This window comes from Moorella naiadis (nom. illeg.) (assembly GCF_051020825.1).
In the GTDB taxonomy this organism is placed as follows: domain Bacteria; phylum Bacillota; class DSM-521; order Neomoorellales; family Neomoorellaceae; genus Neomoorella; species Neomoorella naiadis.
In genome coordinates this window covers 1-56,471 of sequence record NZ_JAXGFQ010000007.1, presented here as the reverse complement: position 1 = coordinate 56,471, position 56,471 = coordinate 1, and the positions used below count along the sequence as shown (strand labels likewise).

Sequence of the window (56,471 nt, the reverse complement as noted above, 5' to 3'; positions counted from 1 at the left end):
TTGTACTCCTGGACCAGCCTCAGGCGGACGCTAAAGCTGCGCACGTCCTCAAACCAGACCACATGGGGCGTATTATCCTCGACATAGCTAAAAGTCGATTCCTGGGCGTTAGGGTCGTAGTAGATACTGACCCCGACCCGTCGGGCCAGGTCCTGGACCTGGCTGTAAGATAGGGTTACCGGTACCCGGGCACCCTCAGCCCAGTCATAGCCATAAACGGCCATGCCCAGGCGGATCTTACCCCGGGAGATTACCGTCACGGCATAATCCAGCACCTGACGGATGAAGCCTGTCGAAGCTATGGGGCCAGGACTGGCGAAATGCTCGTCGTAGGCCAGGATGTAGACCTGATCGCTGGCCGCGGCCAGCTCCGAGTAGCTGAAGGCCCCGGAAAAAGGATGACGGGGATTATCCCCCAGTTCCGCCGGAACGGAGATGGTGGTTAAGAAACCAGCCGACCGGAGGGCCTGCCCCAGCTGGTTCATAAACTGGGTCAGGTAGGGCCGATCCTCCGGCGGGACGAACTCAAAGTCGATGTTCACCCCGGTAAAGCCCCAGCGGTACATCAGGTTCAAGATGCTCTGGACCAGGGCCTGGCGCAACCCGGCCGTGGTTAGTAATCTGTGAATTAGAGGGCCGTACTGGGGGCTGGAGTAGTTATGGACAATGGCCAGCACTGGCAGGTTATAGCTCCGGATGGCTGCCAGGCCCCCGGCATCGGCCTGGTCCACCAGACCCCCTGCTTCAGTGACGCCGAACCAAAAGGGCAGGATATAACGCAGCCGGCCACCGTGGTTGCGCAGGGAGGCCAGCCCGGACGGATCGGGGACATAATACCAGTTGTTCTCCAGTTGCCGCTCCTGCAGGGTCAAGTTAACCCCTCCCGGAGAATGGTTTTATTAACCATAATATGGCTGGGAGAGCAGTACGGTTCTCATAAAAAAAACAGAAGGCGTAAACCTCCTGGTAACACCTCTTTCCTCCAACCCGATTTAACGCCTGACTTTCTGGATACCCAGGGACTTTTCCAGATCAATAATATGCTCCTGTTCTACCAGGGCTATCTCCCGGATAACCTGGGCGACATCGTAGAGTTTCAGGGTTTCCAGTTGTTCAATGCGCTGGAGATAACGGTTCAAAGCGTCATATTCAGCCTGGAGATCCTGGCGAAGCATCTCCACGTTACTAAGGGAGGTCTTGATCTCCTGGACACTAACCGTCGGGAATCCCCCCAGGTACTGGATCTTATCGCTAATTCTCACAGCGTGCTCGTGCTCGGCCTGGGCATGCTGAAGTTCCTCATCGATAATGGCGAAGTACTCCGGCCCGATCAGCAGGCTGGCGTGCTGGATATACTGAATCATGGCGGCGTATTCCCAGGAGAGATCCAGGTTCAGCAGGTTAATTATCTGGTCAATATTCATCAGGCGCACCTCCAGGTTAGTCTTTACTACATCATATTACCTAGCCTGGAAAGTGTGCCCACAACGGTATGCTGATGATCCCTTTTATCCCTGACTACCCGTACTTATAGAGAATACCGAAACCGCCGCGGGGGTTGCGCCAGTCGATATTATCATGGGCGCAGCCATAACGGCAGGTGCCGCATTCCACGCAGCCTTCATAGGCGGTCTCAATACGCTCCTCCTGCTCATTCCAGACGTAAACCCGGGCCGGGCAGATAGAGGTACAAGGCTTGCCCTCACAGCGGCGGCAGACCTCCCGATCCTTAATACGCAGGTGCGGGTGTTTGTCTGTCTGGTAGCGGTTGAGAAAGAGTTTATCCTCCAGGCGCATCAGCCCATCACCCTCCAGAGGTTATAGAGATCACGGGCAATCTGGAAACGACTGCGTGCGGCGGTTACTTCTCGCAAGATGCGGTTCTGCTTCTCGCGTTTGGGGACATTATCGACTGTCAGAAACTCCCGGGCGGCCCGGGAGAGGAGCTCCGGGTACAGAGTAAAGAAATTTGGGTTTTGATCAAAAAAGAAGGGCGCCCGCTGATATTTACGTAAGTCTTGTAGGACAAAGCTCTCCTCCAGGGCCTGGCGGTAGGGGGCCAGGTTGGCCGCGCTATAGTCCCCTTTCTTCCTGGCGGCCAGGATGGTCCGGGCCGCCAGCAGGCCCGAGGTTAGGGCCAGGTTGGCACCCTCCCGGTGGATGCCGTTGACCAGCATGGCGGCATCGCCGGCCACCAGGACGCCGTTGCCATAGAGCCGGGGTACGGCCTGGTAACCCCCTTCGGGGATGAGATGGCCCTGGTATTCCTTGCTCTCGCCCCCGGCCAGCAGGGTGCGGACCATGGGGTGGGACTTGAGGTGCTCCAGGAGGTCGTTAGGGTTCAAACGGCGGCGCACCAGGCTGGACAGAAGGACACCCACCCCTACGGAGAGGGAGTCTTTATTAGTATAGATAAAGGCGGTACCCATCATGCCCTTGGTGGCTTCCCCCAGGAGTTCAATGGTGCAGCCCTGGCCCTCTTCCAGGTTGAAGCGGTCCTCGATCTTCTCCCGGGGAAGGGCAATTATTTCCTTCACCGCCACGGCCAGCTGGTTGGTGTTGATGCCGTCACGCTTTAGCCCGGCCTGCTGGGTTAAGAGGGAGTTGACCCCTTCGGCGAGGATGACCACCTCCGCCCGGACATCGCCCCCTTCCCGGCCGGCCCGGACCCCGACGACCCGGTCCCCCTCCCAGAGGAGGTCTTCAATGACCGTTTCATTGATCAACAGCACCCCGGCGGCTACAGCCTGCTCCGCCAGCCAGCGGTCAAACCGGGCCCGCAGAACGGTAAAGGCGTTATAGGGTTCGCCGGCAAAGACCCGATCCTTGTAACCCAGGGTCAGGGCCGCTTCTGCCGTGAGGAGCCACAAGCGCTGTTCCACCACCGGTCGTTCCAGGGGGGCCTGGTGATAAAACCCGGGAACTACAGTTTCTGTAGGGTGACGATAAAGGACGCCCCCCATGACATTTTTACTGCCAGGGTGTTCCCCGCGTTCAAAGATAATGACCTCTACCCCAGCCCGGGCCAGGGTTAGGGCCGCCGCCAGGCCGGCCGGTCCCGCGCCGACAACTGCGACCTCAAACCTTTCAGCCATCCCCATTCATCTCCATAGATATTATCCCCACCCATAGCCGCTCTCGCGCCGCGGCTTCGCTGGTCCCCTGTAGGGCTCCGCGGTAACGAAATTCCGCCCCGCCGGTTCAAGCCGGGCCCCCGCCCAGCTGCCGCCGGAACTCCTCCGTCAGGGCAGGTACTACCTCCAAGAAGTCACCGACAATACCATAGGTGGCCACCTTAAAAATGGGGGCCTCCGGGTCCTTATTGATCGCCACAATCACGTCGGCAGTCTGCATGCCGACCAGGTGCTGGATGGCCCCGGAAATACCAATGGCGAAATAGACCTTCGGCCGGACGGTGGTTCCCGTCTGGCCCACCTGGTACCCGGGTGGTAGCCAGCCGGACTCCACCGCCGCCCGGGAGGCTCCCAGGGTGCCCCCCAGGACGCCGGCCAGCTCTTCCAGAAGGCGCAGGTTTTCTCTGGATCCCAACCCCCGGCCGCCGGCCACGATAATCTCGGCCCGGTCCAGGTAGACAGCCTTCCCAGGCTCGGCGATAATCTCTACTACCTGAACCCCGGCCTCTACCCCCACGAAAGGTACAGTCACCCGCACCAGCTCCCCCTGGCGGCCCTCCTGGCGGGAGGGTAGGGGCATGACCCGCGGCCGGACAGTGGCCATCTGGGGCCGGCGGTGGCGGCAAAGGATGGTGGCCATGACATTGCCGCCGAAGGCTGGCCGGGTCTGCTCCAGCAAACGGGTTTCAGGGTCAATATGCAGCCCGGTGCAATCGGCCGTTAGCCCGGTCTCCAGGGCCGTGGCTACCGCTCCAGAGAGGTCCCGGCCCAGGCTGGTGGCCCCCAGGAGAAGGATCTCCGGTTTATACCTGTTGACTAGCTCCACCAGTGCCCGGGCATAGGGAGTGGTGCGGTAGGGTCCCAGGACGGGGTCTTCCACCAGGTAGACCCTGTCGGCACCAAAGGCCCAGGCTTCATTAACCAGGCCGGCCACCTCCCGGCCCAGCAGGACACCGGCGAGTTCCACGTCCAGGGCGTCGGCCAGCTGCCGCCCAACCCCCAGCAGCTCCCAGGAGACCGGGGCCGGCTCACCGTTGACCTGTTCGATAAAAACCCAAACACCGCGATATTCGCCATTGGCGCTTGCCGTCAGTTCACGTCAGCTCCTTCCTTTACTGATCCGCTACGATCTTCGTCGGGACCAGTTTGGCCACCAGGGTGGCCGCCGCCTGGCGGGGGTCGCCGGGGATAATCTCCCCACCCGGTCGTTCCGGTGGGGCAAAGATACGCCGGACAGAGGTGGGCGAACCCTTCAGACCCATATGCGCCGGGTCGACGGCCAGGTTATCCTTGTTCCAGCCGACGATCTCCGCCCGGGCGGCCTGGATCAATGCCGGCAGGGAAGCATAACGCAGTTCATTTAAGTCTTTGACCACCGTTAACAGGGCGGGCAGGCGGCCGCGGACAACCTCCCGTTTCCCCTCCAGCTTGCGCTGGACCTGGATCTGCCGCCCCTCCAGGTCTACCCTGTCAATGGCCATGACGTAGGTCAGCTGGGTGAACCCCAGGCGAGTGGCAATACCCGGCCCGACCTGGGCCGTGTCACCATCGATGGCCTGTTTGCCGCAGAAGACCAGATCCACCGGGGTCTCCCGGTCGATGGCTCTAATGGCCGCCGCCAGGATATAGCTGGTAGCCAGGGTATCAGAACCGGCAAAGGCCCGATCGCTCAGGAGGATGGCTCGATCGACACCCATCCCCAGGGCGCGCCGCAGGACCTCAGTGGCCTGGGGCGGACCCATGGACAGGGCCGTTACCCGGCCGTCATACCTTTCCTTCAGTTGAACCGCTGCCTCAACAGCATGGGCGTCAAAGGGATTGATAATGGCCGGTATGCCGGCCCGGACCAGGGTATTGGTGCGGGGATCGATGTGTACCTCCGTCGTATCCGGCACCTGCTTGACGCAGACTACCATCTCCAACAAAAAACCCCACCCCCTTTGCTAGTATGGGGCAGGGTTGCTGTAGCTATGCACTTCATAGGGGCGGGATGCTGCCGCTCAGTCATTATTCCAGCCGGTAACTGTCCGGGCTACAAAAAAGGTTACCAGGTAAACAGTAACCCCTTAAAGTTTAGCGCCAAGCTTTTTATCGCCACAATCGCCTTCCACCATTAGTTCCACCGTATTAGTAAGAACGTCGGTATAACTGAAGGAGATACGGCGTTCCGGACTTTTCTGCTCTTCCAGGCGAATAATAAAGATATTAGGATAAGTCTTTTCCAAGACCCCGGTCCGTTCTAGGATCTTTTTGCGGCCTCGGTTGGCCCGTAGTTTTACCTTTTGACCAACGCGGGATTCCAGGTCTTCCCTGATGGTTGCCAGTACTTCCTTTCCCTTCAAATAAGACCACCCTCTTTCCGCGTATACCTTATTATACCGCGGAACGAGGTTAATGTCAAATTATCAAGTTATTTTACTAAAGCCAGAGGCCAATTGTCAAGGGGAATAATGGTATAATAACACCATTGCACCAGGGATTTTTTTAATAGGGCGAGCTGGGATACCCAAGACGCAGTTTACCTTTAATCTCTACTCCACCCACACCTTCGGTACCGGTAATAGTATCTTTAATTATTTCCGCTGGGGCCATAGTCTTCTCAATGGAGGTGTAGGCTACCCGCTCGACAATAAAAACGGGGTCGTAGGCGTGGATTAAAACCCGCAAGGGGGAACTGGCGAAGGTTGCTCCGGCCTTCAACAGGGCTTCATAATGAGACTGGCAGGCACCGGCAAAGATCACCAGATCATCATGGCCGGGTCGTACCACCCGGGCTGCTTTGACTGCAGCCACAAAGTGTTTGGAATGCCGGTAGCTGTCCAGGTCGCCGAAGTCCTTCTTTTCCCGGACCAGGCCGTCGTGGCCTGTCAGGACCAGGATATCCGGGGTATGATCCTGTAACAGCTCTTTTACTTTACCTGCCTGCTGGTCTTCGGGAAGATAAATGCCGTGGGCCGGGACCTTCAGCTGCTCGTAGGCGTGGAGGCACTTATCCAGGTATTCTTCATCGCCATCCAGGTGTAGCACCCGGCCCGGAACCTCAAAAAAATCTCCCAGCGCCTCCTTATCCGCCGGTTTTTCCTTTATCGTTATTTCCTCACCGCGGGTAAGGAGAGCCGCCCTTTCCGCGGCCCGGCGCTGCAGGATCCGCCGGATACAACCGTTATGCCGTTGAATATCGTCGTGGCGATAGCGCAGCACCTCTTCTGCCGGTTGCAATTCCAGGTCTTCAATGGGAGCATCGGCCACCAATCGTACATCCAGGCCCCTTAAAATAGCCGTAGTCGTTCCCGCATCCGTGATCGTCAGGGCCTTGACTTTGAAAAATATATCCTTCTGATAGGATTTACGTGCCACGATATCACCCGGCTTGATTTGATCCACCCTGTTTCCCTCCCCCAAAATGAGATATGTGAGGTGAGAGGTGAGAGGTGGGAGGCTTGGCGAAACTGTCTGCGCCAGTTTCAGACTAAAGCTGGCCTGCCTCTCATCTCTCCCTTTTGCTGTTGGCGGTGTGCCCCCATGAGGGGCTAACCCGAAATGAAATATGACCTCTGATTATTCTATTTTATGTTGCGTTACCCGCAGGTGGTGAACGACAACTTTCGCCAATTCTCAAGCGCAGGAATAAAATATAGTGGAGTAAAACCGGCTGCAGAGGATGGTGAGAACTTGTTTGCCGCCGTCATCCCCGCCTGCAATGAAGCCGGGCGGCTGCTCAAGGTAATTAAAAACCTGTGGCCCCTGCCTCTGGGGCTTTTGATCCTGGTGCTCAACGGCTGCCAGGACGCCACCCTGGTTGAGGTTTTGACCCTGCCGGAACCGCGGATTAAGACTATCCTGTTCACCGAGACCCTGGGGCCGGATGTTCCCCGGGCTATCGGTAGCCTGTATGCCCTGGAGCAGGGGGCCAGGGGTGTCCTTTTTGTGGACGGTGATATGATAGGTAACATCGGCGCGACAATGCAGCGTCTCCTGGAAGCCCTGTCTGCAGGCACGGATCTGGCCCTTTGCAACTGCTACCCCGGACGCCAGCCCCGTTCTCCCCTGGCCGAAACAGTTCTTTGTTATCGTGGTTTGCTGAATAAGGAGCTGGGATTTTGGCCCAGCATCAGTGATGCTACCCCTTCCCACGGGCCCCACGCTATCTCCCGCCGCTTACTCCTGAACATACCCCCGGTTGACCTGGTCGTACCTCCCTTGATCCTGGTCCATGCTCGCCGTACCGGCTGCCGGGTGGCTGTGGCCGTCGAGTTGGAACATATCTATCTGGGTTCACGCCAGCGCCCCCATCCCCATGCCCCTACCATGGCTACGACCCTCATTGGTGACTGTATCCAGGCCCTCAGGGTTGCCCGGGGCGAACCCCCCGGACGTTCCCTGGGCGGGTATAATTACCTGGGCTACGACCCCCTCCGCCGGCGCGACATCCTGGCCGAAGTTCTTTCTGGCCGGCGGCCCCTGGCCGTAATCTCTATTTACCATAATACACCATCCATGGCAACTATTTGGTAATGACGGATTATGTTAATTAAAGTTATAATAGAGGTAAGCTGTATGGCCTGTCCTGGTAAGATAAAAAAGTTTAAGGAGTTGATGGCAATAATTAGGCAAGACCATACCCGCTGGCGGTTGTTTCTATTGGTTACCTTCCTGTTAACCGGACTCCTGGCCTTCGCCGGTACAGCCGCCGCAGCAACTTATACCGTCCAACCCGGTGATACCCTATACCTCATAGGCCAGCGCTTCGGCATCAGCGCCTGGGAATTACAGAAAGACAACAATCTGGACAGCACCTGGATCTATCCGGGACAAACCCTCTGGGTTCCCGACCAGGGCAGCAGTACTTATGTCGTCCAGCCCGGCGATACCCTTTTCCTCATCGGCCAGCGTTATGGCCTATCGGCCAGCCAGTTGATGGCGGCCAATGGCTTATCCAGTGATGTTATTTATCCCGGCCAGACCCTCCGCCTGCCTGGTGGGAGCCCGGCACCCACAGCTTCCAGGGGTACAAGCCCCGGCTATAACTCCAGCGACCTGGATTTGCTGGCCCACCTGGTCTATGGCGAAGCCCGGGGTGAGCCCTATGCCGGGCAGGTAGCCGTAGCCGCCGTGGCTATTAACCGTACCCGGGACGGCCGTTTCCCGACGACCATTAAGGGGGTTATTTATGACGTCGACGCCTTTACCTCGGTGAGCGACGGTCAATTCTACCTCGATCCCGACGCTACGGCCTACAAGGCAGCCCGGGAGGCCCTGCGGGGGTACGACCCCAGTGGCGGTGCCCTTTATTTCTGGAATCCGGCCGAAGTGCCGGCCGGCTCCTGGGTCTGGACGCGAACCATAATTACCACTATCGGTAACCATGTCTTTGCCCGCTAGGCAAATTACTACTCTCACAGGACGCCAGCAGCGGATGCCAACGGAAACGCGGTAGTCCCACCTCCATTTCCCCATGGGTAGCCACCGGACCCGTAAAGGAGAAGCGGCCCGTACCCCGGGCCGCTTCTCCTTTCCACGTTACATAATACTGCGCTCCTGGTAATGACTAATATCCTTCTCCTGCCGGACCTCCCCCCCTGATTCCAGCCAGAGATTCCCGGCGGTGCCTTCTGGTAATCCCTAAACGCTCTTGGTGTATTTGTCGGCTACCTTGGAGGCGCCGCAGGAGTAAGGTTTGATCTTGGCGGCAAAACCGCTGCCCACCACCATGCCGACTATCTCCCGGATTAACTCTTTTGTTTCGCCGTTAGGGCCGATATCCAGGTGAATCTCCAGGTTCAGGTCGGCATGGCCGTTGGCCGCCAGCTTCTGGGCGATGAAGCTGGCCGTCTCCAGGCTGAGGGCCGTTTCGTAAAAGATCTTCTGGCGCAGGGAGCTAATCTTGCGCTGGTACTTTTTCCGGTAGTAATAACGGGCCCCCCGGCCCACCTGGTGCACAATGACGGCCGTGACGAAACAGGTACGTACCCGGGCCTGGGAATCCGAACCGATGATGATTTTATAATTGGCCTCCGGGTTAGCATCAACGAACTGCATCATATCAATGAACATCTCGTCTTCCGTCAGGCGACCCCGGGTAGGACTGGTAAAATACACTGGTTCCACCTTCTTCCCTTTCTTGCTGGAGCTATTACTGCCACGCCTGGCTGATCCTGGCGAATTCCGCCAGGGTCAGAGTTTCTCCCCGGCGCCGGGGGTCAATGCCGGCCCGGGCCAGGATCCTGGTTAGATCCGCCTTCTCCCGTTCCAGGCTGCCCAGGGCATTGAGGATGGTCTTGCGCCGCTGGTTAAAGGCGGCCCGAATTAGCCGGAAAAAGAGGTCCTCATCCGCCACCGCCACCGGTGGCCGGGTCCGGCGGGTCAATTTAAGGACCAGGGAATCTACCTCCGGCCGGGGGTAAAATACCGTCCGGGGAACCCTGAGGGCGATGGCCGGCTCCGTATAATACTGCACGGCTACGCTTAAAGCCCCATATTCCTTACCTCCGGGCCGGGCCAGCAGGCGGTAACCCACCTCGGCCTGGACCATGAGTACCATTAATGCAATCCGGAACTCGCCGGTCAATAAGTGCAGCAGGATCGGGGTAGTTATATAATAAGGAAGGTTGGCCACGACTTTATATGTGGGCAACCTTCCCTCTTGAATTCCCAAAGATTCAGCGACCAGGTGATCGAAGTTAAGCTTCAGGGCATCACCGGCCACCAGGCGAACGTTAACCTTACCGGCCAGGGTTTCCGTCAGGGTGGCGAGCAATTCCCGGTCGATTTCTATAGCTATTACCCGGCCGGCCCTGGCCGCCAGTTCCTGGGTCAGCGCCCCCAGGCCGGGACCGATTTCCACAACAGTATCACCAGGGCCTAGTTCGGCGGCCTGGGCGATTTTGCGAACGATATTAGCGTCGACGAGAAAATTCTGGCCACGGGATTTACGTGGGACCAGCCCCTTTTCCCGGACCAGCGCCAGGGTTCGCCCCGGCGTGGCTACAGAATCCACCCTGATCCCTCCGCATGTATTATACTACATCCGGGGCTGCGGTACAAATATAACTGTCCCCTGATAAGGCAAAACCACCCCGCGCGGGGTGGTTTTGCCCGTTAGCCTTATTTGCCCTGGTAGTATTATCAACGCAGGATATAGACCCTTACCCGACGGACGCCCCAGCGGTAGGTATCCGCCTCGGTATCTAAAAAGACATCAATGCGGTCGCCCTTGATGGCACTGCCGATATCCTGGGCAATGCCGAAACCATAGCCTTCCACGTAGAGACGCGTACCCAGGGGGACTACCGCCGGGTCTACGGCGACAGTCCCTACCCGGGGATAGGCACCGCTGGCCGTAGCGGCGCCGGAGTGGGTGTAAGCCGTAGCCGTGGCCCAGAAAACGCGTTCAAACTGAAACGTACGCCCCTCACGGGAGGCCGTATCTATAGTGCCAACGGCAATTACCTCCGGTACGGGCTCTTTAATTGTTTCCGAGGACACCAGTTCCCGGTTCACCTCCTGGCCGTCTTCCATGGTGATCCGGTAGGTCTCCCGTTGCAGGCCCTTTTCCCCCTTTTGCACCAGGCTGATGGTGCCCTTTTCCCGCTGCGGGTCGGGGCGGCGCTCCACCCGGTAAGGGATCTCTTTATCGATACTCTCGGTTTTGGTGGTTACCCGAATTACCTTGATGGTATCCCCGGCGCCAACGGTTGCGTTGGGATCCGGCGTTACTTTATCGCCGGGGTTCAGGTTGACTCCTGCCTTTTTCAGGACAACGGCTACTGGAGCCGGGGGCGTTAAAACCTCCTGCTCCCGCCCTTCGACGCTTATTTTAATTGACACGGCCCGTTGCACGGTGATGACTATATCTTTCGTTACCGGTGCCTCCAGGGCCGGGGTTACTACGTCCTCTGCCCCCAGGGTGATATGTTTTTCTTCCAGCAGCCGGGCGACCGTCGGAGCAAAGGTCCGGGTGACAATCTTTTGTCCGTCTACCTCCACGACTGCCCGTTTCCAGGCGTAAGTTACTACGCCCCACCCGGTGCCGGTAAGAAGCAGCAGTGCTGCCATCAGAATCCAGAGCCAGGGCCGGCGGCGCCCCCGGGCGTGTTTTTGACGCCACTTATCAATCCAACCGTCCATGGGTCACCTCCTGAATAAATAAAGCTAGCTTCTCCCCTTAACATGATATAAATATTTCGACGCGGGGGTAAGATTTTCCTGCCCCCGCATCTGGAAACTTTTGTCTAGTTTTCGAGAATCCGGACAGTTACCGGTCGCCGGCCCCACTGGATGGCCTCATTTTCACTATCCATAAAAAGATCAATGCGGTTACCTTTAATCAGGCCCCCGGTATCCTGGGCCACGGCATAACCGTAGCCCTCCACATAGAGCCTGGTGCCCAGGGGTATAACCCGCGGGTCTACAGCGACAATGCCCCGGTAGGGCCAGATACCTGTTGCCGTCCGGTTACCCGTATGGGTGTAGGCCGTTGCCACCACTTTAATAGTTTCTCCGGCCCGGGCGGCAACCGCAGGATAGGCCCTGCTGCCGTAGGCTACTACTTTGGGCCGGGGCTGGACCTCGATCCAGGTGTCGACTAGCCGGCGCCCAATTTCTGCACCGTTTTCCCGAGTGACCAGGTATTTATAGTAACGCACCCCGGGTTGCCCCTCCTGGACCACCTTTTCCTGTCCGGGAGGCAGGTAATAATCCGGCCGGCGCACCACCCCTGGAGCTACCGGTTCCTGCTGTAACTCTATCGTATCCTCGACCCGGATTACCCGGATGTACTGGTAGCGATCAGCACTGCCCAGGTTGCTCTCCACCCGGTCCCGGGGACCCAGAGTGATCCCGGCCCCGGCCAGGACTCCGGCTACTGCCGGCGACGGTGCCCCTGACCAGAGGTTTTGTCCGGCGATCTCCACCTGTACTGGCATACCCCCGGCCATGGTCAACTTCAAGCCGGGCCAGAACCAGCCGCCGGGCAGGGGCAGAAGCCAATCTCCCAGTTGCAGCTGCCCCTCCTCCAGGCCCCGGCTGTCGCCAAATAGCCAGTTATTGGTGCTTACCTGCCGTGCCTGGCCGTCAGCATAGATATCTACCCGGTTGCTGGTCCAACCAACCAGGAGCAGGGCTTGCAGCCCTGCCAGTAGGCAGAATAAGATTGCCAACTTGCACCCCCGGCCGGCTGGGCACCGGCCGGAAGGCGGTCGCAGCGGAAACATGGCTTCACTCCTTCCAATATACACCAACTATAGTCTTAGCAGAATATTTAGGTTTTATACCCTGGCTGCTGCCAATTAAAAAGCCCGCCCCTTGAGTAAAGGGACGGGTTGGTGGAATAGTCGCCAGTTATACCTTTGTAAATAACGAATGTAAATAACGAAGCAAAAATAAAACCCTTGTCACATCCCAAACAACCTTCTAGCGTTGGTGGTGGTAGCAATGGCTATCTCTGCCGCCGTTTGGCCCCGGGCGGCGGCCAGGGCTACAGTTATCAGGCTTACGTAAGCCGGTTCGTTGCGGTGGCCGCGGTGGGGTTCCGGGGTCAGGTAGGGGCAGTCGGTCTCGATAAGCAATCGTTCCAGGGGCACCCGGGCGGCTATGGCCCGCTGCTTAACGGCGTTTTTAAAGGTCACCGGCCCGGCAAAGGAGATATAAAAGCCCAGTTCCAGGCACTCACGGGCCATCTCCCATCTGCCGGAAAAGCAGTGGAGAACGCCGCCGGCCGGCAGGGGGGCGGCCTTTTTTAACAGGCGCAGGGTATCCTCGTGGGCGTCCCGGTCGTGGATAATCACCGGTAAGCGTAATTCCCGGGCCAGGTCCAGGTGCCAGCGAAAGACCTCCTGCTGGCGCTGGCGGGGGGAGAGGTTGCGGTAGTAATCCAGCCCCGTCTCGCCAATAGCCACCACCCGGCCGTCCCGAGCCAGGCCGCGAATAGTTGCTTCCGCTGCCGCATCAAAGCCCAGGGCATTGTGGGGATGGACGGCCACGGCAGCATGGATATAATTCCGGCTATGGGCCTGTTCCACGGCCCGGCGGGAGGAGGGCACGTCGTAGCCGACGTTGACCAGCCCTACCACCCCGGCCTCCTCCAGGCGGGCCAGCACCTCATCCAGGTCGCCGGCAAAGGCCGGGTCATTCAAATGCGCGTGGGAATCGATGAGTGCCATCATTTTCAACTGCGCCGGCCTAGCGCACCTGGGCGCCGTCTTTAATGGCCCGCTCCGGGGTTACCAGGCTTAAAGACTCGTCGTCTACGGCCGCCAGGACCATCCCCTGGGAAACAATGCCCCGCAGTTTCGCTGGCTTCAGGTTGGCGACTACGACTACCTTTTTACCCACCAGTTCCTCCGGCTGGTAGTACCGGGCGATGCCGGCCACGATAGTCCGCTCCTCATCCCCAATCCGGACCTGGAGTTTTAAGAGCTTATCGGCATTGGCCACCTTTTCGGCGGCCAGGACTAGGGCTACCCGTAGTTTAATCCGGCTGAACTCCTCGATGGTAATTTCCTCTACCTCTGGTCCGGCGCCAGCCGTTCCCGTAGCTGTAGGTGCTGCCTTTATTGGTTCCGCTTTTGCTGGTTCTATCTTCTCCGTCACCGGTACTTCTCCTTCCCCTTCCTTTAAATCGATCCGGGGGAAGAGGGCCTCCCCCCGCTTGACCCTGGTACCTGCAGGTATACCGCCCCAGGATGCCAGGCTCTCCCAGGTGCGGGCCGCCGGGACGTCCGCCAATCCCAGCTGCTGCCACACCCGGCCGGGGATGCCGGGCATAAAAGGACCGACCATAATCGTCGCCTGGCGCACGGCCTCGGCCAGGTTATAAAGGACCGTCTGCAGGCGCGGTTTTTTCCGGGGGTCCCGGGCCAGGGCCCAAGGGGCCGTTTCTTCAATGTATTTATTGGCCCGGTTGACCAGACGCCAGATGGCGGCCAGGGCGCGGGCAAACTCATAGTGGTTCAGGGCAGCGTCCACCTCAGCCGGGATGGCTGCCGCCAGGGCGGTCAACTCCTCGTCCGGTGGTTCCGGCGCTGCCGGGGCCGCGATGATCCCGCCGTTAAACTTCTCGATCATGGCCGTCGTCCGGCTGAGGAGGTTGCCAAAGTCGTTGGCCAAGTCGGTATTGTAGCGGTTGACTAAGGCCTCTTCGCTGTAATAGCCGTCGGCACCATAGGGCATCTCCCGCAGGAGAAAATAACGGATGGCGTCGGCGCCATAGCGGTCAATGAGGACCAGGGGGTCGACGACATTACCCTTGGATTTCGACATCTTGCCGCCATCCACCAGCAGCCAGCCATGGCCGAAAACTTGGCGGGGCGGCTCGATCCCGGCGGCCATGAGGATAATGGGCCAGATGATGGTATGAAAGCGGACGATATCCTTGCCCACCAGGTGGACGTCCACCGGCCAGTACTTGCGGAAGAGATGGTCATCCCCTGTACCGTAGCCCAGGGCCGAGATGTAGTTGGTCAGGGCGTCGAACCATACATAGATGACGTGTTTGGGGTCCATGGGCACCGGGATGCCCCAGTCAAAGGTCGTCCGGGAGACGCAGAGGTCTTCCAGGCCGCCCTCGATAAAGCTGAGCATTTCATTGCGCCGGGTGGCGGGCTGAATAAAGTCGGGGTGATCCTTGATATACTGCAGCAAGCGGCCGGCGTATTTACTCATCCGGAAGAAGTAGCTCTCCTCCTGGACCAGTTCCACCGGGCGGCCGCAGTCGGGGCATTTGCCGTCCTGGAGCTGCCGTTCCATCCAAAAGGTCTCGCAGGGGGTGCAGTACCAGCCCTCGTAAGAAGATTTATAGATATCGCCCTGATCGTAGATCTTTTGTAACAAGGCCTGAACGACCCGCATATGGCGCGGCTCGGTGGTGCGAATAAAGTCGTTATAGGATATATTGAGGCGCCGCCAGAGCTCCTGGAAGGTGGCTACAATCCGGTCGACATACTGGATGGGTTCCAGGCCTGCCTCCCGGGCCTTGCGCTGGATCTTCTGGCCGTGTTCGTCCGAACCGGTGAGAAAATAGACGTCGTAACCCCGCAGGCGTTTGTAGCGGGCCAGGGTATCAGCCATGGTGGTCGTCAGGGCATGGCCGATATGCAGTTTATCGCTGGGATAATAGATAGGGGTGGTAACATAGAAAACCTTATCCCCCAAGTGGGTCGTCCCCTTTCGGCAATTTCAGGAGTATTATATTAAAAACGGGAGCAAGGTGTCAAGTTTTGCCTGTAATGGTGCGAGAATGCTATTTTTTTGTCCAAAATATGGTTGACGTTTACTGGAAGTATTGGTATCATATAGACAGGTTGTCGAAACATGTTGAAAGAGGGAGGGGAGAAAGCCATGATTAAATCCACAGGTATTGTCCGGAAAGTGGACGAGCTTGGCCGGGTGGTCATTCCCATCGAACTGCGCCGCACCCTGGGTATTGACGAACGCGACGCCCTGGAGATCTATGTCGATCATGAGAAGATCATCCTGAAAAAATATGAGCCAGCCTGCGTCTTCTGCGGTAACGCCGAGGATGTCGTCAACTTCCACGGCAAAAACGTCTGCCGCGAATGCCTGGAAGCCATGAGCGAGCAGGCTAAGGCCGTCTAACACGGCCGCCTAAAAGTAATTAAGGGTTACCGGGGGCACCGCGGGGTGCCCCTTATTTATTGTGGGCTTCACCCCTGCGTTGCTCCGCCTCCAGGCAGGCGCGGTAGATCTCCCGTCGCGACTGGCCGTACCGGCGGGCCACCTGCTTCATGGCCTCCTTGTGCTCCATGCCGCCGGCCACTAGTTCCGCCACCGCTAGCGCAGCTTGCTGGGGGTCATAGGCCGGCCGGGATGCCGGTGGCACCCCGGCGATCACCAGGGTAATCTCCCCCCGTGGTTGGTTGGCCTGGAAATAACTAGCGGCCTCTGGAAGGGTCCCCCGCCAGATAGTCTCAAACTTTTTCGTTAACTCCCGGGCTACAGCCACCTGCCTGGCACCAAGGGCACGCGCCAAATCAGCCAGGGTGACCGCCAGCCGGTGCGGCGCTTCATAAAGAATCAGGGTCCGTTCCTCAGCCGCCAGGATCGCCAGGCGCTCCCGACGTTCTTTACCGGCCCGGGGTAAGAAGCCCTCAAAAACAAAGCGGCCCGCCGGCAACCCGGAGGCCACCAGGGCCGTCAGGGCGGCACTGGCCCCCGGCACCGGTACCACCGTCAGGCCGGCGGTTATCACAGCCCGGACCAGCTCCTCGCCAGGGTCACTGATACCCGGCAGGCCAGCATCGGACACCAGGGCGATATCCTTACCCTCCCGCAACAACCCCAGCAGGTAAGGGGTTTTGGCGGCCAGGTTGTGGCGGTGGTAGCTGGTTAGGGGGGTATGGATAGCGTAGTGGGCCAGGAGCTCCCGGGTATGCCGGGTATCCTCGGCGGCAATCAGGTCCGCCTCCCGCAGCACCTTGAGGGCCCTGAAGGTGATATCCTCCAGGTTGCCAATGGGGGTGGCCACCAGGTAGAGACTAGCCATCAGGCAGTAGCCCCTTCTTTTCTAGGAAGCTCTGGCAAAAAAGGCACCCTTCCTGGCCCCGCACCCGGGCGAAATGGGGCGGGCAGACGTGATACCCTTCGTTGTAGAGGCGTACCAGCTGCTGATGCCCCCCCTCGCCGTCACCGGCAGACATGATGAGGGTGCGCAGGCGCTGGTTTTCTTCCTCCAGAGCCCGGGCCCGGGACTGCAGGCGCCGGACCTCCTTCAGGGCCTCGTTTAGCTGCCCCTCCAGCCCAGCCAGGGCTGCCAACAGCAGGCCCCCGGTATCTTCCGGTTGATTAATGCTCATGACACTCTCCTTCGATGGCTGCCAGGGAGAACTCCATAGCTCCCTGTTCGGGTATTTCCACAGTAACCTTTTCCTTAAGGATGTTAATCCCCGTCACCCGACCGCAGCCTGCCGGCGTCCGCACCGTAGCCCCGCAGTGGGGCAGGCGGCGCCGGGCGTCTTCATAAGCCTCATTTTCATAACGCAGGCAGCACATCAGCCGGCCGCAGAGGCCGGAGATTTTAGTAGGGTTTAACGATAAGTTCTGTTCCTTGGCCATGCGAATGGACACCGGGTCAAAGTCGCCCATAAAGGTGGCACAGCAGATGGGCCGGCCACAGCAGCCCAGGCCGCCCAGGATCTTGGCTTCATCCCGGACACCGATCTGGCGCAGCTCAATGCGGGTGCGGAAGATTGACGCCAGGTCTTTAACCAGTTCACGGAAGTCCACCCGGCCGTCGGCGGTGAAATAAAAGATAATCTTGCTGATGTCAAAGGTGAATTCCACATCGATTAGTTTCATGGGCAAGCCGTGTTCCTGGATCTTCTGCTGGCAGATGGCAAAGGCTTCTTTTTCCTTTTGGCGGTTGGTAGCCACCTGCTCCAGGTCAGCTGGGGTCGCCCGGCGGAGAACGGGACGCAAGGGCTGCACCACCTCGGTTTCTTCCACCTGCCGGGGGGTAATGACTACCTCCCCTAATTCCAGGCCCCGGGCTGTCTCGACGATTACCTGGTCCCCCTGCTGGAGTTCCATCTCTCCCGGGTCAAAATAGTAAACCTTACCGGTTTTTTTAAACCTTACCCCGACTACAGTAATGATGTTTAAACACCTCCCTGGGCGCAGAATTTAAACATTAATACTTCCAGGGCCAGGCGGCGGTTAGCGTTATGCTCCAAGGCCGCCAGGGTATCCTGGATGGCCTGGAAAGCGGCCCAGAGGCGGGCAGGCGTCAGGGCCGGAGCCGAGGGGGTGCCACGTTGTAATAATAGTCTTGCCGTCCCCGTCATCTGCCAAACCAGCTGGTCACGGCAGGCCAGGGCCATGCCCGCCAATACCGCCGGCAGTTCCTCCTCTTTTTCCAGCTCCGGTAAAACCTCAGTCATTATAACCTGCAAGTCAGCCATCACCAGCCGTTCCCAATAACGGCCGCCGACCGGGGCGACGGCCATTTTCCCTTCTAGATGCAGCTCCTGGCAGCGGGAGCGAATAGTCGGCAGCAGCCGGTCGGGTTGGGCTGCCAGGAGAAGGAGATAGGCGCCTTCCGGCGGCTCCTCGAGGGTTTTAAGCAGACAGTTGGCCGCCGCCTCGGTCATAGTGTCGGCTCCGGCCAGAACAGCTACCCTGGCCCCACCCTGGTAGGACTGCAGGGCCAGCCGGTCCTGGAGCTCCCGGATCTGGGCGATCTTCAAGCTGGCGCCGCTGGGTTCAATCAGATAGAAATCCGGGTGATTGCCGCCGGCCATCTGCCGGCAGGAGAGGCAGCGGCCGCAGGGTTCGCCATCCTGGCGGTTGCTGCAGTTCAGGACCGTGGCCAGGTAAAGGGCCTGGGAGCGGCGTTCCTCCTCACTGCCGCCTGCCAGGAGATAGGCATGGGCGAGTTTCCCGACCTGTAAGGCCTGGCGCAGCTGTTGGTGTACCTGCAAAGGCTTCCCTCCCCGAAATGAGATGTGAGAAGTGGGAGGTGAGAGGTGGGATGTTTGTAGAAACTGGCTATGCCAGTTTCAGATTAGAGCTATCCTGCCTTTCATTTCTCCCGTTCGCGGTGGCAGCTTGCCACCATGATTTGTTCCTCCGAAAATAGGGTTATACCAAAAATGGTTGTTAATGGTCGCCTTTCGCCTGTACCCGCCAGCCCTTCCCTAACCTTGCCTGCTGGCTGGGGCGTCAACACCCACAAGATGCTACCCTGCCAGCAAGCCGTCCAGAATCCCCTGGATCTCGGCCCAGACGGCCTCCGGGGAGCGGGTACCGTCGATCAGGCGAACGCGTCTGGGTTCGCGGCGGGCTAGTTCCAGGTAGCCCTGGCGTACCCGGCGGTGGAACTCCAGGTTTTCCTGTTCCATCCTGTCGGCACCCCCTGGCCGCCGCCTAAGGCCTATTTCCACCGGGACATCCAGGAGGAGGGTTAAATCCGGCTTCAGGTTGGCGGTGGCCAGGTTATTGATCTGCTCCACCAGTTGGGCCCCCAGCCGGCGGCCGTAACCCTGGTAGGCCAGGGTGGAATCCGCGAAGCGGTCGCAGAGAACGATCTTCCCCGCCGTCAAGGCCGGGCGAATCCGTTCGGCGACGTGCTGGGCCCGGGCCGCGGCGTAGAGGAGGATCTCCGCCCGGGGATCTACCGGGCCGTAACCCGGTTTCAGGAGCAGCTGGCGGATGGCTTCCGCCAGCCGGGTGCCCCCGGGTTCCCGGGTACGTTCTACGGACCGACCCCGCTTGGCCAGGTAAGCCGCCAGGTTGTCCATCTGGGTAGTCTTGCCAGCACCATCCGGCCCCTCCAGGGTGATAAATAGGCCTTTACTCATTGCAAAATTTACCCTTTCCTCCTTATTCATCTACCACCACTACCCGGCCAGCGGGGCCGCGTACTGCCTGCAGCCGGTCGAGGACAGCCGGCGTCATGACCTCTCCCGGTGCGACCAGGGCTATCCCCGGCGGGCAGGGGGCAATGAGTTCGGCGGCGATCCTGCCGGCGGCTTCTTTTAAGGGCAGCTCCCGGTGGGGGGCCAGCCAGGCTTCCCGGGGCGTTAGGGCCACCTCCGGTATCTCTGCGGGAGGCGCAAATTTCCTCCCGGATATTACCCCTCCGGCCGGCCGCGGCAGGGAGAGTAACGCTGTCAGGAGGGCTCCTATCTTTTCCTCCCCATCACCCGGGGTAATAATGAACAGAACATAGCCGGCTCCTGCCAGTTCAACCTCCTGGCCGGCCCGGCGCAGGGCGGCGGCTGCCGCCTGCCCGCTGCCCAGGGCCAGGGCCGTAACCGGTAGCACCAGGCGGGTGACATCCAGGCCGCTGGCTGCCGGCCCGGTAACCGCCGTTGCGGTCAGGGGCGGCAACCCGGCCTGGGCAAGCCTTTCCCTAACCGTCAAGGCCCTGGCCACGGCCCGGCCCCAGTCCTGACGACCCCGCTCCTCCGCCAGGAGACGGGCCAGATCCAGGGAAGCCATGAGGATATAGGAGGGGCTGGTAGTCTGAAGGAGGTTCAGGGCCGCCGCCACCCCGGCTGCCGGATCCTCCTCCCGCAGGTGGAGCATGGCCGCCTGGGTCAGGGCTCCCATGGTCTTGTGGGTACTCTGGACGACAAAGTCAGCCCCCAGGTCTAGGGGTGACAGCGGTAAAGCCGGATCCAGGCCAAAGTGGGCCCCGTGAGCGGCGTCGACCAGGACCGGCAGGCCCCGGTCGTGGGCCAGGGCCACCAGTTCCCCCGTCCGGGGGACAATTCCTTCATAGGTCGGGTGGACCAGGAGCAGGAGCCTGGCGCCGGGGTGCCCCTGCAGGGCCGCGGCCAGGCTGGCCGGGGGCACCCCCAGGGGCAGGCCCGGGGCCTCCAGCCAGGGAGTCTCCAGGTAAACCGGCCGGGCTCCACTCAAAATCAAAGCGTTAAAGACCGCCCGGTGGGCGTAACGGGGCAGTAAAACCTCATCTCCGGGACGGCAGGTAGCCAGGATGACGGCCATGAGGCCCACGCTGGCCCCGTTCACCAGGAAAAAGGTACGGGCTGCGCCATAGAAACGGGCGGCCCGCTCCTGGGCGGCGGCAATGGCCCCGGAGGGATGGGCCAGATTGTCCAATCCGGGAACCTCGGTCTGGTCCAGGGCCAGGGCCGGCCCCAGGAGCTCCCGCCACTCCGGCCAGGTGTAGGCGCCGTCTTTATGCCCCGGTGTATGCCAGGAGCCCATCCTTTGCTGGCGATAATTTAAAAGCGCCTCCCAGAGAGGCGCCTGCCCTTGGGTTTTCACCCTTCTATTGTAGCATACTTGCCGGCGGTACGAAACACCATCCCGTTAGCGCCCGGCACGCTGGACGCCGGCATGATCCACGTAATAGTCGCCTTTAATAATTAGCTGACCCACCGGCACCACCTGGTAGCCGTCGGCCTTCAGCTTATCCAGAAGCGGCCCCAGGACGTCGGCCGTATAACGGCCATTATTATGGAAGAGGACGATGGAGCCCGGTTTGATGCCCTTGACGACCCGGTTATAGATATCCGTGGCCGTCATCTGCTCCTGCCAGTCCAGGGAATCTACGTCCCACTGGATAGCCTGGTAGCCCATCCTTTCTACCGTCCGGATGACGGCATCGTTATAGTCGCCGAAAGGCGGCCGGAAAAGCTCTGCTTTATAGCCCGTCACTTCTGTAACCATCCGGCTGTTCTCCTGCAGTTCCTTTTCCATCTCCGCCTCACTCAAGGCGGTAAAATGGGGATGGGAGGCCGAGTGCAGGCCGATCTCATGGCCGTCGGCAGCTATTTGTTTGGCCACATCGGGGTACTTCTTGAGCCAGATATTGGTGAGAAAGAAGGTCGTCTTCACACCATGCTGCTTTAAGGTGGCCAGCAGTTTCGGAGTATACTCCGCCCCCCAGGTGGCGTCAAAGGAAAAGGCCACCTTTTTTTCCGTTGTGCCGACGCTATAGATGGGCAGCAGCCTGTTGGTACGACCCACCAGGGTCGCCAGGGGCTGGCGATCGGCCAGCCAGGCTCCCAGCAGGAGCCCCAGGAAAAACACAAGCACCGGGATCAGGACCCTGCCTATCCGGTGCCAGCGCCATAACAGGATCATCCCTTACACCCCCCAGGATAATCCTATTCCGTTACCGGCGGCTATATGAGAGCAAAGTCTTACCACCGTCCACCAATAATGGTAAAAGAAAACCCTCGCCGGAGGGGGAACGAGGGCGGGAATGGCCGACCTATCAATCGGCCTTGGCTTTATTCCGCACGAACCGGTTCTGGTAAGCCTGGTCAAGGAGCTGCATAACGTGGATGGCCCGGCCAGGAAGGTGGTGGACATCCAGGCCGTGGGCGAGTTGCATGAGGCAGGCCGGGCAGGAGGTGGCCAGGTACTCGGCCCCGGTCTTTTCAAAGTTGGCCATCTTGCGGGCCAGGATTTTACGGGAAAGTTCATAATGGGTGACGTTGTAAGAACCGGCCCCGCCGCAGCACCAGTCGGCCTCATTCATTTCTACGAATTTAACCCCCGGGATGCTCTTCAGGATCTCCCGCGGCTGTTCCTTAACCTTCAAGCCCCGCGAGGCATGGCAGGGATCATGGTAGGTAACGGTGGCGTTAACCGGTCCCATTTCTTTCTTATAACCCACCTCCACCAGGTACTGGGAGGCGTCCTTTATTTTAGCTGCCAGGGCTGCCGCCAGGGGGCCGTAGTGGGGGTCGTCCTGAAGGAGTTCGGCGTAGCTGTGGAGGCCGTGAGCGCAGGTGGCGCAGTCGGTGACCACCGCTTCTACTTCGTAGCGGCTAAAGGCATCCAGGTTTTCTTTGGCCAGCTTAAGCTGCATCTCCGTATCACCATAGGCCTCGTGGGGAATGCCGCAACAGTTAGAAGTTGGTACTACCACCTCGATATCATTCTCCTGGTAGACCCGCAAGGTAGCCTCGCCAACGGCGCTGAAAAAATTATTAATCATGCAGCCGGCAAAATAGGCGACCTTATGTCGTGGTTTCAAGGGTTTCTGCAAAAGCTGGGGCAAACGATCCCGCAGGGTCTTTTCCGGGATGGCCGGCAGTAACCCCTCGGCCTTACCCAAGGAACCCATCAGGTTGAGGAAACCGGTGTGGCGGGCCAGCCAGCGGGCACCGCTCCGCTGATAGAAACGCAGGGCTTTAGCTCCCAGGGTGAGGCGGCGCTGGTTGGCCAGCACCCCCCGCAGGGCCATGCGAATGGGGAAGGGCTGGCCGTTGGCCCGGGTAATCTCCGCCCGGGCGGCCTTTACCAGGGTATCTGTAATGACCGAGGAGGGGCAGGCCGCCACGCAGGCGCCGCAGAGGAGACAGGAGTAGATATGCTGGTTAATCTCAGGCTCTTTGGTGAGATCGAGTTTACCTTCCATCGATTGGCGCATCAAGCGGTTGCGTCCCCGGGCCAGGGAAAATTCTTCCCCTGTAGCCTTATAGGTGGGGCATACCTCTTCACAGAAACCGCATCTATTGCAACGAACGATATCCTCTTCCCGCTCGCGCAAGGTTTTTACCATGGCCTATTTCCTCCTCACCCTAAGAAACTGCCCTGGTATCCGTACTAACATAGGCCAGGACTTTACTGTTAGGGGTCATGATGCCCCTGGGATCAAAGGCCGCCTTGACCCGCTGCAAAAGCTCAAAGATGACCCGCCCCCTGGCTGCCACCCGGCGCCGAGTATAGCTCAAATCCCCGGTATTATCCAGCACCAGGTAACCGCCCAGGCTTTCCGCCAGGGAGGCCAGGCGGTCCACCAGTTCCCGGACACCGTCCAGATCCTTCGGTGCCTGATCGAGGAGGATATGCACGTGGCTGTTGCCGAAGTGAGCTACCAGGGCCGCCCCTTTGCGGTTCTGGTCCAATTCCGCCCTGGCTTTCGTTAAAAACTCAGCCAGAGCCGTAAAAGGCACTGCTGCACTGGCCAGGATAGCCCCCTTCTCGCCGGCGAACTGGGGCCAGAGCTGCCGCCGGGCCTGCCAGGCGACTGCTGCTTCATCCCCTTCCAGGATCCGGGCGTCTTTATACTTTTCCTTCAGGTAAGCCAGTTGGGCCTCCACCTGTTCCGTAAAACCGTTAAAGAGCGCCAGGACGCCCGGGCCTTGCCCGCCGGAATGGTAACCGGCCCGGTCCAGGACCTGCATGGCCACACCGTCCAGGAACTCCAGGGCGATGGCCAGGGTCTCGTTCCTGATGGTCCGGGCGGCGGCAATAGCCGTCTCCAGATCCTTGCAGGCCAGGAAAAAGGTCGCTTCCTTTTCCGGGATGGGCCGCAGCTTCAGGATGATCTTGGTGATAATCCCCAGGCTGCCCCAGGAACCGGCCAAAAAGCGCGTATTATCATAATCCTGGACGTTCTTTACCGTCTTGCCACCGGTGCGGATAATCTCGCCGGTGGGTAGCACGACCTCCAGGCCCAAAATATGGAACTTGGTGTCGCCGTAACCCAGCTTACTGGGACCGGAGGCGCTGGTAGCTACACAGCCGCCTACAGTACAGTTATCCGGTTCTACCGGTTCTACCGGCCAGTACAGGTTGTGGACCCGCAGGGCCTGCCGTAAATCTTTCAGGCTGAGGCCAGCTTCGACATCGGCCGTCATATTCTCATAATCATACTCCAGGATCTTGTTCATCAGGGTAAGGTTGATGGCCAGACCGCCATTAAAGGGCAGCAAGCCCCAGGGGGCCATGGTACCGGCACCCCAAGGAATAACCGGGAGCCCCTCCGCCGCAGCCAGCTTTACTACGGCAGCTACCTGCTGGCTGTCTTCGGGGAAAAGGACGGCATCAGGCAGGGCCTCGCCAAAACCATGTTGTCGCCGTACAGTCTCCTCCACCCGGCAGTTCTCGTGACCGACGATCTTTTCCAGGGCTGCAATAATCTCCTGCCGCATCTTCTCTAACCTCCTCAGGCCGCCGTTTCCGGAACGGTTTTACCGGCGTTTAAGGTGTCACTGGGATCGAAGGCCAGGCGTTCCCGGCGCAGGAACTGGAGCTCCTCCTGGCTAAAGGCCCAGGGGACAAAATCAAGCTTGGCCAGGCCGATGCCGTGTTCACCTGACAGGGTGCCCCCCATGTCCAGGGCGCTACGGAAAAGGGCTGCCCGGACCTTTTCCACCCTGGCCATCTCCTCTTTATTCCGCTCGTCAAATAATACCAGGGGGTGCAGGTTGCCGTCCCCAGCGTGGGCCAGCATACCAATGGGGACATGGTATTCCTCACTCAAGCGGCCGACTTCTTTGAGAATTAGCGGCAGCTTTGTCCGGGGTACGGTGGCGTCCTCCATATCGTAATTGGGGGCCAGGCGACCGATGGCCCCAATGGCCATCCGCCGCGCCGTCCAGAGGTTATCCCGTTCCCGGGCATTCTGGGCCAGCTTGATATCTGTTGCCCCGTTCTCGCGGCAGATGGCCATGATCTCCTCGGCCTGGCGATCCAGGCCAGCATCCCAGCCGTCGACTTCAATAAGGAGGATCGCCCCTGCCTTCGTGGGCAGGCCGATATGCAGCCAGTCTTCGACGGCATTAATGATCTTGTTATCCATGAGTTCCAGCGTACAGGGGATAATGCCGTGGGAGATGATGGCGGATACGGAGGTCCCGGCATCCTCCAGGGTATTGTAAGAGGCCAGCATGGTGCGGTTGGCCTTGGGCGCCGGGGTTAGTTTGCAGATAATCTTGGTGGCCACACCCAAGTTACCCTCTGAGCCGATAATAATGGCGTTGAGGTTGAGTTCCTGGGCGATAGGTTCCAATTTGCCCCCAATTTGGACAATTTCCCCGTCAGATAAGACCAGCTCCATACCGATAATGTGATCCTTGGTCAGGCCGTACTTGATGCCCCGCATGCCGCCGGAGTTTTCTCCCAGGTTGCCGCCCATGGTGGATACCTTTTGACTGGCCGGGTCCGGCATATAAACCAAACCATAAGGTGCCACAGCCTTCTGGAGTTCCATATTGGTGACACCTGGCTCGACCACTGCCACCCGGTTTTCGGGGTCAATCTCCAGAATACGGTTCATCTTGGTCATCACCAGGACAATGCCCCCGCGCTGGGGTACGGCACCACCGCTCAAACAGGTACCCCCACCCCGGGGGGTTACCGGGATCTTTTTAGTGCTAGCCAGTTTCAAAATAGCCGCTATCTCCTGGGGATTCTTAACATAGGTAATGACATCAGGCTGGCCGTAAACAAGGGAGGCGTCATACATGTAGGTATTTAGGGAAATTTTCGAGGTGAGGACATTTTCCTTGCCGACAATACTTACCAGTTCACCCAGGGTTGCTTGATCGATCATTCAGCCGTCTCCCCTTCCCCATTTAAAAAACATATCTTTCCAGGAAACCGCTTCGCCGGCGGTGAATGCGGTGAATAAGGTAGAAAGATTTGTTGCCGTCTGTTATCCAGACGGTGAGCAAAGGTTATAAAACCATATGTCGAAAAACGCCTGTCTTATGGCCTTACCAGTGCTTCTCTACCTCCCCTCTCCCCTTTGTTTCGTTACCCCCGCCATTGGCTATCCAAAATCATGAGAAACCAGTCACAATATATCCATGCTTAATAAAAAGTTTTAATATTGTCCTTTATGTATCTTCACTATACCACCGCCCGGTACTCCTGTCAATGCCTTTTCGGCAAATTGGTCTAATTGTCAGACCTGCCCGGTTATTATAGATCCCGGCCAGGCAGGCCGGGATCTGGGTGAACCTCAGGTTGTGCCACCCTGGACGATGTGTAACGCCGGGTTTTCTTCCTGGTCAGGCTGTTTCCCGGCAACGCGGCGCTCAATCCAGATGGCGGCATCGGGACAGACCAGCTGGCATTTCTTACAGGCAATGCAGGGCTTACCGTGGCCGGGCTCGACCACCGGCGTACCGAAGGCCCCCAGCTGTTTAGCCCAGCCGATGGTATCCACCGGGCATTTCTCGATACACAGCCCGCAGCCTTTACACAGGGCCGGGAAAAGATGAAAGATCCCCTTGCCGTTCTCGGTTACGATCGCCTTAAAGGCTACACTCATCACCCTCGCTCCTTCGAAAATAGGGTTCTGCCAAAAATGGTTGCTAATGTCATCCTGCTGCTAGGGTGAGGCAGGTTCCCTGCGGGCGCAACTTATCGCCCCTTTAGCCGGAACTTTTCTAGTTTCGCGGAAGCAGCGGGCGTCAGCTACCCTGTGTCAACTCCGGCTTACTCCCCAGCTGGAAACCGCGCTCCAGGGCACGGTAGTTGAGGTCCCGCAGGCGGGGATCCCGGGCAAATTTATGACCGAACTGACGTTCCAGGGCCTGCTCTACCGCTGGCCGCTCCAAAAAACCTGTTAGTCCCACCAGTACCCCCAGGATAATGACATTAAAAACCCGAGGATGCATCTCCTGCTGGGCTATCTCCAGGGCTGGGATGGCCAGGCGTTTTTGTTTAGCCCCATATAATCGCCGGACATCCTCCTCCAGGCTGGCGTCGTATACAAGGGTCGTCGCCGGGCCGGTATATTGCTGAACGCGCTCGACGGCCCGGCGGCTCAGGGCCACGACAATATCTCCGGTAGTAAACTTGGGAGCACTCACCGGCTCATTGCTCACCTGAACGAAGGCTACCGACACGCCGCCCCTTTGCTCGACGCCAAAATTAGGGATATACAAAGCCTGGTAGCCTTTATGGTAGGCTGCTTCCGTCAGAATCTCGGCTATGGATTGGACCCCCTGGCCCCCTTCCCCGGCCAGGGCAATCTTAATGTTAAGGCTCACCTGGTGATTCCTCCTGGGGCCGTTTACCCTTTGCCTCGTCAGGGATCCGCAATTCCCCGATGGGGAAATAAGCGGTCATTTCCTTTTCGACGAAGCGCCAGGTTTCGGCGGCATTGGTACGCCAGTTAGTCGGGCAGGCGGAGAGGGCTTCGATAAAGGCGATCCCCCGGCCCTCCATCTGGTTCTGCAGGCCTTTCCGAATGAAGTTCTTAAGCTGGATGACATTGGCGATGCTACCCCGGGCTACATAAGCCCCCGGCGGGGCAATGGCCGCCACCAGTTCCGGTCCCAGCATAGGCCGCCCCGTTAGCTTGACGTCGCGGCCATAGGGAGTAGTCTCAGTTTTCTGCCCGGGTAGGGTGGTGGGTGCCATCTGGCCGCCGGTCATGCCGTACTGGGTATTATTGACGACGATAATAGTCACCAGTTCGTTACGCACAGAGCTGCTGACGAGGTGCTGGGCGCCGATGGCATAGGCGCCGCCGTCACCCATGTAGGAAACGACCACCAGTTCCGGGCGCACCCGTTTCATCCCCACCAGGACCGGGGTTGTCCGGCCATGATGGGTCTGGATGGTATCCAGGTTGAAGAAGTCCCAGGAAAGGAGGGAGCAGCCGATATCGCAGCCGAAGATGGTCCGTTCCTGAATTCCCAGGGCGTCAATGGCTTCGCCCAGGGCCTTAAGGATGATGCCGTGGCCGCAGCCGGGGCAAAACTTATGGGGTTTAGTCTCCGCCCGCCAGACCCGGGGCATCTGGGGCTGGGCAACCAGGGCCATAAAACCAACTCCTTCGTAAATATGGTCCTGTTAAAAAAGGTTGTGACTTACATTATCGCTGCGGGGCTGGCGGCTACAGGCTTCAGGCTCCGTGGTTCTCGGCGAGCAAACTTAGCGCTCAGCCTTCCTCGGCGGCGGGGGTGGCTTGGTTTTATCCCTTTGATCAATCATAACGAGGTGTGATACTTCTCTTTTCTGAAGCCACGTTACGATCCCCATCCCGTTCACCGCCGCCGCGCTACGGTTTCACTGAGTTTGCCGGCGCCTCGAACCAAGTCGCCTTCCGCCTGTACCCTCCAGCCCCTGCCTCCACCTGCATTTTTATCCTTCGTGTTGAGCGATGCGGAGGATTTCCTCCGGGGTGATGCCCATGCCCGGACGCAGGTAGCTGCTGATGGGTGTCGCCAGGCCGTAAAGGCTGGCCCTAACCTGGCGTTCCAGCTGGCCGTGGGCTGATTCGACCACCAGGATCCGCTGCACCCCGGCAGCCAGGGGCTGCAGGGCATCCTCCGGGAAGGGCCGCAGGGTGATGGGCCGGAAATAGCCGGCCTTGACACCAGCCTTGCGCAGGGCGGCTACAGCCGCCCGGGCAGCCCGGGAAACAACCCCATGGGCAATAATCAGCAGTTCGGCGTCGTCAATGGCGTAGGTATCCCACTCCGTCACCTCTGGAGCCATCGCCTGGTAGTCTTTGATTGACGCCGCCAGGCGATCGTAGAGTTCATCCTCCAGGTTAAAGGTGTTGCGCAAGTGGGCCGGTTCACGGTCTACCCCGGGCAGGCCCGGCAGGCCCAGCATGGGCTGGCACCCCGCCATGGTAATACCTCTGGCCTCAGGGTCGTAGATGGTAACCGGTTCCCGCATCTTGGATTGATAACCATCCCCCAGGACAAAGGTGGGGAAGCGGTATTTCCAGGCGGTATGGAAGGCCTTGATGGTATAGTGAAAAAGGTCTTCATGGGAGGAGGTGGAATAAACAATCCTTAACCCCTCACCATTGCCGCCGAAGCAGGTCAGGTTGAGTTCCTGCTGGGAATAAATTACAGTAGCCGTAGACGGGCCTCCCCGCTGGGTAACGATTACTACGGTTGGCAGGCGCATCATCTCGGCCATGGACATAGCCTCCTGCATGAGGACGTTACCGGGCCCGGCAGTGGCCGTAAAGGCCCTCTTACCGGCCAGAACCCCGCCAGCAGTAGTAAAGCCGGCAGAGATTTCATCTTCGGTTTGTAAAAAACCCCGGCCGTATTTAGGGGCGAGACGGGTCCAGTAGTGCATAATCTCGTTCTGGGGAGTAATGGGGTAGCCGTACATAATGTTGGCCCCGGCCGCCAGGGCGGCCCAGGCGACAACTTCGTTGCCGGTCATAAAGGCCCGCTGCTCACCGGTGATGGGTTTGGTACCTTCTTGAGTAAACATCAGTTCACTTCCTCCGAAAATAGGGTTCTACCAAAAGGCCTGGGGCATATAGCGGTGAATTTTCCGGACGGGGTTACCCTCCCGGTCGTGATCTCCGATTAAGGGTGCCAGTTCAGCCATTACTACCGTGGCCACCACCGGGATAGCCAGCTCCCGGGCTGCGGCCGTCACCAGCGCAGCCCCGGACTGGATAACGCCAGCAGTCGTCCCAGCACCCAAATGGGTGTTATTGATTAACCCATCCACCCGGCCCAGGGAGCGAACGTGGTCAATAATAGCCGGCACCGTAGAAGTTAACGGCCGGGTGGTGTTGATAACTGCTAGTACTTGGAGATCGGGGTCTCTTTTTATACCCTCCAGCAAAAGTAGGGTCCCTGCTCCCGCCACACCGTAACCGACATCGATGATTACACTGCCTTCCCGCTGCAGGGCCCAGCGTACCGCCGGATGGAGAATAGTCCCGGCCTCACCCCAACCCGTTACTTGGCCGGTCTCCCAGCCCAGGACCTGGATGCCTTGCCCTTGCAGCCTTTGCTTTAAAGGCCGCAGGGTATAGCAGGGCTCAACGGTATCCAGGTCCGCCAGGGTGACTACCAGCCCCTGGCGCCTGAGAAAGATAGCCCGGTTAACGGCGTTCTCTGATTTGCCACTGCCGTACTCGCCAACATAAGCCTCGATAAACCGCGCCAGCTCTCACCCCGTCCCATCTGTTTTCCTTAAAGAGGCAGTCCTCCCATTCGCTGTAAATGAGACCTATGGCCATTTTCATCCTTGCTAATGCCGCCCGGTGGTATGGGCGGCATTAGTTAAAATGGCTACAGCCCAACCCTGGTCGGCCTTCATGGCGAAACAGGTATTTATAAAATTTCTGGTAGACCTGCCATGTCCCTAGTATGTTCCACCCTAGGTAGAACTATGAGGAAAATAAAAAAGCCCGGGTCCAGCGGGCTTTCGTGTCAGAGATAAATGCCCTTGCGCCAGGTAGCAGCCGCGGCAGGGTAAAATAACAATTCGGACTGGTGCTAACACCGGCGCAAAACCAGCAGGTGGTAAGCTTACGACCCCAGGACCAGGCGTAAAAAGATTAGCAGGACCAGGCCGGGTAGGCCCAGGAAACCGACGATTAAAACCGTCAGCCAGTTCAAGGGGATAAAAAAGTGAAAATAGGCACCGAAGAAGTTAAAGGCCCAAAGGATGAGCAGGCCGAAGAAAGAGTTGATGAGGATCTTAAAGACCAGCCTCAGGGGTTTGAGAAAGATGCTCCCCAGGAGATAGACCAGGAAGAGGAGAAAGAGAGCCGCAAAGAGAAGCTGGATGGTCTCGCCAACCACAGCCACCACCCCTTACGTATTTGTCAACGGATTTCCCAAAGCTTTTCCCTGGTTGCGCACTACCTTCCACAGGTACATGTATCTTCTTTCCGCCGCTTCCAGCCGGAAGATGGCCTGGTCCACCAGTTCCGGCTCCGTAACTTCAGCAAAAAAACGCTGGGCCGCCAGCCATTCCTCCCTGGCCTCCCTGATAGCCTCTGCCACCCCGGCCAGTTCTTCCCTGAGTCCCAATTCCATTATACGGCCACCTCCCAACTGCCTTTGGTGATAGGATATGCAGCTGGGAATAATTTCTTGCCAACTTTTTGTAGGCTTGGCCGTAAAACATCTATTCTATTTCCCGTCTATTTCCCGGCGACCGGCAAAGGCCCGGGCCAGGGTAACTTCATCGGCGTATTCCAGGTCGCCGCCGACGGGCAGGCCGTAGGCCAGGCGGGTAACCTTAACTCCCATTGTTTTTAAGAGCTTGTCCAGGTAAAGGGCTGTTGACTCCCCCTCCACATCGGCATTGGTAGCCAGGATGACCTCCCGGACGCGGCCATCCCGAAGCCTGGCCAGGAGCTCTTTGATCCGCAGCTGTTCCGGACCAATCCCATCCATGGGGGAGATGGCACCCTGGAGGACATGGTAGACCCCCCGGTACTGGCGGGTCTTCTCCAGGGCCACGATGTCCCGGGCCTCCTCGACAACGCAGATGCAGGTATGATCCCGCCCCGGATCGCTACAAAGGCGGCAGGGGTCTTGATCAGTATAATTGCCGCAGATGGAGCAATAGATGGTCTTCTGGCGCGCCTCCAGGATGGCTGCCGCCAGGCTCCGGGCTTCATTGGCCGGGACCTTAAGGAGATGGAAGGCCAGGCGCTGGGCCGTCTTGGGACCGATGCCGGGCAGGTGGCCGAGGGCGGCAATCAGCTTGCTGAGGGGTTCCGGATATTGCATCTTAGAACCCCGGCAGGCGCATATTGCCGGTAATTTTTGCCATCTCGCCGGCAACCATCTCTTTGGACTGGTGCAGGGCTTCATTGACTGCGGCCAGGATCAGGTCCTGGAGCATCTCCACATCCTCGGGGTCGACAGCCGCCGGGTCGATTTTAATACTCAGGATCTCCTGCCGGCCATTGGCGACTACCTTGACGACCCCGCCCCCGGCGCTGGCCTCAACCGTCTTTTCCCCCAGTTCCTCCTGCAGTTTGGCCACCTGGGCCTGCATCTTCTGCATCTGCTTCATCATTTTGTTCATATTGCCCATACTCATTGTTTATGCCTCCTTTAGTCTCGTTAATCCTTAATCTCCACTTTGTCTTTCCCAAAAAAGTTAACCATCCTGGTGACGGTATCGTCATTATCCACCGGTGGGGAGGGTTTCCCGGAGGTAATAATCAGCTTTAAGGGCTGACCGAATACCGCTGCCAGGGCTGCTTCTACCTTTTCCTTGTTGGCCGGCTGCTCCAGCATTCCCCGGTGAAAGTCGATTTTGACGGCCAGGATCAGGGCCTGCCCCTCTATGGCTACCGGTTCTCCCTCTCGGAGGAAGGCCTGGAGCTGGATGCTCTCCCGGCGGGCGGCCGCCAGGACCTCCGGCCAGCGGGCCTGGATCGCCGCCAGATCCAGCTCCGGCAGGGTGGCCGGACTGCCGGTTGATGCGGCGGTGCCAGTCTCGGAGCCGCCTGCGCCGGCCTCTGGCACCGGACCGGAGGAAGAAGGCAGGCTACCCCCGGTAGGGGCGGGTTCCCTGCTGCCCTGTCGGGAGCCGTTCCCGGGTTCGGCCGTGGCGGCAGTTTCCGCCGGTCCGGCCCCCATCAAGCTGGCGCGGGCATTTCCGGGCCCGGCGTCTACCGGGCCGACATGAACGACCCCGGTAGCCCTGCCCACCGGAGTGGTTGGGGTGGTGTGGGGTGCGGTAACCATCCGCTGGCTCCGGTCAAGCCCCGGCCTGTCCCCTGGGCCGCGACGGGCGGTCCCCCTATCCCCGGCACCCGAGGGTCTGCTTGCCTCCAAGACCGCCAGGCGCTCTTCCAATTCTGTCACCCGGCGCCTCAGGTCCGCCAGGGATGGCCCCGGCGCTACCAGAAAACCGGCCAGGGTCATCTCCAGGATTACCCGCGGCTGGCTGCTGCGGCGTAAGTCTACCCCACCCTGCTGCAATCTCGCCATGAGGTCCAGCAGGCGGTGGTGGTCAAAACCCCGCGCCTGGGCCGCTACCTGCTCCACTTCCTCCGGCAGGAGCCCGGTTAAATTCCCGGCACTGGGATCAGCCTTTAAGAGAAGCAGGTTGCGGGTGTGGTCCAGCAGATCCTCCAGCAAGCGTTGGGGTTCCATCCCGGTCCCTACGGATGCGTCTACCAGGTGCAGGACGCGGCCGCCATCGCCGGCAACCAGGGCGGCAGTTAGCTCCAGCAGGGTATCCAACCGTGCTGTACCCAGGGTAACTGCCACCTGGTGGGCCGTTACCGGCCCTTGGCCGCCGCTGGCCAGGATCTGGTCCAGCAGGCTGAGAGCATCCCGTAAACCGCCGGCAGCCTTGCGGGATAACAGGCTAAGGGCCGCCGGTTCGATTTCCACCCCGTTGGCTGCGGCCACCTCCTGCAGGCGCCCGGCAATGGCCTGCACCGTCAGGGGATGGAAATCAAAGCGCTGGCAACGGGAAAGGATAGTCGGCAGGACCTTGCGCGGTTCAGTGGTGGCCAGGATAAAGACGGCATGGGCCGGGGGTTCCTCCAGGGTTTTCAGCAGGGCGTTGAAAGCCTCCGGCGTCAGCATATGGACTTCGTCGATGATGTAAACCTTATAACGGCCCTCTACGGGACCCAGGGGTATCTTGGCGATTAAATCGCGGATCTCATCAATCCCCCGGTTGGAGGCGGCGTCCATCTCCAGGACGTCCAAGGAATTGCCGACCAGGATGCGTTGGCAGTTGGCGCACTCGTTACAGGGTTCCCCCTCCCGGGGGTCCAGGCAATTGATGGCCCGGGCCAGGATTTTGGCTGTACTGGTCTTCCCCGTTCCCCTGGGACCGCAGAAAAGATAGGCATGGACCAGGCGCCCGGTCCGCAGGGCATTGAGGAGGGTCCGGGTGATATGTTCCTGTCCCACCACCTCAGCAAAGGTGCGCGGCCGCCACTGCCGGTACAGGGCCTGGTACTGAGCCAATTCCTTCACCTTCTTTAGCCATGAATGCTCCGCCTGTACCCGCCAGCCCCCTGCTCGACTAGCCCGAAGCGGGTACAGTAAGTACGGGTATGTAAAAAAGGGATTATTCCCTGAGCGAATAATCCCTTCTTGTCACTTTAGCTGACCGTGCACCCACTGTTGAACATGGCCTCCGGGCGTTACCGGTGCAGGTAACTCCAACCAGGTGCCCCTGCGGCACCCGAGGATGCTCACTTACCGCTGCTTCCTCCCGGACCTGACGGGGTTCATGAGTTCTCGTCGCGCAGGACCCGGTTCTCTTCGCCCCTTACACCGGCCGGACCCCACAGGTCAGGCCCGCCAGTGGGACTTCGACCCCGCTATAGCGGTTTGCGGGTTACAGGGCACCGCTACCTCCCCGTCTAGCACGGTCAAATCTGAAATAGTGGCGGAGAGAGTGGGATTCGAACCCACGAGACAGGATTGTGACCCGTCTACTCGCTCTCCAGGCGAGCGCTTTCGACCACTCAGCCATCTCTCCGCGCAAAACTGATGGTCAAACAAAAAGCAAATCTTTTAGCGAGTTTATTATACAGCTTACTGCGGTTAATTGCAAGGGGCCGGCCCCCCCTGATTCAGCCTTTGGCCCCCGGTATCCAGGGATGGAGCGCGGGTCTGAGGCCAGCCGGCGCAGCCCCACGCCGGGTTTACTCCTTGCCGCTGCCGGCTATTTTTGCTAACATGGAAAGGCAGCAATCCCCAAGGAAGAGAGTCCTCTCCATGCAGCAAGCCCCCAGGTTAAGCCCCATTTTAAAATGGGCCGGCGGCAAGGAAAGAGAACTGCGCTATATCCTGCCTAACTTGCCGGCTGGTTTTCGTTCTTATTACGACCCCTTCGTAGGCGGCGGCGCCGTTTTTCTGGCCGTCGACCGGCCCGTAATGTATATCAACGACAAAGCACCGGAGCTTATCACCCTGTACAGCCTGATTCGCACCGGTGACCGGGAATTTCTTCGTTGCCTGGAAGCTATCAGTAAAAGCTGGGCGTTACTCACCACCATTGTCAGGGATAACGGCGATTTTCTGGCCGACCTGTACCAGGAATATGTTGCCGGCCTTTGTCCGCCATCCAGCCTGGCCAGCCGGCTGGAGAATTTTATTACTTGCCACGAAGGCCCGCTTACCGGCATCCTCGTCCCGCCTTTCAACACCCACCAGGAAGGTTTTCTCCGCGAAATCGCCAGGAACTTCCTCAGCAAAACCTCCCGGATGAAAAAAATTGAAGGGGAAAGGGGCTCCCTGGCCGGCCCGGATATCCGTGATAATATGGAGTGTGCCTTTAAAAGCGCTTTTTACATGCACCTGCGTCATCTCTACAATCGCCGCCAGGAACTGGCCCTGCAGGCTGCTGCCGTTGCGGCCATCTTTTACTTTATCCGCGAGTACTGCTACGCCTCCATGTTCCGTTACAATTGCCGAGGCGAATTTAATGTTCCCTACGGCGGCATCTCCTATAATGAAAAGGACCTGGCCCGGAAGATTGCCTACCTGAAATCCCCGGCACTCCGGGAGCACCTGCAGCGGACGCATATTTTCTGCCTGGATTTCGAGGAATTCCTGGAGCTGACCGCCCCGGGGCCGGAGGATTTTATTTTCCTGGATCCGCCCTACGATAGCGATTTCAGCACCTATGCCCGGCTGAAGTTCGGCCCTAGCGACCAAGAGCGGCTGGCTACTTACCTCTGCCATAAGTGCCGGGCCAGGTTTATGCTGGTAATCAAGAATACCCCTTTTGTTGCCAACCTTTATCAAAATCGAGGTTTAAATATCCGCGCCTTCAATACCCGGTACCTCGTCAGCTTTCAGAACCGTAATGACAAGGCCACTGAGCACCTGATGATAACTAACTACTGATGGCTGGGGGTGACATAAGCCCGAATGAAGGTCTCCAAATAAACTCCAAATAAAAATGAAAAGGGGCGCGCTCTAAGGCTGCGTCCCTTTTAATGCTCATATTTGGCGGAGAGAGTGGGATTCGAACCCACGGAAGGCTCATCACCTTCACTCGATTTCGAGTCGAGCGCCTTCAACCAGCTCAGCCATCTCTCCGCATGCGGAAAAAACTTCTTAAGATCTCCCGGCATTCTGCTTCCCTAATGCCGGGAATAACCTCCACCTGGTGGTCCAGGCGGGGATTTTCGACGACGTTGAGTACAGAATCAACCGCACCGGCCCGCAGGTCCGGGGCGCCATATACCAGCCTGCTGATACGCGCCTGGACCAGGGCGCCGGCGCACATGGGGCAGGGTTCCAGGGTCACGTACAATGTGGCCCCCGTTAGCCGCCAGTCGCCTATTACCCCGGCCGCCGACCGCAGGGCCAGAATCTCGGCATGGGCCGTGGGATCGTTGTTGGTTTCCCGGCGGTTACCGGCCCTGGCGATAATCCTGTCCCCCAGGACCACTACCACCCCAATGGGGACCTCCCCCAGGGCAAAGGCCTGCCTAGCTTCGGCTAGGGCTTCCCCCATATAGAAATGGTGGTCCATAAAGGCCACCCCGCTGCTATTCTGGTGCGCCTGGAGGGACTCGAACCCCCGGCACGCGGTTTAGGAAACCGCTGCTCTATCCACCTGAGCTACAGACGCAAAGATAAAAATGGCGCGCCCGGAGGGACTCGAACCCCCAACCTCCTGGTTCGTAGCCAGTTACTCTATCCCGTTGAGCTACGGGCGCACGCTTTTATTTTATCCATTTTATTTATTTGCTTTTACCAGCAGGACCTATTGTAGCAGAGTTGCCGGTTTAAGTCAAGCCATAGAGGGCGGTGTGATGCGGTAAGAGGGCTAAAAGGTAAGACAGGGAAAAAACTATTGCCGCTAAAAGGCTACTGGCGCCCTTCCAGGCGCCAGTAAAATATGGCGGAGAGAGTGGGATTCGAACCCACGGTACAGGTTTTAGTCCTGTACAATCGCTTAGCAGGCGACCGCCTTCGACCTACTCGGCCATCTCTCCATCTAAGCTTACTGGCGGAGGGGGTGGGATTCGAACCCACGGTGCCCGTGAGAGCATCACTGGTTTTCAAGACCAGCTCCATAAACCGCTCGGACACCCCTCCACGGTTAGCAAAGATAGTATAACACATGCTCCCAGTGGCTGTCAAAAGGTTTTCGCCGCCGCCCCCGTCTAAAATTCCCCCCGGCTTTTACGAGGAAACGCGCGGCCACCTGTTTGTAGCCAGCAGGGCAGTATTTGGCCGTACCCGCAGCCTGTAAAGCTCGCGCAAATATAACAGGCTCCGGAAGATACGCTAGCCGAAAAAAGATAAAGAAAAAGAGTAACCCCGGTTTCTTGGGGGAAACCGAGGTTACCTCTATCTCCAGCCGCGCTCTGGATTACGGCGCCTCTGGTACGAAACCCTACTTAGGGGCCGGCAGGGCGTTATCCAGGGCGTTATTTCTATCCCGCCGCAGGTAGTTAAAGAGGACGCGGTCAACCCCATAGTAATAAGCCGCACTGCCAGCCAGCAGCAGGATAATAGCCAGGGTGTACAGTACAGGGTTAGTACTGGTAGTCCCGGCCAGCATATAATTGAGATTCATGAAGGCCCCCGCAGCCAGGGCGATTACTGTTAGCGCTCCCAGAATCAGGCCGACACCCACCAAAAACTCCCCTACAGCTATCAGCTTAGCGAACCAGGTGTAGGAGCCGCTGTTCAGCAAACCACTCAAAAAGGCCTTATACCAACCGTAATGAATCAAGTCCGGTGTACCCACTGCTTTAGTCCAATAACCCTTCAGGGCGACGCCGGTTTGCATCCATTTGGGGTCGGCCAGTTTGTGAAGACCAGCCTCCAACCACTGCCAGCCCAACCAGAGCCGCACTACCGTCCAGACAATACCCAGCCGGCGATCCCTTAGGAAGCTCAGCATTTCCCTCTCCCCCCTTGTGATAGTTTCCGCACTTCTACTATACACGCCGGAGAAGAAAGAACCCATCGGTTAGGGGACCTATTTTCGGCCTCGATTCACCGCCCTACCCAGGCGCGGTTTAATCAGCCTCCAGCTTCAAGATTCCTCTTTTAATGGCGTATTTGACCAGGTCCACCCGGTCGTGGAGGCCCAGTTTCTGCATGATATTAGCCCGGTGGGCCTGGACGGTTTTCACGCTGATGACCAGCCGCCGGGCGATCTCGGCATTGGTCAGCCCCTCGGCAGCCAGGCGTAAAACCTCAGTCTCCCGTTCGGTGAGCTCCGGTTCTGCGTTTTCTGCCGCCCGGGTGAAGGGTAACCTATTTTGCAGGCCTTCGATTACCCGCCGCGCTATCCGGGGATCCAGGTAGGCCTCGCCGCTATTTACTAGGCGAATGGCTGTCACCAGCTCCTCCACCCCGGCTCTTTTTAAAACATAACCCTTGGCCCCCGCTTCCAGGGCTCGGAAAACTAATTCTTCGTCATCATACATACTAAGGATGACCACTTTAACCGCCGGTTTTTTCTTGACCAGCTCCCGGGTGACCGCAACGCCGTTCTGGCCTGCCCCCAGCTGGAGATCCATAACTACTACCTCCGGCCGGGCTTCCTGCACCAGGTCCAGGACCCCGGCAGCAGAACCGGTTTCACCCACCACCTCGATATCTGCTTCCCGGTTTAGAAGGGCTTTTAAGCCTTCGCGGACAACAGCGTGATCATCGACCAGCACCACGTGGATGGGCATCCCCGTCCCTCCCGCCACCAACAGCGTAGGGCAACCAGAAGGTCACCGCCGTACCCCGGCCCGGCTGCCCCTGAATTTCCAGCCAGCCCCCGGCCAGGGTTGCCCGCTGTCGCAGGTTGCCCAGGCCCTGGCCAGTACCATATTCCTGCTGGGCCGATGCCAGGCCCGCCAGGCCGGTGCCATTATCTTTAATAGTCGTTTTGAAACCATCGGTTCCCAGGTCCACCTGGACCCGGACCTGGCTGGCCCCGGCGTGCCGGCGGATATTGCTGAAGATCTCCGTCACCATATGGTAGAGATGGTCCCGCTGGTCAGCATCCAGACCGGAGGGGGCCGTCCCCTGGATGTGCCAGCTAACATTGAAAGCGTTATCCTGCCCCAGGTCTGCCGCCCGGTCCTTAATAATGGTCACCGGGTCCGGGGGCAGCTCCCGGCCCAGGTGCAGCCCGGCCAGGTAACCCCGCAGGTCGTCGATTATCCCTTCCGCCTGGTGGGACAGGACCTGTAACCGGGAGGCTGCTGCCGCCGGGTTATCCGCCAGCAGGCCCCGGCTATGTTCCAGGCCCAGGGCCAGGCCGTAAATGGACTGGATCACCCCGTCGTGGAGGTCGCGGCGGATCTTTTCCCTTTCCTGCCAGATCATCTCCCGTTCCCGGACTGTCTCCCGGTAGCGTTGCTCTTCGGCGTCGTAAACCTCCAGGAGGCGAAAGATAAAGTAGGCCACCAGGATGCTGCTGAGGATGCGCAGGGCCGGGGCCGGCACTCCCAGGCCCATTAACAGGCTGGTATTTAGAATACTGGCGGGGAAAAAAGGCGCCGGCGGCACCAGCAGGCCCCCGGCAAATGTATAAAGAAACAGGGCCGCGGCGGAACCGGTTAGGTAAAACTTGAGGGAGTGCCGGCGCAAGGGGGCCAGCTCCTCTCCCTGGGCCAGGATGGCTGTGGCACTGAGGATAGACCCCGGTACGGCCAACAAGTAACGGGCCATGATATCTCCGGAAACCAGCCAGGGAGCTATAGCCACCCCGCTGCCAGGAAAGGTCAGGTAAAAAATCAGGCCCCAGCCCCCCAGGCCCAGGACCGGCAGGCGCCTTACCCAGCGGGGCCAGTTCCTGGTATCCGCCAGAAGGTTAATACCAAAGGCCAGCAAAAAGGTATAAGAAAGGGCCAGGAGTAGAGCGTGGCCGCCGTTTAAAAGGGCCCCACGGAGGGTTTGCCAGCCCTCGGCCACCATCCGACCCGGGATAAAGATATAGCCCCATTCGCTGGCCCCGTGCAACAGGCCAAAGATGGCCAGGCAGGGTAACCGCCGCCCCAGGGTCAGGTTGCTCCCCCATCTGGCCCGGACGAGGATGCCGAAGCCCATGAGAAAGAAGGACAGGCCGTAAATAAAGAAGAAAAGGGACCAGTACCAGTATTGGCCGGTCAGCTCATGGATGGCCGGGTCCATAGGGTTAATCCTGCCCGGGCTTGATGGCTGTAAGGCCCCCCATATAGGGTTTTAAGGCGGGGGGAATGAGCACCGAGCCATCCGCCTGCTGGTAGTTCTCCAGGATGGCGGCCACTGTCCGCCCGACGGCCACCCCGGAACCGTTCAAGGTATGGACCAGGCGCGGCTTCTCCTTGGGGCCGGGCCGGAAGCGGATATCGGCCCGGCGGGCCTGGAAGTCTTCAAAGTTACTGCAGGAAGAGATCTCCCGGTAGGTGGCGGCTGCCGGCAACCATACCTCCAGGTCGTAGGTCTTGGCCGCCGCAAAGCCCAGGTCGCCGGCACAGAGGGCGACTACCCGGTAGGACAGGCCCAGGAGCTGCAGGACCTCCTCGGCGTCCCGGGTCAGCTTCTCCAGTTCATCATAGGAATCCTCGGGCCGGGTGAACTTGACCAGCTCCACCTTGTTGAACTGGTGCTGGCGAATGAGGCCGCGGGTGTCCCGGCCGGCGGCGCCGGCCTCGGCCCGGAAACAGGCGCTATAGGCCACGTGGTAGATAGGCAGCTGCTCGCCCGGCAGGATCTCCCCCCGGTAGAGATTGGTCACCGGCACCTCGGCCGTGGGAATGAGGTAGTAATCCGTGCCCTCGACATGGAACATATCCTCGGCGAATTTGGGCAGCTGGCCGGTGCCCAGCATGCTGGCGCTGTTGACCAGGTAGGGAGGAAAGATCTCCTGATAACCGTGCTTGATGGTATGCAGGTCGAGCATGAAGTTGATTAAAGCCCGTTCCAGCCGCGCCCCGGCACCGCGGTAAAAGACGAAACGTGCCCCGGCTACCTTGCCGCCGCGCTCAAAGTCGATAATTCCCAGGTCCTCGGCTAAATCCCAGTGGGGCCGGGGCTCAAAGTCAAAACGCGGCAGCTCGCCCCAGTGGCGGACGGGTTGATTATCGGCGTCGCTCAAGCCCTCAGGCACAGAGGCATGGGGGACGTTGGGCAGCTTCAGCATCTCCTGCTGGAGCTCGTCCTCAACCTCCCGGACCCGGTCATCCAGCTCTTTAATGCGGTCACCCACCTCCCGCATGGAGGCGATTAACGCGAATGCATCCTGGCCGCTTTTCTTTAACCGGGCCACCTCGGCCGAGACCTGGTTGCGCTTGTTTTTCAATCCCTCAACCTCAACCAGGAGGTTCCGGCGCCGGGCATCCAGGGCCAGGAAGTGGTCCAGGCCGGCCTTAAGGCCCCGGCGGGCCAATCCCCGGGCCACCCCCTCGGGATCCTGGCGTACCACTTTGATATCCAGCAAAAAAGCCGCTCTCCTTTCAACCAGTAACTGCGGATAATCCTGCCATTATTATGCCACTCTTGCTGGCGGAGGGCAAATATTGTTTGTCCCTTTAAAGATTAATATAACGGACATCCAAGACGCCGTCCACCTGGCGAATGGCGTCCAGGGCCGGCCGGGGCACCCCGGAATCCACTCCCAGGAGCATGACGGCCTGGCCGCCCTTTTCCCGGCGGCCCACCTGCATGCTGGCGATATTAACGCCGTGGTCGCCGATGACCAGGGCCACCGGCCCGATAATCCGTGGCCGGTCCAGGTGGGGCACCACCAGCAGGTGCCCGGCCGGGACAGCGTCGACGCTGTAACCGTCCAGGTTGACCAGGCGCGGCTCCCCGCCCTGATCGACGGTTCCGGCCAGGCGGTGGCTTTCCCGTCGGCCCCGGACCTCGACGCCGATCAGGTTAGTATAGTACTCCATCTCTAGGCTCTTCTTCTCCCGAAGGCGGAGGCCTCGCTTCCTGGCCACCAGGGGAGCGTTGACGTAGTTAACGGCGTCGGCCAGCAGGGGCCGGAAGAGGCCCTTTAAAAAGGAACTGGTGATAGGGGCCAGGTCATAGCGGGCCAGTTCACCATTAAAACAGATTTCCGCCGTGAGAATAGGGCTCTCCATGAGCTGGGCGAGGAAGCTGCCCAGCTTTTCCGCCAGTTGCAGGTAGGGGTGCAGAACCTCCGCCAGGTGACCGCGGACCACCGGGATATTAACGGCATTCAGGACGGGTTCGCCTCGCAGGCAGCGGACCACGTCCCCAGCTACCTCTACCGCCACTGCCGCCTGGGCCTCAGCTGTGGAAGCCCCCAGATGGGGGGTGACAATAACGTTCTCCAGTGCTAACAGGGGACTCTCCCGGAGGGGTTCTTCTTCGAAGACATCCAGGGCCGCCCCGGCCAGATGACCGGATCGCAAGGCTTCATAAAGGGCTGTTTCGTCAATAATACCGCCCCGGGCAACATTCAACACCCTGGTCCCGGGCTTCATCAGGCCCAGCTTCTCCCGGTCCAGGAGGTACCGGGTGTCCTGCGTCAGGGGCAGGTGCACGGTAACAAAGTCGGCCTTCCTAAGGAGGTCCTCCAATGGCACCAGTTCGATCTCCAGGTGGGCGGCCTGTTCCGGGTCTACGTAGGGGTCGTGGGCCAGGACCCTCATTTCCAGGCCCCGGGCGCGGCGGGCCACCTCCCGGCCGATCTTACCCAGGCCGATGACACCCAGGGCCTTACCCCGCAGCTCGACGCCGACATACTTCTTCTTCTCCCAGATACCCTGCTTTAAAGCCGCGCTGGCCTGGGGAATGTTGCGGGCCAGGGCCAGCAGCATCGCTATCGTATGTTCGGCGGCGGCGATGGTATTGCCCTCCGGGGCGTTAACCACCACAATGCCGGCCTCGGTGGCCGCGGCGACGTCGATATTATCGGTACCCACCCCGGCCCGGCCGATAATCTTCAGTTTCCGGGCCGCCGCCAGGGCGGCCGCCGTCACCCTGGTGCCGCTGCGGACAATTAAGGCCTCGTAATCCCGTAATACAGCTTTAATTTCTTCCTCGCTCATTTTACCGCCGGCCGTCACCTCCAGGCCTGCCTCCCGGAGGAGATCCAGGCCGCGTTCATCGATACCATCCAGGGCTAAAACATGCATTTGCTTATCCCCTCTCTGCGAAGTATAAACAAGCTTATGCCCAAAACAAGCTCCCCAAGCTGACTTTTTCTGCTCCCGCGGTGGTCCTGGCGGAGCTGCAAGCACCTGCCGCATCCCATTTGCCTTGCCATAATCAACCGGTTTAATGCGTCGTCCCTTCCCCCAGGATGGCGCCGGCCGCTGCTACGGCCGCGCCCCGGGTCACCGGCACGCCAGCGTCGACCAGGACGGCTTCCAGAGCGGCCAGGCCGGCTATTACGTCGTTAAGGCTTACATAGCCCAGGTGGCCGAGGCGGAACACTCTATCTTTGACTTCGCCCTGGCCGCCGGCCACGACCACGCCAAATTTCTCCCGTAAAGGATTGATTATATCAGCTGGCTTCATTCCCCCAGGAACGCAGACGGCAGTCACTGCCGGCGAGGCTACGGCATCGTCAGCCAGGAGCTCCAGGCCCAGGCCGCGTACCCCGGCGCGGACCATATCCCGCATCAAGGCATGGCGGGCGAAGCTGCCGGCCAGAGTTTCCTCCCGCAGCAGGCGCAGGGATTCCCGTAGGCCGTAAAGGAGGGCGACCGCCGGGGTAAAGGGCGTCTGGCCTTTCAAACCCGAGCTGCGGGCCTTTTTAATGTCCAGGTAAAAGCGCTTATTAGTACACTTCGCGGCCGCCTGCCAGGCGCGCTCGTTGACGGCCAGCATGGTCAGTCCCGGCGGCAGCATCAAGGCCTTCTGGGAGCCGGCGATGACCACATCGACATGCCAGGCGTCCATGGGCAGGTCGGCTGCCGCCAAGCCGCTGATGCTGTCCACAATCAGAAGGGCCGGGTGGTTGCCCCGGGCGCGGCTGATGGCCCGGATGTCATTCAGGACGCCGGTCGAGGTCTCATTATGCTGCACCAGGACAGCTTTAATTTGCTGCCCGCTATCGGCAGCCAGGCGCTCGGCGATAACCTCCGGGTCGGCCGCCTGGCCGTAAGGGAAGGCCAGGACCTCCGCCTCCACGTCAAAGGCGCGGCAGATCTGGATGAAACGCTCGCCGAAGGCGCCAATGGTCACGGCCAGGACCTTCTCCCCGGGGGAAATCAGGTTGGCCACGGCCGCCTCCATGCCGGCCGTGCCCGAGGCCGTCAGAATGACCACCTCGGAACGGGTCTGGAAGACCTCTTTGAGCCCGGCGGTTACCTCTTCCCAGAGTGCTTTGAATTCCGGCCCTCGGTGATTGATGGCCGGCCGGGCCATGGCCAGGGCCACCCGCGGCGGCACCGGCGTCGGTCCGGGTAGAAGTAAGATTTGCTTGTCAGTCATGGAAAACAACCTCCTCAAAACTAAAAATCGTTATTGTTACAGACGACCTGCCCTAGGCTGGCGCAATCAATGCTATCCAGCTTTAAGTGATACTTTATAAAATATCCATATATTAACTAATATAGAAAAGTATTTGGACTGCTAAACAATTTTTGGCTACCACCTCCAGCGTGGTTCGGGCGAGCATGGTTCGTTCGAAAGCAGGTAAAATCCACCCGGCAAAATAAAAACTCCCGTCCCTAAAACAAGGGACGAGAGTTTTACCCGCGGTACCACCCTAGTTGGCCAGGTTATAAAAGCCAAACCTGACCCTCTCTCCATGCATAACGGACATGACCGTCCCGGCTTAATTCCCTCAACAGGATTTCTCGTCGGGTACTCAGGGGTGCCTCCCGACAGCCTCCGGGCTGGTTCCCACCTACCACCAGCTCTCTCGCTCACCGGATTGGGCCGCCGGCACTCCCCCTCATCGCTTTGCCACGATTGATTTTGGTTATAATAGCACACTATAGCCGGAAACGCAAGGATAAAAATCATTGTCGCGATACACAGTGGCGTTTTCAGGTCATCACCGCTTGGTCGGGTCTGAGTTTTAATATTCCTTTGCATCAGCCGGCCGTTTCCATTCCGGTATTAAAGACCTGTCCCATAACCATGATGCATATTTTACGGAGGATTTATAAAGGTGAACGTCTATCTGGACACCTCCGCTTTACTTGCCGTCCTCGATGCTGGGGTTACCTGGACGAGCCGCCATCCTCCAAACTCCTAAAATAGTCCCGGGGAGTGCAGATGTGTACACCCTCAATAACCTGGCCACGATAGGGTTCAAAATGATGTAAATCGCCAGTAATAAGATGGGTGGCCCGAGCCTGGATCGCTGCTAAAAGTACAGGTCGATCTTTTGCTGGCAGATGCACTGGACAGGAAAAGATGGTATCGACCTCAGGTACAATGTCAAGTTGCGCCACCAGTTTTTCCAGGCGCATTAAGTGCGCCTGTTGTTCAAGGTTACGCCGGGCTTCTTCGATTACATAGCCGGAGGCTAACAGCTGGCAGAGATTACGCCGTTCCCTTTCCCACAACCGGCTTAGAGCCGGGCTGCCGTAAGCAGCGGAAAATAGAACATTGGCATCTAAGTAGAGCCGGTCCATCAGCTATCCTGTAACCTTTCGTGGGGGATACTAGCAGGATCCAATCCCAGCTTACGTACCTCTTGGACCGCCCAGGCATAATCTTCCGGGGTGATACAATTATTTAAAAGGAATTCCGCCTTGCGTTCAGGGGTATAAACTTCTACCGGCAGGGCCACCGCCGGGCGTAATAATATCCCTTCTGGACATGCTTCAGCTATCACCAACGCCCCTTCTTGCAAGCCGTATTTACGACGTAAACTGGCCGGAATAACAACTGTACCCCTTTTCCCTATCTTCGTTGTTTCTTTAATAGCAAGGCCCATGATATCACCTCCGAAACTCAGTATATCAGATAAGGCGGGTTTACGCAAGAAGGCATTACCATCCTTACAAAAATCCTCATAAACATATCTGCTGTTCTCAGCCCTCTCTCGACGAAGTTATGAAAAAGATAAAGCAGGTAATTTTATCTGCCAGGCGGTCGAGCACGGCGGCTGAGTAATTACAATCTGACGATCCTTAATCATCCCGTGAACCTCCGTGGAAGGCCAAGGGGAATCCTCAGCAACAACACGCAGGGCCGGGTTAAATTCAAGCCGGCCCCCAACCCCATTATGATAAAACTTGCTTCAAACCATCCGGGCACGGCGGCGGAATTCCCGCAACACCTTTTCTTCCTGGGCCACGGTAACTTCCATCTCTGCGGGGCTGCCGTTGACATTATGGCTGGGGTAGACCAGGGGTTCATAGCCGCGCTGTAATAATACCTCCGCCGTCCGGGCTACCAGGGCATCGGCGATCAGGCAGGAGGCAATGGTCGAGGCTGAGGCCACCTTCCATCGTAAACCCGGCAGTTCCACCAGGGCATCCCCTTCCGGCACGCAGGTATCCAGCACCACATCGGCGGCTTCACTGAGCCTGAGGCCGCTGCTGTGGCGCGGCGCATGGGCCAGGGAGTGTCGCCGGGAGGTTATGGCAATAATTTTTAAGCCCCGCCGCCGCCCTTCCAGGGCCATATCAACGATTAATTGATTAATACCCGAATGGGAGATTAGGATCATGGCATCCGGGGGCTTCATTTCGTAATTCTGCATGATTATTCCGGCGTAGCCCTCCAGCTTTTCTAAATAAGAGGCCTGGCGCATGCCCATATCGCCTACTACCCGGGCATTGTAGGACAGGTAGAGTTCCAGCATGGGGTAAAAACCGACAATACTGCCTATGCGCGGGAAAGTCTCCATCACGGGAATGGCCGAGTGGCCGGCCCCGAACATGAAGACGACCCTGTCGCCGGCAATGGCATCAGCGCAGATAGCAGCGGCCTCGTTTAGCCCGGTGGCCTGGGTCTCCCTGATTTGCCTGGTCAACTGCTGCATGGCTGCGAGAAAATAATCACCCGCTGTAGCGGAGTTTGCTAACATACATTAATCCCTTCCTGTGGAGAAATAGAATTAGATGACCCTTATAAAGCCAGGGGATAACGTCCCAGGCGCGCTGCTTCACGGAATAGGAAAAGCAGGTTTGCCGCCGGCACGTCGCGCTGGATATGGTTGGCTGGGGCCAGAATATAACCCCCGCCCGGGGCCAGGTTGCCGAGGCGCTCCCGGATTTCCCTGCTGATGGCCTGCTGCTCTCCTTGCAGGGCCTCCTTGATATCCACACCGCCGAGGAACGACAGCCTGTCGCCATAAGTCTTTTTTACAGCGGCCTGGTCGGTAACCTCCAGGGGTTCCAGGGGATGAAAGACATCAATGCCAACATCCAGGAGGTCCCCCAGCAGGGGGGTAATGGCCCCGTCGCTGTGGAAGACAACTTTAATGTCCGGTGAGTAACCCTTCACCAGGGTAATGAGGCGGCGCCACTCAGGAGCGAAGAATTCCCGGAAGAGGGCGGGAGCAATAATGAGGCTGCGCTTATCGGCGTAATCATCCCCCGGCAGTTCCATCAGGTCCAGGTCCTTCCCGGCTACATCCAGGTAGACTTCCGTCAGGCTATAAAAGACATCGCCTACCTTCCGCACCAGGGCATGGGCGAAATCCGGATCGGTGAGCAGGTCGACCATAAATTGCTCGGGCCCTCGTAACAGGCAGCAGAGTTCAAACAGGCCGTAAGAATTCACCGCCCGGGCGGCAATGGCATAATCGCCGCTGGCGCGAATGGCCTTGACCCTGGATCGTACCGCCTCCAGATCCAATCCGTCGCTACCGGGCCACGGGTAGGTTTCCAGATCTTCAATGGTGGCCGAGGCCAGGGGGTGCAACCGCGCCCCCCGGTAACCATCCGATTCGACCCACTCGATGCCCCAGTTATCACGGCCACCGCCGGCAGGCGGCGCCCCCATTTCACTGAAACCCAACCAGATATGGCGGATGTCAACTCCCAGGGCTTCCAGCAGGCGATCGTCATAATAATTCACTGTGTGGCTTCGTTTGGGCCGGAAAGGAGCTGCCGGCTCTCCCAGAGCCAACTCTTCAACGGCTGCAAAGTAGAGGGGATCCGTAATTCCGTACCAGCTGCCCCCTAAGGCCAGGGGAACCCGGTCGGGTTCCTCATGGTTCAGGGCGACCCGCACCCTTTCCCTGGCTGACATTTCCTTCATGATCTATCCCCCTGCGAAATGAGATGTGGGAAGTGAAATGTGAGAGGTGAGATGCTTGTTGAAACTGGCTGCGCCAATCGGACTACGCCCGGGGATAAACCCCGTAGCGCCGCGCCGCCGCCACCATCGCTGCCAGGTTCTCCGGTTTGGTACTGGAAAGCATACTGCAACCCGAGCTGAGGATAAAACCGCTCTGGGGCAGCATTACCTGGAATAAGTCCCGACAGGCATTTTCGACTTCCGCCGGCGTGCCCCGGGCCAGCATCTCCGTATCCAGGTTGCCGATCAAGGCCGTCTTACCCAGGGATATGGAACGCAGCCTTTTAATATCGGTCCGGTGATCAATCTCAAAGGCTGCCGCCCCCGTCTCCACCCACTGGTCGTGGATGGCATCGGTACGGCCGCAAATATGAATCGAGTAGGGCAGGCCTATCTCTTCCTGGATGGCCCGCGTAGCCTCTTTTTCATACGGCAAAACGTATTCATTAAAAATCGGTGGCCCGACGATATCCGGCCCGCCAAAGGCGTCACCACAGGTAGTGACATGGGCGCCGGCCCGTTTCATAGCCCGGGCCAGTTCAATATGGCACTGGTTGCAAAAGGCGATTAGTTTGTGGACCAGCTCTGGTTTCTCGCCCAGGCTGATGTCCAGCAGGAACTGTTCCATACCCCGCAGGAGGGCAGCCAGGGTAAAACCGCACTGGTCAGCACGGCCGATAACCAGCACCCGGTCCCCTTCCTTCGCCACCAGGGTTTCAACCGCCTTTAACCACTGCGGTAAACGACCATCTTTACTGGGATCCAGCGGCTTTAGCTTATCAACATCCTCCAACCGCTCCAGGACGTGGCCGGTAAGGGCTGGCGGGTTATCCGGCCGGTACTCTACCGGGCATCCCAGGGCTTCGGCCAGGATGGCTGCATCCGGGCCCATAAAGTGGCCGTCATAACCAAATTTTTCCCGGCACGCCAACATAGCTAGGGCCAGTTTGCGACCGTCATGGGAACACTCAATCATGTCGTAACCAGCCAGGGCCACAGCCATCGTGGAATTCTGGGGTACTACCGGTACGCGGTCTGGTTGCTCCCAGCGTAAGGCGGCCATCGACCGCGCTAAGGGTGTCATTTCTGCCACAGGTTATTCCTCCTTAGGAATGAGATGGGAAAGGCGAGATGTAAACTTAGCCACAATTTACCTAGCGATAGTTAATTACTTTTTCAATTTCTTCCCGCGAAGGGGCCCGGACCAGTCCCCCGGTAGCCACTACCAGGGAAGCCGCGGCGTTCCCCCAGCGGGCAGCCGTTTTTTCATCAAATCCTTGCTGCAGCCCCCATAAAAAGGCAGCATCAAAAGTATCCCCCGCGCCCACGGTGCCCCTTACCGGCACCTGATAGGCAGGCACGTAGAGTTCCAGCCTCTTGCCTATCTGATAAAGGTTGACGCCCTTTTCCCCCTGTTTGGCCACCACCCAACCCTGGTAGCCGTTGGCCTCAAGACAGGCCAGGCTATCCTCCATTTCTTGTTCACCGGTAAGGGTATTGATTTCCGTGAAATTACCCAGCAGATAATCTATATCAGGGAAAAAGCCCTTAATTTCCGTTAGTAATACCGGTTGGCCGATGGCCGGCCCGATATCCATGGCTGTTTTTAGACCCCTGGCCCGGGCCAGGGCCAGGATCCTGCCGGCTGTTTCCCCTCTTAAAGCGGGTAACAAGGGATACCCACAGATAAGCAGAAACTGGTGCCCGAGTAATAACTCGAGATCAATTTTGCTGTAATCCAGGGATGCATCAGCGCCGGCATAAAAAAAAGAAAGGCGGTTATTAGCTTGATCGGTAAGAACGACGTTTGTTGAAGTAGGAATACTTTTATCCTGATAGATGCCTTTTAGGCTCACTTTCTCCCTGGCCAGCCACTCTTGGAGTAACCCGCCCGCCCAATCTACACCCAGGGCGCTAAAGAGGGTCACCCGGCCGCCCAAAGCGGCAAAAACGTAGGCTACATTGGCGCCATTGCCCCCCATGGAGGCTGCCACCGGTTCCTGGCACCAGATTAAATTGCCCCCTGTGAATTCATCGCCGCTGGCCCGGGGTAGATCGGCGATATTGTGTAAAAAGAGATCGATTACCGTGTTACCGATTACTGCTAACATCTTCTCTTCCCCTATTATCCGTTGGTTGGTAAATGCTCTTTAAGTTGCTGCTGCAGCTTTTCATAGGCAGCCGGATCTAAAGGCAGAAACTCAAAATCGCCCACATGGGTATCTCGATCCTCAATAATCAATACCCGGGCCCCTGGCGCTAGGGCGATGTTGTGCCAGACCTGGCGGGGGACATTATAAATCTCGCCGGGGATCATGACTGTGGTCTGGAAACTAAATAGACCATCCCTTTCCTCCCCTACAATCAGCACCCCCTGGCCGGCCAGTAAGACAAAGGCTTCATCGGTCTGCAAATGGCGATCCATTTTATGCAGATTGGCCGGCGCCTGGGCAGTATCATAATTTAGCTGGGCCACCTGCCATTTTGACGTTAAGATTAGGGGTTGAAAGCCAGGTTGATCATAGGTATATTTCTCCAGTAAAACCATTCGGGCAGTGCTCCTCTCCTGCAGGTAAGTGAGTTGCAACTTGCAACTATACTATAAAATGGAAGTGCACAGTGGGAGAACTATCGGCCCGGGAGGAAACTAAAAGGTTTCCTCCCGGTGCAGGTTATTACTTCTTTAAAAACTTGGAGGCATTTTCTTTAGTAGCCAGTTCCAAAGGCGACAGAACTAAATCCGGTATTTTTTGCCCTTCCAGGAGGGGAATTACCATCTTATTTATAGCTGTCTTGCCGTGCTGGTCGGGCATATAAGCGGTGGTAGCAATGAAGGGGCTCTTGGGATCCATCAAAGCCCGGAAGCTAGTTTCGCCGATGCCACCCTGGCCGAAAACAGCCACTTTGTCGGCCAGGCCGCGGGCTTCTACGGCAGCAGCGGCCCCCAAGGCCATATCATCGTTAATGGCAAAGACTACATTAACATCCGGGTTGGAAGTCAGGATGTCAGTCATTACATTGAGTCCCTTTTCCCGCAAGCCTTCAGCATCCATCCGCGGTAGGAACTGGGCGTCGGGCACATACTTTTTAAAGGCTTCCATAAACCCATCAATACGTTTGCCTACGATTTGCTCTACGGCCGCATGGGTAATTAAGGCTACTTTGGCTTTCTTGCCTTTAAATTTTTCGCTAAAATATTTGCCAGCGTAGTCGCCTACGATTTTACCGGCTTCGACATCATCATGGTTTAAGAAATAAGCCCCCTCAATAGGTACATCTGAGGCAATAACCGGCACGTTCTTGGCTTTGGCTTTCTCCATAATGGCACCGCCGACCTTGGGATCAGGAGTGCTGACAATCAGGATCTTCGCGCCGCGGCCCAGTAAACTCTCTACATTCTGTAGGCAGGTCTGGCCGTCATTGTTATTATCCGCCACATCCAGCTTGATGGGCTTGCCAGATTCCTTGATCGCCGCTTTCATACCCTCAATCTGATTACCCCAATACTCGTCAACCATCCGCATGACGGCATAGCCAACCACCGTTTCTCCCTTTTTATCTCCCTGGGAGTTACCCTGCCCCTGCTGCGCCGGTTTTTGCCCGCAGGCAGTTAAAACTAGCATTATGACCAGGGAAGCGGCAACAATCGTCAACCATTTTTTCATTGGCTCTTTATCCCCCTTTAATTAATACTCCACGACCGAAGCAACATCCAGGACATCTCAATCTAATGTACCTGCCTGAAATCATGGGTGGCAAGAAAAATAACCTTTTCTTCAGTAGCTTCCTTTTGTTGAATCTCCCCTGCCATCCTCCCCTCCCGCATAACCATAATCCGGTCACTTACAGCCAGGACTTCCGACAGGTCTGAAGAAATCATCAGCACTGCCATCCCCTCATCAGCCAGTTGCCTGATCAAACGATGGATCTCGGCCTTGGCGCCAACATCTACTCCCCGCGTCGGCTCATCCATAATGAAGATCTGCGGTTTAGGCTGGCGCATCAGCCACCGGGCCAGGATTACCTTTTGCTGGTTACCGCCGCTTAAATTGGCTACCTTTTGCGCCAGGTTGGGGGTCTTGATCGCTAATTCCTTTACCCCGCGCCCGGCCATCTGCTTTTCTACCGTCGTCTGGATAAAACCGCGGCGGTGAAGGGAATCCAGGTTGGCCAGGCAAATATTACGGGTTACATCCAGTTGCAAAACTAGCCCCTGGTGCCGCCTATCTTCAGGCAAAAAGCCCAGACCATGCCGGATAGCCTCGCGTGGACTGGTAATCTTCACCTCCTTCCCTGCTAGTTTTATCTTTCCAGCCGACGGTCGGGCCAGGCCGAAGAGCAACCTGGCCACTTCCGTTCGCCCGGAACCTACCAACCCATAAAGACCAAGGACCTCACCAGCGTGCAAAGAAAAGTTTATATCTGCTACTACACCCTCCTGGCAGAGGCCTTCCACCTCCATTACCACATTTCCCCTGGCAGCTTCTCCTGGGGATACTAAACCTTTATTTATATCCCGGCCCACCATCAGCCGGACAAGTTGTTCATATTGCGCCTCTGCCCCGGGCAGAGTAGCCACCACCCGGCCGTCACGGAGAACTGTTATCCGGTCGGCCAGATGCAAAATCTCCGCCATGCGGTGGGAAATATAGATAACGCCTACGCCCCGCTCTTTCAGCCGTTGCAGGTTCTTAAAGAGGACGGCTGTTTCATCCTCGGTCAATACCGCTGTGGGCTCATCAAAAATAATTACTCTGGCGTTAATTGATAAAGCCCGGGCAATTTCCACCTGCTGCCGGTAAGCGACACTCAAGCTACCCAACCGCTGGCGCGGGTCCAAATCTATCTCCAGTTCGTCCAGTAACTCACGGGCCATATTATAAAGCCTGTTCCAGTCTACCCAACGCCGGCCCCAGCGGGCTGGCAAGCGGCCCATAAAGATATTCTCAGCTACCGAAAGATGCGGGGATAAAGCTAACTCCTGATAAACGGTGCTAATGCCCAGTTCCCTGGCTTCCCGGGGAGAATTGATGGTAACCGGCTGCTCCTGAAAATAAAGCTGTCCCTGGTCGCTGTGGTAAACTCCCGAAATAATTTTAATCAGCGTCGATTTGCCGGCCCCATTTTCGCCAACCAGGGCGTGGATCTCCCCTGGCATAATCGCCAGGGAAACGTCTTTTAAAGCCTGGACGCCGGGAAAAGCCTTGTTCACTCCCTCAAGCCGCAAAAGGGGTTGCCCGGCCATTTAAGCCGCCCTCCTTTGCCGTACCTGGTCAATGCCCACTGCCAGTAAAAGCACCACGCCCCGGGCCACATCTTGAAGGAAACTGGAAAGACCCAGGAGGACAAAACCATTACCAAGGACCCCTAGGACGAGTACTGCCAGGATCGTATCTTCTACCCGCCCCTGGCCGCCGCTCAAACTGGCGCCACCCAGGACCACAGCCGCAATCGCATTCAATTCATAACCGGTACCGGCGCTGGGAACACCGGCACTCAGGCGCGACGCCAGAATGATCCCGGCGAAGGCCGCCAGTAACCCCATCAACAGGTAAATCAGGATCTGGGTTTTTTCCACATTAATACCGCAGACGCGGGCCGCCTCTTCATTACCACCAATGGCATAGACTTCGCGGCCGAAGACTGTTTTATTGAGCAAAACGTAAATACCGGCGACGACTAAGAACATTAACACTACAGGCATAGGTAGGCCGGCCAGGAGGCCACGACCCCAATAGCCAAAGTCGGGGAAGATGGGTTCCGTGCCGTAGATACCAAAAGATAACCCTTTAGAGTAAATAAAAGCCAGACCCCTGACAATAATCATTGAAGCTAAAGTGGTAATCAAGGGATTAATTTTAACCTTGGCAATAGACATACCGTTAAGCAGGCCCACCGCAACACCTACTACCAGCCCGGCCACTATCGCCAGCCACTGGGGCAGGCCGCCATGCATAATACTGCCGACAATCACGCCGGTAAGGGCCATATTACTGCCGACGGAAAGATCAAAACCGCCACTTATAATTACCACCGTCATCCCGGCGGCGACAATGCCGATCAAGGCAAAGGATAAGAACATATTGGAAAAGTTATCCCAGGTTAAAAAATTGGGTGATACATACGTAAAAATGATTATTAACAACAATAAAGCAACAAGCAACCCCAAACGTTCCGCCAGACTGCCTACCTTTCGTTGTTTGCCATTTTCCTTCATGCCAGTAATCACCTCTAAATTCTGTACCATTTTTCCCTTCCGCCCTTTTTTATTACTAACGCATTTGTAATTTATGTTTTAAAAGGTTTTTTTCAGGGTACAGGTAACAAGTGCCCTTTAGCTCTAATTTCCGGCCTCGAGCCGTAATTTCAGCAACAAATCCCGAGAGTTTCGTGCACAGTAATTACTTACAGGTTCTCCGGCGAGGTAAAGAAATAATGAAGTACCAGGGTAACCCCTCCCAGCAGGGGGCCGTCGTCTCCGAGCTCACTGGCCCGGACCCTTACCTTTTCCGCGGCTACTGAAAAAGCCCTCTCCTGGACCATCTGTTGGATAGGTTCCACCAACAATCGCAGGTCAGTCAGCGGCATTTCCCGGGTGTTCAGGATAACCAGGTCGGGATTAAACAAGTTGACCATGTTGACAACACCGCTGCCGAGATATTTTATCTCCCTGGCCAGCACTTCCCGGGCCAGAGCATCTCCTCTTGTAGCCGCTGTAAAAATACCTGTTATTGTCAACTCCCCCGTTGCCAGGTCCTGTTGTAATTCACTTGCTGCTCCGGTGGCTAAACGCTCCCGGGTATAGGCCAGCATGGCATCCCGGGAAGCGTATAGTTCCAGGCAACCATAATTGCCGCAGACGCAAGGGGGGCCTTCGGCATTTACCGTCGTATGCCCGATCTCGGCGGCCAGACCATCCTCGCCCCGGTAGGGTTGGCCGTCCACAATTACGCCGGCGCCAATCCCGGTACCTACGATGATACATACGAAGTTATCACTTTCTTTGGCCCCTCCTAACCACTTTTCCGCCAATGCCGCTGCGTTGGCATCATTATCCACAAAGGTAAGTAATCCTGTTTCTTCCTGCACGGCTTTGGCCAGGGGAAAGTCGGACCAATCATAGGGGACATGATACCGGGAAGGATTCTTTTCGGAACCAGGGGGCAGGCTCCTGATACTGCCTTCACGCCAGCTTAAAGGTCCGGGGGCTACAATGCCCAGCCCGACAATCTTTTTTTTGGCAATCATTGCTCCGGAGATTAATGAATTCACCATCTTTCCCACTGTTTCCACCAGGTCGGTGCCATCAGTAAATACGTTCTTTATAATCCTTTCTCTGGCTATAACCTCCCCTTTCAGATTGGTAATGACGCCGGTAACAGCGGTACGGCCAAGGTCAATACCTACGGCAAAACGAGAGTTCGCTTCCAGTTCCAGTAGAACCGGTTTGCGCCCAAGACTGCTTTCCCCGGGGCCTACTTCCTTAATTAAACCCAGGGATAATAAAATACTGGTTAAATTGGAAACGGTGGCTCCACTCAAGCCGGTCAAATTGGCTAACTCAATACGCGAAACCGGTCCCTGCAAACGGATCAAATTAAGAAGCAAACGCAGGTTATATTCTTTATTGCTTTTTTGATTGTAGCCGTATTCCCCTTTACTCATTAGGCCATCTCTCTAATTAATTTATTTAACGAATTAATTATTCGCCATTTATCCCCGGAATCCTGCTTCAGGTTAAAATTTTTCGACCTGTGAACTTACGTGTACCATAATTTCCCAGCAGGCCACAATAAAAAACAACCCACTTAGATCGCATCATTTTCATTGATTTTTGGGGCCGGGGCACAAAGCTCACGCCGCCAGTCCCGCGTCAAAGGATAAACAAAGATCTTCTTTGCCGATGCTTTTCCCTGGCGATAACCATGGCCAACACTTGCCGTCTCACCGATATACACCCAATTGGCGGCAGCATAGCAGGTGCCGTCATGGGGCGGCATGACAAATGTTTCTAACAATACCGGGGCATAGCCATAGCGCGCCAGCCAATCCTGCCGTAACCGCCGCACGGCTAAGGCCAGGGCATGGCTCGCCAGATGGGGAATATGAACCCCCGGTAGGATTAAAAAGCGGCTATTGCCGACTATGCGGTAGAGAAACCGCCGCCGTTCCGGGGGTGTCCAGCCAATCCAGTCGTCCCTGGCGCTCAAGGCTCTGGCTGGCGCCGCAAACAACAGCGCCCCCAAGATGCGGTTTG

57 protein-coding genes, 6 tRNA genes, 1 other RNA gene and 1 other annotated feature (1 of these 65 running past the window's edge) are annotated in these 56,471 nt (G+C 58.0%); of the genes, 4 read left to right on the top strand and 60 right to left on the bottom strand.

Annotated features, from left to right (window positions below; all coding sequences use genetic code 11):
* The 8 genes from SDD30_RS06335 to yabG form a co-directional block, all read right to left on the bottom strand.
* Positions 1 to 851, bottom strand: the 5' portion of a protein-coding gene (locus SDD30_RS06335) for a glycosyl hydrolase family 18 protein (protein ID WP_434074172.1). 67 nt of this gene lie to the left of the window's left edge; only the first 851 of its 918 coding nucleotides appear in the window; the start codon lies at positions 849 to 851; the stop codon falls past the left edge of the window.
* Positions 852 to 992: 141 nt separating this feature from the next.
* Complete coding sequence (locus SDD30_RS06330; RefSeq protein WP_434074081.1) at positions 993 to 1,424, bottom strand: ferritin-like domain-containing protein; 432 nt, start codon at positions 1,422 to 1,424, stop codon at positions 993 to 995.
* 94 nt (positions 1,425 to 1,518) lie between these two features.
* Positions 1,519 to 1,797, bottom strand: a complete 279-nt coding sequence (locus SDD30_RS06325; protein WP_434074080.1) for a ferredoxin family protein — start codon at positions 1,795 to 1,797, stop codon at positions 1,519 to 1,521.
* Positions 1,797 to 3,095, bottom strand: a complete 1,299-nt coding sequence (locus SDD30_RS06320) for an FAD-dependent oxidoreductase (protein ID WP_434074079.1) — start codon at positions 3,093 to 3,095, stop codon at positions 1,797 to 1,799. The genes SDD30_RS06325 and SDD30_RS06320 overlap by 1 nt, the downstream gene beginning before the upstream one ends.
* 106 nt (positions 3,096 to 3,201) lie before the next feature.
* Entirely contained in the window at positions 3,202 to 4,227 is a 1,026-nt protein-coding gene (locus SDD30_RS06315) for an electron transfer flavoprotein subunit alpha/FixB family protein (RefSeq protein WP_434074171.1), read from the bottom strand.
* A 19-nt stretch (positions 4,228 to 4,246) separates the two neighbouring features.
* Complete coding sequence (locus tag SDD30_RS06310; protein ID WP_434074170.1) at positions 4,247 to 5,056, bottom strand: electron transfer flavoprotein subunit beta/FixA family protein; 810 nt, start codon at positions 5,054 to 5,056, stop codon at positions 4,247 to 4,249.
* Between the two features lie 144 nt (positions 5,057 to 5,200).
* The gene (locus tag SDD30_RS06305) at positions 5,201 to 5,476 is read right to left on the bottom strand and encodes a Veg family protein (protein WP_434074078.1); all 276 of its coding nucleotides are present in this window, start codon (positions 5,474 to 5,476) and stop codon (positions 5,201 to 5,203) included.
* A gap of 142 nt (positions 5,477 to 5,618) precedes the next feature.
* Positions 5,619 to 6,518 carry a sporulation peptidase YabG gene (gene yabG, locus SDD30_RS06300; RefSeq protein ID WP_434074077.1) on the bottom strand — a complete coding sequence of 300 codons (900 nt, stop codon included), beginning with the start codon at positions 6,516 to 6,518 and terminating at the stop codon, positions 5,619 to 5,621.
* A gap of 288 nt (positions 6,519 to 6,806) precedes the next feature.
* Here yabG and SDD30_RS06295 point away from each other — a divergent pair, with 288 nt between their 5' ends.
* Positions 6,807 to 7,649, top strand: coding sequence for a glycosyltransferase family 2 protein (locus SDD30_RS06295; RefSeq protein ID WP_434074076.1), 843 nt, complete (start codon positions 6,807 to 6,809; stop codon positions 7,647 to 7,649).
* Positions 7,650 to 7,730: 81 nt separating this feature from the next.
* Positions 7,731 to 8,516, top strand: a complete 786-nt coding sequence (locus SDD30_RS06290) for a LysM peptidoglycan-binding domain-containing protein (RefSeq protein ID WP_434074075.1) — start codon at positions 7,731 to 7,733, stop codon at positions 8,514 to 8,516.
* A 240-nt stretch (positions 8,517 to 8,756) separates the two neighbouring features.
* On the opposite strand, the gene SDD30_RS06285 is transcribed toward SDD30_RS06290, so the two are convergent.
* The 6 genes from SDD30_RS06285 to metG form a co-directional block, all read right to left on the bottom strand.
* Positions 8,757 to 9,233, bottom strand: coding sequence for a ribonuclease H-like YkuK family protein (locus tag SDD30_RS06285; protein WP_434074074.1), 477 nt, complete (start codon positions 9,231 to 9,233; stop codon positions 8,757 to 8,759).
* Between the two features lie 34 nt (positions 9,234 to 9,267).
* Positions 9,268 to 10,131: a 16S rRNA (adenine(1518)-N(6)/adenine(1519)-N(6))-dimethyltransferase RsmA gene (gene rsmA, locus SDD30_RS06280; RefSeq protein ID WP_434074073.1), complete on the bottom strand. Its 864-nt coding sequence runs from the start codon at positions 10,129 to 10,131 to the stop codon at positions 9,268 to 9,270.
* A gap of 128 nt (positions 10,132 to 10,259) precedes the next feature.
* The gene (locus tag SDD30_RS06275) at positions 10,260 to 11,261 is read right to left on the bottom strand and encodes a resuscitation-promoting factor (RefSeq protein ID WP_434074072.1); all 1,002 of its coding nucleotides are present in this window, start codon (positions 11,259 to 11,261) and stop codon (positions 10,260 to 10,262) included.
* A 104-nt stretch (positions 11,262 to 11,365) separates the two neighbouring features.
* Complete coding sequence (locus tag SDD30_RS06270; RefSeq protein ID WP_434074071.1) at positions 11,366 to 12,292, bottom strand: 3D domain-containing protein; 927 nt, start codon at positions 12,290 to 12,292, stop codon at positions 11,366 to 11,368.
* A gap of 234 nt (positions 12,293 to 12,526) precedes the next feature.
* Positions 12,527 to 13,297 carry a TatD family hydrolase gene (locus SDD30_RS06265; RefSeq protein WP_434074070.1) on the bottom strand — a complete coding sequence of 257 codons (771 nt, stop codon included), beginning with the start codon at positions 13,295 to 13,297 and terminating at the stop codon, positions 12,527 to 12,529.
* Between the two features lie 16 nt (positions 13,298 to 13,313).
* Complete coding sequence (gene metG / locus SDD30_RS06260) at positions 13,314 to 15,284, bottom strand: methionine--tRNA ligase (protein WP_434074069.1); 1,971 nt, start codon at positions 15,282 to 15,284, stop codon at positions 13,314 to 13,316.
* Between the two features lie 186 nt (positions 15,285 to 15,470).
* Between metG and SDD30_RS06255 the strand changes: the two genes are divergently transcribed.
* Positions 15,471 to 15,728 (top strand): AbrB/MazE/SpoVT family DNA-binding domain-containing protein, encoded by a 258-nt coding sequence (locus SDD30_RS06255; RefSeq protein WP_109207701.1) that lies wholly within the window; start codon positions 15,471 to 15,473, stop codon positions 15,726 to 15,728.
* 52 nt (positions 15,729 to 15,780) lie between these two features.
* Here SDD30_RS06255 and rsmI read toward each other — a convergent pair whose 3' ends face one another.
* From rsmI to SDD30_RS06145, 22 genes are all read right to left on the bottom strand, one after another.
* Positions 15,781 to 16,635, bottom strand: coding sequence for a 16S rRNA (cytidine(1402)-2'-O)-methyltransferase (rsmI, locus tag SDD30_RS06250; protein ID WP_434074068.1), 855 nt, complete (start codon positions 16,633 to 16,635; stop codon positions 15,781 to 15,783).
* Entirely contained in the window at positions 16,628 to 16,945 is a 318-nt protein-coding gene (locus SDD30_RS06245) for an initiation control protein YabA (RefSeq protein WP_434074067.1), read from the bottom strand. The genes rsmI and SDD30_RS06245 overlap by 8 nt, the downstream gene beginning before the upstream one ends.
* Positions 16,935 to 17,744 carry a PSP1 domain-containing protein gene (locus SDD30_RS06240; protein ID WP_434074169.1) on the bottom strand — a complete coding sequence of 270 codons (810 nt, stop codon included), beginning with the start codon at positions 17,742 to 17,744 and terminating at the stop codon, positions 16,935 to 16,937. Before SDD30_RS06240 ends, SDD30_RS06245 begins: the two co-directional genes overlap by 11 nt.
* A gap of 2 nt (positions 17,745 to 17,746) precedes the next feature.
* Positions 17,747 to 18,568 carry a DNA polymerase III subunit delta' gene (gene holB, locus SDD30_RS06235; protein WP_434074066.1) on the bottom strand — a complete coding sequence of 274 codons (822 nt, stop codon included), beginning with the start codon at positions 18,566 to 18,568 and terminating at the stop codon, positions 17,747 to 17,749.
* 258 nt (positions 18,569 to 18,826) lie between these two features.
* Complete coding sequence (tmk, locus tag SDD30_RS06230; RefSeq protein WP_434074065.1) at positions 18,827 to 19,447, bottom strand: dTMP kinase; 621 nt, start codon at positions 19,445 to 19,447, stop codon at positions 18,827 to 18,829.
* Between the two features lie 22 nt (positions 19,448 to 19,469).
* Positions 19,470 to 20,882 (bottom strand): aminotransferase class I/II-fold pyridoxal phosphate-dependent enzyme, encoded by a 1,413-nt coding sequence (locus SDD30_RS06225; RefSeq protein ID WP_434074064.1) that lies wholly within the window; start codon positions 20,880 to 20,882, stop codon positions 19,470 to 19,472.
* A gap of 45 nt (positions 20,883 to 20,927) precedes the next feature.
* Complete coding sequence (locus tag SDD30_RS06220) at positions 20,928 to 21,704, bottom strand: polysaccharide deacetylase family protein (protein WP_434074063.1); 777 nt, start codon at positions 21,702 to 21,704, stop codon at positions 20,928 to 20,930.
* A 133-nt stretch (positions 21,705 to 21,837) separates the two neighbouring features.
* Positions 21,838 to 23,133, bottom strand: coding sequence for a (Fe-S)-binding protein (locus tag SDD30_RS06215; protein ID WP_434074062.1), 1,296 nt, complete (start codon positions 23,131 to 23,133; stop codon positions 21,838 to 21,840).
* A gap of 19 nt (positions 23,134 to 23,152) precedes the next feature.
* Positions 23,153 to 24,508: an FAD-binding oxidoreductase gene (locus SDD30_RS06210; protein WP_434074061.1), complete on the bottom strand. Its 1,356-nt coding sequence runs from the start codon at positions 24,506 to 24,508 to the stop codon at positions 23,153 to 23,155.
* 14 nt (positions 24,509 to 24,522) lie between these two features.
* Complete coding sequence (locus tag SDD30_RS06205) at positions 24,523 to 25,911, bottom strand: FAD-binding oxidoreductase (RefSeq protein ID WP_434074060.1); 1,389 nt, start codon at positions 25,909 to 25,911, stop codon at positions 24,523 to 24,525.
* A 411-nt stretch (positions 25,912 to 26,322) separates the two neighbouring features.
* Positions 26,323 to 26,634 carry a 4Fe-4S dicluster domain-containing protein gene (locus SDD30_RS06200; RefSeq protein WP_434074059.1) on the bottom strand — a complete coding sequence of 104 codons (312 nt, stop codon included), beginning with the start codon at positions 26,632 to 26,634 and terminating at the stop codon, positions 26,323 to 26,325.
* 142 nt (positions 26,635 to 26,776) lie between these two features.
* Positions 26,777 to 27,358, bottom strand: a complete 582-nt coding sequence (locus tag SDD30_RS06195) for a 2-oxoacid:ferredoxin oxidoreductase subunit gamma family protein (protein ID WP_434074058.1) — start codon at positions 27,356 to 27,358, stop codon at positions 26,777 to 26,779.
* Positions 27,348 to 28,136 carry a thiamine pyrophosphate-dependent enzyme gene (locus SDD30_RS06190; RefSeq protein WP_434074057.1) on the bottom strand — a complete coding sequence of 263 codons (789 nt, stop codon included), beginning with the start codon at positions 28,134 to 28,136 and terminating at the stop codon, positions 27,348 to 27,350. Before SDD30_RS06190 ends, SDD30_RS06195 begins: the two co-directional genes overlap by 11 nt.
* Before the next feature lie 321 nt (positions 28,137 to 28,457).
* Entirely contained in the window at positions 28,458 to 29,555 is a 1,098-nt protein-coding gene (locus tag SDD30_RS06185) for a ferredoxin oxidoreductase (RefSeq protein WP_434074056.1), read from the bottom strand.
* 27 nt (positions 29,556 to 29,582) lie between these two features.
* Complete coding sequence (locus SDD30_RS06180; protein WP_434074055.1) at positions 29,583 to 29,918, bottom strand: hypothetical protein; 336 nt, start codon at positions 29,916 to 29,918, stop codon at positions 29,583 to 29,585.
* Between the two features lie 692 nt (positions 29,919 to 30,610).
* The gene (locus tag SDD30_RS06175) at positions 30,611 to 30,886 is read right to left on the bottom strand and encodes a pro-sigmaK processing inhibitor BofA family protein (protein WP_434074054.1); all 276 of its coding nucleotides are present in this window, start codon (positions 30,884 to 30,886) and stop codon (positions 30,611 to 30,613) included.
* Between the two features lie 12 nt (positions 30,887 to 30,898).
* Positions 30,899 to 31,123, bottom strand: a complete 225-nt coding sequence (locus SDD30_RS06170) for a DUF2508 family protein (RefSeq protein ID WP_434074053.1) — start codon at positions 31,121 to 31,123, stop codon at positions 30,899 to 30,901.
* Positions 31,124 to 31,219: 96 nt separating this feature from the next.
* Entirely contained in the window at positions 31,220 to 31,825 is a 606-nt protein-coding gene (gene recR, locus SDD30_RS06165; RefSeq protein WP_434074052.1) for a recombination mediator RecR, read from the bottom strand.
* 1 nt (position 31,826) lies between these two features.
* Positions 31,827 to 32,141 (bottom strand): YbaB/EbfC family nucleoid-associated protein, encoded by a 315-nt coding sequence (locus SDD30_RS06160; RefSeq protein WP_434074051.1) that lies wholly within the window; start codon positions 32,139 to 32,141, stop codon positions 31,827 to 31,829.
* A gap of 23 nt (positions 32,142 to 32,164) precedes the next feature.
* Complete coding sequence (dnaX, locus tag SDD30_RS06155) at positions 32,165 to 34,036, bottom strand: DNA polymerase III subunit gamma/tau (RefSeq protein ID WP_434074050.1); 1,872 nt, start codon at positions 34,034 to 34,036, stop codon at positions 32,165 to 32,167.
* Between the two features lie 145 nt (positions 34,037 to 34,181).
* An RNA gene (gene ffs / locus SDD30_RS06150) (signal recognition particle sRNA large type) lies at positions 34,182 to 34,446 on the bottom strand.
* Between the two features lie 15 nt (positions 34,447 to 34,461).
* A tRNA-Ser gene (locus tag SDD30_RS06145) sits at positions 34,462 to 34,556 on the bottom strand.
* Positions 34,557 to 34,795: 239 nt separating this feature from the next.
* Between SDD30_RS06145 and SDD30_RS06140 the strand changes: the two genes are divergently transcribed.
* Positions 34,796 to 35,929, top strand: a complete 1,134-nt coding sequence (locus tag SDD30_RS06140) for a DNA adenine methylase (RefSeq protein WP_434074049.1) — start codon at positions 34,796 to 34,798, stop codon at positions 35,927 to 35,929.
* Positions 35,930 to 36,032: 103 nt separating this feature from the next.
* On the opposite strand, the gene SDD30_RS06135 is transcribed toward SDD30_RS06140, so the two are convergent.
* From SDD30_RS06135 to SDD30_RS06020, 24 genes are all read right to left on the bottom strand, one after another.
* Positions 36,033 to 36,124, bottom strand: a tRNA-Ser gene (locus SDD30_RS06135).
* Positions 36,111 to 36,563: a tRNA adenosine(34) deaminase TadA gene (gene tadA, locus SDD30_RS06130; RefSeq protein ID WP_434074048.1), complete on the bottom strand. Its 453-nt coding sequence runs from the start codon at positions 36,561 to 36,563 to the stop codon at positions 36,111 to 36,113. The genes SDD30_RS06135 and tadA overlap by 14 nt, the downstream gene beginning before the upstream one ends.
* Positions 36,564 to 36,585: 22 nt before the next feature.
* Positions 36,586 to 36,662: transfer RNA gene (locus tag SDD30_RS06125), tRNA-Arg, on the bottom strand.
* 11 nt (positions 36,663 to 36,673) lie between these two features.
* Positions 36,674 to 36,750, bottom strand: a tRNA-Arg gene (locus SDD30_RS06120).
* A 183-nt stretch (positions 36,751 to 36,933) separates the two neighbouring features.
* Positions 36,934 to 37,029, bottom strand: a tRNA-Ser gene (locus SDD30_RS06115).
* Positions 37,030 to 37,041: 12 nt separating this feature from the next.
* A tRNA-Ser gene (locus SDD30_RS06110) sits at positions 37,042 to 37,132 on the bottom strand.
* A 301-nt stretch (positions 37,133 to 37,433) separates the two neighbouring features.
* A complete protein-coding gene (locus SDD30_RS06105) occupies positions 37,434 to 37,946 on the bottom strand; it encodes a DoxX family protein (RefSeq protein ID WP_434074047.1) in 513 nt (170 codons plus the stop codon).
* Positions 37,947 to 38,064: 118 nt separating this feature from the next.
* Positions 38,065 to 38,730 (bottom strand): response regulator, encoded by a 666-nt coding sequence (locus tag SDD30_RS06100; protein WP_434074046.1) that lies wholly within the window; start codon positions 38,728 to 38,730, stop codon positions 38,065 to 38,067.
* Positions 38,702 to 40,180 (bottom strand): sensor histidine kinase, encoded by a 1,479-nt coding sequence (locus SDD30_RS06095; RefSeq protein ID WP_434074045.1) that lies wholly within the window; start codon positions 40,178 to 40,180, stop codon positions 38,702 to 38,704. The genes SDD30_RS06100 and SDD30_RS06095 overlap by 29 nt, the downstream gene beginning before the upstream one ends.
* A gap of 4 nt (positions 40,181 to 40,184) precedes the next feature.
* Positions 40,185 to 41,468: a serine--tRNA ligase gene (gene serS, locus SDD30_RS06090; RefSeq protein WP_434074044.1), complete on the bottom strand. Its 1,284-nt coding sequence runs from the start codon at positions 41,466 to 41,468 to the stop codon at positions 40,185 to 40,187.
* A gap of 91 nt (positions 41,469 to 41,559) precedes the next feature.
* Positions 41,560 to 43,137: a phosphoglycerate dehydrogenase gene (serA, locus tag SDD30_RS06085; protein WP_434074043.1), complete on the bottom strand. Its 1,578-nt coding sequence runs from the start codon at positions 43,135 to 43,137 to the stop codon at positions 41,560 to 41,562.
* Between the two features lie 142 nt (positions 43,138 to 43,279).
* A complete protein-coding gene (locus SDD30_RS06080; RefSeq protein WP_434074042.1) occupies positions 43,280 to 44,440 on the bottom strand; it encodes a pyridoxal-phosphate-dependent aminotransferase family protein in 1,161 nt (386 codons plus the stop codon).
* Positions 44,441 to 44,684: 244 nt separating this feature from the next.
* Positions 44,685 to 44,919, bottom strand: a binding site (T-box leader).
* Positions 44,920 to 45,177: 258 nt separating this feature from the next.
* On the bottom strand, positions 45,178 to 45,594 hold the full coding sequence (locus SDD30_RS06075; RefSeq protein WP_434074041.1) for a PIN domain-containing protein: 417 nt from the start codon (positions 45,592 to 45,594) through the stop codon (positions 45,178 to 45,180).
* Positions 45,594 to 45,899 (bottom strand): AbrB/MazE/SpoVT family DNA-binding domain-containing protein, encoded by a 306-nt coding sequence (locus tag SDD30_RS06070; protein WP_109207668.1) that lies wholly within the window; start codon positions 45,897 to 45,899, stop codon positions 45,594 to 45,596. The genes SDD30_RS06075 and SDD30_RS06070 overlap by 1 nt, the downstream gene beginning before the upstream one ends.
* A gap of 306 nt (positions 45,900 to 46,205) precedes the next feature.
* A complete protein-coding gene (locus SDD30_RS06065; protein WP_434074040.1) occupies positions 46,206 to 46,997 on the bottom strand; it encodes a sugar isomerase domain-containing protein in 792 nt (263 codons plus the stop codon).
* A 41-nt stretch (positions 46,998 to 47,038) separates the two neighbouring features.
* Positions 47,039 to 48,175, bottom strand: coding sequence for a uroporphyrinogen decarboxylase family protein (locus tag SDD30_RS06060; RefSeq protein WP_434074039.1), 1,137 nt, complete (start codon positions 48,173 to 48,175; stop codon positions 47,039 to 47,041).
* Positions 48,176 to 48,257: 82 nt separating this feature from the next.
* A complete protein-coding gene (locus SDD30_RS06055; RefSeq protein ID WP_434074168.1) occupies positions 48,258 to 49,298 on the bottom strand; it encodes a uroporphyrinogen decarboxylase family protein in 1,041 nt (346 codons plus the stop codon).
* 70 nt (positions 49,299 to 49,368) lie between these two features.
* A complete protein-coding gene (locus tag SDD30_RS06050) occupies positions 49,369 to 50,325 on the bottom strand; it encodes a carbohydrate kinase family protein (protein WP_434074038.1) in 957 nt (318 codons plus the stop codon).
* Between the two features lie 14 nt (positions 50,326 to 50,339).
* Positions 50,340 to 50,762, bottom strand: a complete 423-nt coding sequence (locus SDD30_RS06045; RefSeq protein WP_434074037.1) for a hypothetical protein — start codon at positions 50,760 to 50,762, stop codon at positions 50,340 to 50,342.
* 127 nt (positions 50,763 to 50,889) lie between these two features.
* Positions 50,890 to 51,879 carry a sugar ABC transporter substrate-binding protein gene (locus SDD30_RS06040; protein WP_434074036.1) on the bottom strand — a complete coding sequence of 330 codons (990 nt, stop codon included), beginning with the start codon at positions 51,877 to 51,879 and terminating at the stop codon, positions 50,890 to 50,892.
* A gap of 62 nt (positions 51,880 to 51,941) precedes the next feature.
* Positions 51,942 to 53,459: a sugar ABC transporter ATP-binding protein gene (locus SDD30_RS06035; protein WP_434074035.1), complete on the bottom strand. Its 1,518-nt coding sequence runs from the start codon at positions 53,457 to 53,459 to the stop codon at positions 51,942 to 51,944.
* Complete coding sequence (locus SDD30_RS06030) at positions 53,460 to 54,461, bottom strand: ABC transporter permease (RefSeq protein WP_434074034.1); 1,002 nt, start codon at positions 54,459 to 54,461, stop codon at positions 53,460 to 53,462.
* 158 nt (positions 54,462 to 54,619) lie between these two features.
* Positions 54,620 to 55,879, bottom strand: coding sequence for an ROK family transcriptional regulator (locus SDD30_RS06025; RefSeq protein WP_434074033.1), 1,260 nt, complete (start codon positions 55,877 to 55,879; stop codon positions 54,620 to 54,622).
* Between the two features lie 143 nt (positions 55,880 to 56,022).
* A partial coding sequence (locus SDD30_RS06020) for a Druantia anti-phage system protein DruA (RefSeq protein WP_434074032.1) occupies positions 56,023 to 56,471 on the bottom strand: 449 nt, incomplete at its 5' end.

Excerpts from the sequence above, each read along its gene's own strand:
- SDD30_RS06330 (WP_434074081.1), bottom strand. The coding sequence starts at position 1,424 with ATGAATATTGACCAGATAATTAACCTGCTGAACCTGGATCTCTCCTGG.
- SDD30_RS06325 (WP_434074080.1), bottom strand. The coding sequence starts at position 1,797 with ATGCGCCTGGAGGATAAACTCTTTCTCAACCGCTACCAGACAGACAAA.
- SDD30_RS06320 (WP_434074079.1), bottom strand. The coding sequence starts at position 3,095 with ATGGCTGAAAGGTTTGAGGTCGCAGTTGTCGGCGCGGGACCGGCCGGC.
- SDD30_RS06290 (WP_434074075.1), top strand. The coding sequence starts at position 7,731 with ATGGCAATAATTAGGCAAGACCATACCCGCTGGCGGTTGTTTCTATTG.
- SDD30_RS06275 (WP_434074072.1), bottom strand. The coding sequence starts at position 11,261 with ATGGACGGTTGGATTGATAAGTGGCGTCAAAAACACGCCCGGGGGCGC.
- SDD30_RS06265 (WP_434074070.1), bottom strand. The coding sequence starts at position 13,297 with ATGATGGCACTCATCGATTCCCACGCGCATTTGAATGACCCGGCCTTT.
- SDD30_RS06255 (WP_109207701.1), top strand. The coding sequence starts at position 15,471 with ATGATTAAATCCACAGGTATTGTCCGGAAAGTGGACGAGCTTGGCCGG.
- rsmI (WP_434074068.1), bottom strand. The coding sequence starts at position 16,635 with ATGGCTAGTCTCTACCTGGTGGCCACCCCCATTGGCAACCTGGAGGAT.
- SDD30_RS06245 (WP_434074067.1), bottom strand. The coding sequence starts at position 16,945 with ATGAGCATTAATCAACCGGAAGATACCGGGGGCCTGCTGTTGGCAGCC.
- tmk (WP_434074065.1), bottom strand. The coding sequence starts at position 19,447 with ATGAGTAAAGGCCTATTTATCACCCTGGAGGGGCCGGATGGTGCTGGC.
- SDD30_RS06220 (WP_434074063.1), bottom strand. The coding sequence starts at position 21,704 with ATGATCCTGTTATGGCGCTGGCACCGGATAGGCAGGGTCCTGATCCCG.
- SDD30_RS06215 (WP_434074062.1), bottom strand. The coding sequence starts at position 23,133 with ATGGTAAAAACCTTGCGCGAGCGGGAAGAGGATATCGTTCGTTGCAAT.
- SDD30_RS06210 (WP_434074061.1), bottom strand. The coding sequence starts at position 24,508 with ATGCGGCAGGAGATTATTGCAGCCCTGGAAAAGATCGTCGGTCACGAG.
- SDD30_RS06205 (WP_434074060.1), bottom strand. The coding sequence starts at position 25,911 with ATGATCGATCAAGCAACCCTGGGTGAACTGGTAAGTATTGTCGGCAAG.
- SDD30_RS06200 (WP_434074059.1), bottom strand. The coding sequence starts at position 26,634 with ATGAGTGTAGCCTTTAAGGCGATCGTAACCGAGAACGGCAAGGGGATC.
- SDD30_RS06190 (WP_434074057.1), bottom strand. The coding sequence starts at position 28,136 with ATGGCCCTGGTTGCCCAGCCCCAGATGCCCCGGGTCTGGCGGGCGGAG.
- SDD30_RS06185 (WP_434074056.1), bottom strand. The coding sequence starts at position 29,555 with ATGTTTACTCAAGAAGGTACCAAACCCATCACCGGTGAGCAGCGGGCC.
- SDD30_RS06170 (WP_434074053.1), bottom strand. The coding sequence starts at position 31,123 with ATGGAATTGGGACTCAGGGAAGAACTGGCCGGGGTGGCAGAGGCTATC.
- recR (WP_434074052.1), bottom strand. The coding sequence starts at position 31,825 with ATGCAATATCCGGAACCCCTCAGCAAGCTGATTGCCGCCCTCGGCCAC.
- SDD30_RS06160 (WP_434074051.1), bottom strand. The coding sequence starts at position 32,141 with ATGAGTATGGGCAATATGAACAAAATGATGAAGCAGATGCAGAAGATG.
- SDD30_RS06140 (WP_434074049.1), top strand. The coding sequence starts at position 34,796 with ATGCAGCAAGCCCCCAGGTTAAGCCCCATTTTAAAATGGGCCGGCGGC.
- tadA (WP_434074048.1), bottom strand. The coding sequence starts at position 36,563 with ATGGACCACCATTTCTATATGGGGGAAGCCCTAGCCGAAGCTAGGCAG.
- SDD30_RS06105 (WP_434074047.1), bottom strand. The coding sequence starts at position 37,946 with ATGCTGAGCTTCCTAAGGGATCGCCGGCTGGGTATTGTCTGGACGGTA.
- SDD30_RS06100 (WP_434074046.1), bottom strand. The coding sequence starts at position 38,730 with ATGCCCATCCACGTGGTGCTGGTCGATGATCACGCTGTTGTCCGCGAA.
- SDD30_RS06095 (WP_434074045.1), bottom strand. The coding sequence starts at position 40,180 with ATGGACCCGGCCATCCATGAGCTGACCGGCCAATACTGGTACTGGTCC.
- serA (WP_434074043.1), bottom strand. The coding sequence starts at position 43,137 with ATGCATGTTTTAGCCCTGGATGGTATCGATGAACGCGGCCTGGATCTC.
- SDD30_RS06080 (WP_434074042.1), bottom strand. The coding sequence starts at position 44,440 with ATGACTGACAAGCAAATCTTACTTCTACCCGGACCGACGCCGGTGCCG.
- SDD30_RS06075 (WP_434074041.1), bottom strand. The coding sequence starts at position 45,594 with ATGGACCGGCTCTACTTAGATGCCAATGTTCTATTTTCCGCTGCTTAC.
- SDD30_RS06070 (WP_109207668.1), bottom strand. The coding sequence starts at position 45,899 with ATGGGCCTTGCTATTAAAGAAACAACGAAGATAGGGAAAAGGGGTACA.
- SDD30_RS06065 (WP_434074040.1), bottom strand. The coding sequence starts at position 46,997 with ATGTTAGCAAACTCCGCTACAGCGGGTGATTATTTTCTCGCAGCCATG.
- SDD30_RS06060 (WP_434074039.1), bottom strand. The coding sequence starts at position 48,175 with ATGAAGGAAATGTCAGCCAGGGAAAGGGTGCGGGTCGCCCTGAACCAT.
- SDD30_RS06055 (WP_434074168.1), bottom strand. The coding sequence starts at position 49,298 with ATGACACCCTTAGCGCGGTCGATGGCCGCCTTACGCTGGGAGCAACCA.
- SDD30_RS06050 (WP_434074038.1), bottom strand. The coding sequence starts at position 50,325 with ATGTTAGCAGTAATCGGTAACACGGTAATCGATCTCTTTTTACACAAT.
- SDD30_RS06045 (WP_434074037.1), bottom strand. The coding sequence starts at position 50,762 with ATGGTTTTACTGGAGAAATATACCTATGATCAACCTGGCTTTCAACCC.
- SDD30_RS06040 (WP_434074036.1), bottom strand. The coding sequence starts at position 51,879 with ATGAAAAAATGGTTGACGATTGTTGCCGCTTCCCTGGTCATAATGCTA.
- SDD30_RS06035 (WP_434074035.1), bottom strand. The coding sequence starts at position 53,459 with ATGGCCGGGCAACCCCTTTTGCGGCTTGAGGGAGTGAACAAGGCTTTT.
- SDD30_RS06030 (WP_434074034.1), bottom strand. The coding sequence starts at position 54,461 with ATGGTACAGAATTTAGAGGTGATTACTGGCATGAAGGAAAATGGCAAA.
- SDD30_RS06025 (WP_434074033.1), bottom strand. The coding sequence starts at position 55,879 with ATGAGTAAAGGGGAATACGGCTACAATCAAAAAAGCAATAAAGAATAT.